The organism is Pseudomonas sp. yb_5 (assembly GCF_043103865.1).
Lineage (GTDB): Bacteria > Pseudomonadota > Gammaproteobacteria > Pseudomonadales > Pseudomonadaceae > Aquipseudomonas > Aquipseudomonas putida_Y.
Genome location: NZ_JBICKE010000073.1, coordinates 1 through 57,671, shown reverse-complemented (window position 1 = coordinate 57,671; position 57,671 = coordinate 1). Strand labels below are relative to the sequence as shown.

The following is a 57,671-nucleotide window of genomic DNA, read 5'->3' as shown; positions in this document are numbered from 1 at the left end:
ACTGGCGTTGTTCATGGCGGCCATGAACACCGGCAGCGTGCTGCTGGTGGTGGCCCTGCTGTTCGTCATGGGCCTGACCCTGTACGGGCCGGACTCGATGATCAGCGGCGCTGCAGCCATCGACTTCGGCACCGCCAAGGCCGGCGCCACCGCAGCAGGTTTCGTCAACGGTTGTGGGTCGGTGGGCGCGGTACTGGGCGGGTTGCTGCCGGGTTATTTCGACGGCGTCACGGTGTTCATCGTGTTCGCTGGCTGCGCGCTGTTCTCGGCGCTGGTGTTGCTGCCGCACTGGAACAGCCGGCCGGCCATCAGCCCGCAAGGCACCGACGTGGCACCGAACACCAGCATGGCAATCAAGCCAATGCGTACTTAAAGGAAAGCGAGCGAATGAGACCCTTCTGGCTGCAACAGGCCCTGGATTCGGCGCAGGAGGCGGTATGCCCGCCGCTGCAAGGCGATACCCGTTGCGATGTGTGCATTGTCGGCGGTGGCTATACCGGCCTGTGGACGGCGCTGATGCTCAAGGAAGCGGTACCGGCCCTGGATGTGGTGCTGATCGAGGCCGACATCTGCGGTGCCGGTGCCAGCGGCCGCAATGGCGGGTGTGCGTTGTCTTGGTCGGCCAAGTACTTCACCCTCGAACGCCTGTTCGGGGGGGAGGAGGCGGTGCGGCTGGTGCGCGAGTCGGAGCGCAGCATCGCAGACATCGGTGTGTTCTGCACGGCCAATGGCATCGACTGCGACTTCCGTCTGGACGGCACGCTGTACACGGCCACCAACGCAGCCCAGGTCGGTGCCACCGACGCGGTGATCGCCGCGCTGGAGCACAAGGGCATCAACTCGTTCCGCCGCTTGCCGCTGGAGCAGGTGCAGCGCCTGGCCGGTTCGGCACGGCACCTGGAGGGCTGGTTCTCGCCGGCCGCTGCCACCGTGCAGCCGGGCAAACTGGTGCGCGGCCTGCGCCGGGTGGCCTTGCAGCGCGGCGTGCGCCTCTACGAAGGCACCGCCATGACCGGCCTGGAGCACGGTGCCCCGGTGCAGGTACGCACGGCCCACGGCACGCTGCGCGCCGACCGTGTAGTGCTGGGCCTCAATGCCTGGATGGCGCGCGTCTTCCCGCAGTTCGAGCGCAGTGTGGCGATCGTTTCCAGCGACATGGTCATTACCGAACCGTGCCCCGAGCTGCTGCGCCAGATCGGCCTGGACAGCGGGATCAGCGTGCTCGACTCGCGTATTTTCGTGCACTACTACCACAACACCTCCGATGGCCGGCTGATGCTCGGCAAGGGCGGCAACACGTTTGCCTATGGCGGGCGGATGTTGCCGGTATTCGACCAGCCGTCGCCGTATCGGCGGTTGCTGCGCGAAAGCCTTGGCGGCTTTTTCCCGGCCTTGGCCGAGGTGCCACTGGCGGCCAGCTGGAACGGGCCGTCGGATCGCTCGGTGACCGGCCTGCCATTCTTCGGCCGGCTGGACGGGCAGGGCAACGTGTTCTACGGCTTCGGTTATTCCGGCAGCGGTGTTGGCCCGTGCCACATGGGCGGGCAGATTCTTTCGTCGCTGGCGCTGGGGCTGGACAACCCGTGGACCCGGTCGCCGCTGGTCAAAGGGCCGCTGGGGCTGTTCCCGCCCGAGCCGATCCGCTACCTGGGCTCGCTGATGGTGCGCAATGCCATCCGCCGCAAGGAGCAGGCCGAAGATCGTGGTGTGCGCCCGCGAAGGCTGGACGTGCGGTTGGCGCGGTTTGCCGCAGCGGCGGGTAAGGCCGATAAAGGCTGATGAGATTTCTTGTCGATCCCATGCTCGAGGGCGTATAAAATGCACCCACTTTTGGCCGGTCGCTTCCTGAACCGGCCGCTGAAACAAGAGAGTCGACATGGGCGCACAGTGGAAAGCCAAACATAGAGAAACAGCGGCCAATGCCAAAGGCAAGATCATGGGCAAGCTGTCCAAGGAAATCCAGATCGCGGCCAAGTCGGGTGCCGATCCCGACATGAACCCACGCCTGCGCCTGGCCATCGTGCAAGCCAAGAAGGCTTCGATGACCCGCGAGACCCTGGATCGGGCAATCCGCAAGGGCGCAGGCCTGGACGGTGATGCCGTGCAGTACCACGCGGTGAGTTATGAAGGTTTCGCCCCGCACCAGGTGCCGCTGATCGTCGAGTGCCTGACCGACAACATCAACCGCACCGTCGCGCAAATCCGCGTGCTGTTCCGCAAGGGCCAGCTGGGTGCCAGCGGTTCGGTAGCGTGGGACTTCAACCATGTAGGCCTGATCGAAGCCACGCCTGCGAGCGCTGACGCTGATCCGGAAATGGCCGCGATCGAAGCCGGTGCCCAGGACTTCGAGGAAGGTGAAGAAGAGGGCTCGACCCTGTTCATCACCGACACCACCGACCTGGACGCGGTACAGAAGGCCCTGCCGGAGCATGGTTTCACCGTGACCGCGGCGAAAATCGGCTACACCCCTAAAAACCCGGTAAGCGCGGCCAGCCTGAGTGCTGAGGCGTTGGCCGAGGTCGAAGCGTTTCTCGAGGCGATCGACGAGCACGATGACGTGCAGAACGTCTATGTTGGCCTGACCGAGTAATCGTCGGGGCCGCGTTGCGGCCTGTTTGCGGGCAAGCCCGCTCCCGCAGGTTTTTCACGATGCTGAACGATGTGAGAACCCTGTGAGAGCGGGCTTGCCCGCGAGAAGGCCCTTGAATTCCACCGCAGGGAGCCTGCATGAACCCCACCTTCGCCTCCCTCAGCCTCGCCCACCTGCGCACCCTCGACCACCTGTTGCAGCTTAAAAACCTCAGCCACGCGGCCGAGCGCCTGGGTGTCAGCCAATCGGCCCTGAGCCGCCAGCTGGCCCACCTGCGCGAAGCCTTCGATGATCCGTTGCTGGTGCGCCAAGGGCGTGGTTACGTGCTTAGCGAACACGCCGAAGCCCTGGTCGAGCCTTTGCGCCAGGTGCTCGAAGAACTGCACGCGCTGCGCCAGCCCGCCATCTTCGACCCGGCGCGTTGCGAGCGGCGGTTCTGCCTGGCCGCTTCGGATTATGTGGCCGAGCACATGCTGCCGCTGCTGGTGGCGGCGCTGGAGCGCGAAGCGCCAGGTGTGTCGCTGGAGTACCGCACCTGGCAGGCCGGCCAGTACGCCTTGCTGGCCAGCGGAGAAATCGACCTGGCGACCACCTTGTTCGACGAGTCGCCGCCCAACCTGCATGGACGTCTGTTGGGTGAGGACCGCGCGGTATGCCTGATGCGCCAGGATCACCCGCTGGCCGCGCAGGCCGCGCTCAGCCAGGCCGACTACCTGGCGTACAAGCATGTGCGCATTTCGGGTGGTGGCGACAAGGACAGCTTCATCGATCGGCACTTGCGTGCACAAGGCCTGCAGCGGCGGGTCAGCCTCGAAGTGCCGTTCTTCTGCGCCACGGTACAAGTGATTGCCAACAGTCAGGCCGTGGCCACGGTCCCCGAGCACATCGCCCGGCAGCTGAGCCGTTTGCATGACCTGGCCTGGCGACCACTGGGCTTCATCGACCACAGCCAGCGGTACTGGGTTGTGTGGCACCAGCGCCTGCAGGCCTCGGCCGAGCACCGCTGGTTGCGTAACCGGGTATTCGAGTTGTGGCGCCAGTCGCAGTTTGGTGTACAGGGCGGGCATGCAGGTTCGCCATAGCAGCTATGCGGGAAGCGGGGTTATTCGGCCGGGGATAGGTGCCTAGACTGGGGGCATTGTGTTGATTGTGCGGCTTCTTCGCGGCTGTAGGAGCGGGTTTACCCGCGAAAGGGCCTGCACAGGCAATGGATAACCCCCAGGAGAGCTAGCGTGACCCCCGAACAATTCCGCCAGTACGGCCACCAACTGATCGACCTGATTGCCGACTACCGCCAGACCGTGGGCGAACGCCCGGTCATGGCCCAGGTCGAGCCTGGCTACCTCAAGGCTGCCTTGCCCGCAACTGCCCCTCAACAAGGCGAACCTTTCGCGGCCATTCTCGACGACGTCAATAACCTGGTCATGCCCGGCCTGTCCCATTGGCAGCACCCGGACTTCTATGGCTATTTCCCTTCCAATGGCACCCTGTCCTCGGTGCTGGGGGACTTCCTCAGTACCGGTCTGGGCGTGCTGGGCCTGTCATGGCAATCCAGCCCGGCCCTGAGCGAACTGGAAGAAACCACCCTCGACTGGCTGCGCCAGTTGCTCGGCCTTTCTGCTCAATGGAGTGGCGTGATCCAGGACACCGCCTCGACCAGCACCCTGGTGGCGCTGATCAGTGCCCGTGAGCGCGCCACCGACTACGCCTTGGTACGCGGCGGCCTGCAGGCCGAAGCCAAGCCGTTGATCGTGTATGTCAGCGCCCACGCTCACAGCTCGGTGGACAAGGCTGCACTGCTGGCAGGTTTTGGTCGCGACAATATCCGCCTGATCCCCACCGACGAACGCTACGCCCTGCGCCCAGAGGCACTGCAGGCGGCGATCGAGCAGGACCTGGCTGCCGGCAACCAGCCCTGCGCCGTGGTTGCCACCACCGGCACTACGACGACCACTGCCCTCGACCCGCTGCGCCCGGTGGGCGAAATCGCCCAGGCCAATGGGCTGTGGTTGCACGTAGACTCGGCCATGGCCGGCTCGGCGATGATCCTGCCCGAGTGCCGCTGGATGTGGGATGGCATCGAGCTGGCCGATTCGGTGGTGGTCAACGCGCACAAATGGCTGGGTGTGGCCTTCGATTGCTCGATCTACTACGTGCGCGATCCGCAACACCTGATCCGGGTGATGAGCACCAATCCCAGCTACCTGCAGTCGGCGGTGGATGGCGAGGTGAAGAACCTGCGCGACTGGGGCATTCCGCTGGGCCGTCGGTTCCGTGCCTTGAAGCTGTGGTTCATGTTGCGCAGCGAGGGTGTAGACGCATTGCAGGCGCGGCTGCGGCGTGACCTGGACAATGCCCAGTGGCTGGCGGGGCAGGTCGAGGCGGCGGCGGAGTGGGAAGTGCTGGCGCCAGTACAGCTGCAGACCTTGTGCATTCGCCATCGACCGGCCGGGCTTGAAGGGGATGCGCTGGATGCGCATACCAAGGGCTGGGCCGAGCGGTTGAATGCGTCCGGGGATGCCTATGTGACGCCGGCTACACTGGACGGGCGATGGATGGTGCGGGTTTCGATTGGTGCGCTGCCGACCGAGCGGGGGGATGTGCAGCGGCTGTGGGCACGCCTGCAGGACGTGATCAAAGGCTGAAGCCTGTACGGTACGTGTGTGAGCGGGCTTGACCGCGAAGGGGCTGCAAAGCAGCCCCTGCAATCTATCAGTGACTCACCGCCTGAAAGCTACCTTTACGGCTGGCTTCATAGGCTGCCTTTTCCATCGGCTTGGCCTCTGGGTTGCCCAGGTCTTCCATCGCCAGGCGGTGGGTTTCCGGGGCAATGTAGGCCGCCAGGGCGCACACGCCGGTGATGAAGAAGGCCAGCCCACCGACTACCAGCGGAATATTGTCCGAGCCGGGTGGGGCGACCATTGCGAACAGCGCGGGCAGCATGGCGGTGAGCATGGTGCCGATGTTCTGCGCGATGGCCATGGCCGTCACGCGGTAGCGGGTGTGGAACAGCTCAGGGTAGAAGCTTGGGAATACCGCGTTGTAACCCTGGTAAACCATGCCCCACATGACGATCGAGGCGGCGAACGCCATTGGCACGTTCTGGATGCTGATCGCATAAAGGTAGACGAAGGCCAGCAGGCCTGAGCCCAGACAGCCAGCGATCATGGTCGGGCGACGGCCGATCTTGTCCGACAGGTTGCCCACGAACGGGATCACCAGCACCGCGACGATGTTACCGACCACCGGAATCCACAGGTACACACTCTTGTCGAAGCCGATGCCATACGCCGGCTGCACCGCGTAGGCCGCACCGAAGATGGTGGCCACGACCGGGATCACGTTCATCAGGGCCATGAACATCACCAGCACCATGTGCTTCCAGCTGTGGCGGAAGGCTTCGCTGATGGGCGATTTGACAACCTTGTCCTGTTTCTCTTCTTGAACGAACGCTGGGGTCTCGTGCACTTCCTTACGGATGATGAAGCCGGCAATCAGCACGACGGCGCTCATCAGGAACGGAATGCGCCAGCCCCATTCGGTAAAGGCTTCGCTGGGCATGAAGTAAGCCAGTGGCAGGAACACCGCTGCCGCCAGGACCTGGCCCGCTTGCACACCTTGCAGGGTGAAACTGGCGTAGTAGCCTCTTCGGCCAAACGGCGCGTGCTCCATGATCATGGAACTGGCACCGGAAATTTCCCCGGCCACGGCAAAGCCCTGGATCAGTCGCAGCACAACCAGCAAGGCCGGTGCGAGGTAGCCGATGTCGTGGTAGGTGGGTAGCAGGCCGACAGCCATGGTCGACAGGCCCATCAGGAACATGCACAGCAGAAGGACGTTCTTGCGACCGCGGGTGTCACCCCAGTGGCCCAGAACGAAGGCGCCGACCGGGCGTGCCAGGTAGCCCACGCCATAGGTGGCCAACGAGGCAATGATCGCCATCTTCGGGTCGGTGTTGGGGAAGAAAATCTGCGGGAAAATCAGCGCCGCGGCCTGGGCGTAGATGAAGAAGTCGTAGTACTCGAGTGCCGAGCCTATCCATCCACTGGCGGTCGCTTTCTTTGCTTGCGAGCTGGAGTGAGCCATCGTTGTCTCCGTTGTTATTGTTGTTTGCGCAGGTTCCGCCAGAGGTTATGCCAAGGCAGGAGGCAACGGTCGGTGTGCCTGCGTCTGTGGTCCATGTTGACCACGGGGCCGCGGTCTAGCAATTCGCTAAAACGGGTTTTGTGCGATAATCGAACGCAAAACTAACCATTCCGTACAAAGAGATTGAAGCGTCGACTTTACCTGCGAATAATCGATCGTGCCATAGACTGTGACAGGGGTTATTTGCCCGAATGGCACCGTATTCCTCCAACAACAAGGAACTCCCGCCATGCAGCGTTCGATCGCTACCGTGTCCTTGAGCGGCACTCTGCCGGAAAAGCTCGAAGCCATCGCCGCCGCCGGTTTTGACGGCGTCGAGATCTTCGAAAACGACCTGCTCTATTACGCTGGCAGCCCGCGCCAGGTGCGCCAGATGTGCGCCGACCTGGGCATTGCCATCACCTTGTTCCAGCCTTTTCGCGACTTTGAAGGCTGCCGCCGTGACCGCCTGCAGAAAAACCTCGACCGCGCCGAACGCAAGTTCGACCTGATGCAGGAACTGGGTACCGACCTGGTGCTGGTGTGCAGCAACGTCCAGGCCGATGCCCTGGGTGACGAGCAACTGTTGGTCGACGACCTGCGCCTGCTGGGCGAACATGCCGGCAAGCGCGGCCTGCGCATTGGTTACGAAGCGCTGGCCTGGGGCCGCCACGTCAACACTTACCAGCAAGTGTGGAACCTGGTGCGCCAGGCCGACCACCCGGCACTCGGGGTGATCCTCGACAGCTTCCACACCTTGTCGCTCAAAGGTGATCCAAGCGCGATCCGCGACATCCCCGGCGACAAGATCTTCTTCGTGCAAATGGCCGATGCGCCAATCCTGGCCATGGATGTGCTGGAGTGGAGCCGGCACTTTCGCTGCTTCCCGGGGCAGGGCGAAATGGACATGGCCGGTTTCCTGGCACCGATCCTCGCCACGGGCTACCGTGGCCCGCTGTCGCTGGAAATCTTCAATGACGGTTTCCGCGCCGCACCGACCCGGCAGAATGCTGCGGACGGCTTGCGTTCGTTGCTGTACCTCGAAGAGCAGACCCGCTTGCGCCTGGAGCAGGAGAACACGCCGATCGAGCCTGGCGTACTGTTCGCTCCGCCGCCGGCCAGCGCTTATGACGGCGTGGAGTTCCTGGAGTTCGCGGTCGACGAAGCCGTCGGCGCGCGCCTGGGCAACTGGTTGAAGCGCCTGGGTTTTGCCGAAGCCGGCAAGCACCGAAGCAAAGAAGTGCAACTGCTGCGCCAGGGTGATATCAACATTGTGCTGAACGCTGAACCGTATTCCTTCGGCCACAACTTCTTCGAGGCCCATGGCCCGTCGCTGTGCGCCACTGCGTTGCGGGTCAAGGACCAGCAAGCGGCCCTGAAGCGGGCCACCGCTTTCCGTGGCCAGCCGTTCCGCGGCCTGGTCGGCCCCAACGAATGCGAAGTGCCGGCGGTGCGTGCGCCCGATGGCAGCCTGCTGTACCTGGTGGAGCAGGGCACTGCCGGCCACACCCTGTACGACACCGACTTCAGCCTGGACAACAATGCAGCCGCGACCGGCGGGCTGCGCCGCATCGACCACATGGCCCTGGCCCTGCCGGCCGAGTCGTTGGACAGCTGGGTGCTGTTCTACAAGAGTTTGTTCGACTTCGCCGCCGACGACGAAGTGGTGCTGCCCGACCCGTATGGCCTGGTCAAGAGTCGCGCCCTGCGCAGCCAGTGCGGCACCTTGCGCCTGCCGCTGAACATCTCGGAAAACCGCAACACCGCAATCGCCCATGCGCTTTCAAGCTACCGTGGTTCCGGCGTACATCACATCGCCTTCGATTGTGATGACATCTTCCGCGAAGTGGCAAGGGCCAAGCTGGCAGGGGTGCCGCTGCTGGAAATCCCGCTGAACTACTACGACGACCTGGCGGCGCGTTTCGATTTCGATGACGAGTTCCTCAGCGAGCTGGCGTACTACAACGTGCTGTACGACCGCGACGCCCAAGGTGGCGAGCTGTTCCACGTCTACACCGAGCCGTTCGAGGAGCGTTTCTTCTTCGAGATCATCCAGCGCAAGGCGGGATACGCCGGTTACGGCGCTGCCAACGTCGCGGTGCGCCTGGCAGCCATGGCCAAGGCCCGCAGCGGAGCAGCGCGCAAGCCGGTGCTGTAGTCTGCCCCGGCCTGCCTTGTGGGAGCGGGGTGAACCCTGCTCCCACAGGATTGTTACGGCCCGATTCAGTGACGCTCAGCCACCATCAACAATGACTGCGGCACCGCGCTTTGCGGGTGCTGCGGCTCCTGCAAACCGACCAGTCGCAACCCTGCCATGTCCAGCGCATTCAGCCAGCTGGCCAGGGTGCGGAAATACCAAGGCATCGGTTGCCATTCCCCGGCGAACCCGGCAAAAGGCTCCTCTCGCCAGCCATCCTGATAATCCCCGCCGGCCACGCTCCACGGGTGCAGGGTCTGGATCACCAGCGCACCGCCTGGCACCAGCAACGTCCGCATTGCCGACAACAGTTCAATGATGTCCTGGTGCAACAGCGCGAAGTTGGCGCAGATCAGGTCATAGTCCTTGCCCACATGCACCTTCGCCTCAGCCAGCTGCGCATAGCTGGCCAGGTGCACCTCACACGCGCCCGCAGCTCGCGCTGCATCCACCAGCGTTCTGTCGCCGTCGACACCCACCGCCTCGATACCCCGGTCGGCCAGCGCGCGCAGCAGCCAGCCCTCACCGCAGCCCAGGTCGAGCACCCGTTCGGGCTGGCGGCCAAGGATGGCCAGCAGGATGGCCTGGTCAGTGACCTGGCGACGGCTCTCGATGGCGCCGTTGCGTACGGCGTCGATCCAGGCCTGGGCGTTATGGTGCCAACTGTCTAGCAAGGCGTCTTCAGGGTTGCGCATGATCGGCTCCATCAGCGGAAAAGGTGAAGGGCGAGCCCGGCAACGGCGCAGCCGATCAACACGTGTATCACCCCGCGCTTGTAGCGGAACAGCGCCACCGCCGCCGCGAGCGCTATCACAGCCGAGGACCAGTGGAACGCGCCATCGAACCCGTCCGGCCACAGCACGTGGTAGCCGAAGAACAGCGCAAGGTTGAGTATTACGCCCACCACAGCCGCAGTTATCCCGGTCAACGGGGCGGTGAACTTCAGTTCATTGTGGGTCGATTCCACCAGCGGGCCTCCGGCGAGGATGAACAGGAACGAGGGCAGGAAGGTGAACCAGGTCACCAGCCCCGCTGCCACTGCGCCCGCGAGGAACGCCTGGTGGGCGCCGAACATCGGCTGCAGGTAGCCACCGAGGAAACCGACGAAGGCCACCACCATGATCAGCGGCCCGGGCGTGGTCTCGCCCAGTGCCAGGCCATCGATCATCTGCGTGGGCGACAGCCAGCCATAGTGACCGACAGCCCCTTGATAGACATAGGGCAGCACCGCATAGGCACCGCCGAAGGTCAGCAGCGCTGCCTTGGTGAAGAACCAGCCCATTTGCGTGAGTGTGCCGTGCCAGCCAAAGGCCGCCATCAGCAGACCCATGGGCAGAAGCCAAAGCGCCGCAACCGCCAGCAGCAAGGTCACCAGGCGGCCCCACCTGAAGCGGGCGTGCGCGGGGATCGGGGTATCGTCGTCGATCAGCGCCGGGCGCTGGCGGGTGCTGGCGGTGCTGTGGCCCCCACCGGGCGTGAACTGTGCCGGTAGCAGCCGGCCGCCGACGTAACCCAGCAGTGCGGCCGTCAGCACGATCAGCGGGAAGGGGACGTCAAGCGCGAAAATGGCCACGAACGAGGCCGCGGCAATGGCCCATAACCAGCCGTTCTTCAGCGCCCGCGTGCCAATGCGGTGGGCGGCATGCACGACGATGGCGGTCACGGCCGGCTTGATCCCTGCGAAAATCCCGGCGACCACCGGTACTTCGCTCCAGGTCAGGTACACCCACGACAGGCCGATCAGGATGAACAGCGAAGGGAGCACGAACAGAGCACCGGCAATCACCCCGCCCCAGGTGCGGTGCATCAGCCAGCCGATGTAGGTGGCCAGTTGCTGGGCCTCGGGCCCGGGCAGCAACATGCAGTAGTTGAGGGCATGCAGGAAACGCCGCTCACTGATCCAGCCGCGCCGCTCCACCAGTTCCTGGTGCATGATCGCAATCTGCCCGGCCGGGCCGCCGAAACTGATGAACCCCAGCTTCAGCCAGAACAGCAATGCCTGGGCCAAGCCGACAGAGGCGGGTGCTTGCCCGACAGTACCTTGCAGGTGTTCATCCATGCGGTGTGCCTTTGCCTTCAGCCAGTCGCAGCGCGTTGGCGCTTGATTTGGTACATGTGCCCGTCAGCATGGCGCAGTAGCATGTCGGCATCGTTGCCGTCTTCGGGAAAGCAGGCCACGCCAATACTGCAGGATGGTGCATCGATGCCGGCAAACTCGGCGTCGAGCGGTTCGGCCATGACCGCGAGAATGTGCTGTACGTGCGTGGCAATGGCCTCCGGCGACGGGCAATCGGGTAACAGCACGGTGAATTCGTCACCGCCCATCCGCGCTACCGTGCCAGCTACCCCCACGCAGCTTTCCAGGCGCCGGGCCAGTGTGCACAGTACCCGGTCACCCACGCTGTGGCCGTGGTTGTCGTTGATCTGCTTGAAGTCATTGATATCGAGGAACAGCAAGGCCAGCCTGCGGTTGTGACGCCGGGCCGCTGCCAGGGCGGTGTCCAGCCGTTCATTGAACATGGCGCGGTTGGCCAGCCGGGTCAGTGGGTCATGATGGGCGAGGAAGCGCAGTTCGTCTTCGGCCTCGCGCTGGGCGGTAACGTCCCGCGCCACGCCGATACGCGCCTGGGCCTCATCGGACCAGCAGGCCGCCCACAGTATGTGCACCACGCTGCCATCCTTGCGAAGGTAACGGTTGCAAAAGTCGTAGTGCGGCTGGCCGTTCATTACCCGCATGATCGAGGCGCGCGTGGCCGGGAGGTCGTCAGGGTGCATGTAGCGGGTGATCGGCGTGCCGATCAGTTCGCAGGCTTCGTAGCCCAGCAGCGTCTTGCAGGCATCACTGACGAACACGATCTGGTTGCCCCTGTCGACCACGAATACCGTGTCCAGCATCAGGTGGATCAGCCTGGGGTACAACGCTTGCAGGTCTACGGGCATGGCTCAGGGTGTCCGCGGCAGGGTGACCGATCATAGCCTGAAGGAATACGTCGCAGCTACGGCAGCCTTCATGGTCAGGCGTGTCAAGGTATTCGGCGCCGCGTGCGCCAGCAGTCGGTGGGGGGAGCAACGATTGGTCATCAAGCCCCGGCGCCACGCGGTATACTCCGCGCCATTTTGCATGATGGCCGGAGTACGCTATGCGCCAGGTTTTGCTCATCGTCGATGTTCAGTCCACCTTCAGCCCGCCCGAGTGGCTGGTCGATGGCTTGCGGCGGTTGTCAGCGAACATTCCCACCATAGCCTCGGTCGAATTGCACGATGAACAGGTTACGCCGTTCGAGCGTCAGCTCGGTTGGCACCCTGCGGCCGAGGACGAGAGCCTGGTCGAGGCCGACCAGGTGTTCGTCAAGCATGGTTACGGGCAAAGTGCCGAAGCTATCGAGTACATCCGGCAACTGGGTGTAGAGCGGGTGCTGGTGTGTGGGCTGCAGACCGAAACCTGCGTGCTGGCCGCCGGCTTTGCCCTGTTCGATGCAGGGCTGATGCCCACGCTGGTGACAGACATGACAATAGGGTCATCGCTGGACCGCTCGGGCAAGCTGGGGACCGACCTGTGGAAGCACCACTTCCGCCAGGTCACCACCTCGGCCGAGGTGCTGGCTGAACTGGCCGGACGAGAATAGTGCATGCGGTGGCGGGTCATCTTCGTTCAGGCAGAGGTGGCGCGTTCAGCTGGATCGGCTCCACGCGCCTGCGGGTAAACAGCAGACGTAACAGGGTATTCCAGCAATAGCTCACCAGTACCCCTCCAGCGAGTGCCAGGGACACCTCGAACAGCGGGTGCCTGAAAACATGTTCCGCCACCGACTCGAATTGGAAATGTGTCAGGTAGATATACAAGGTAGACGAAGCGATCACCGCACCTGCCCGTGCAACCAGGGCGGGTACTGGCACCGAGCGGAACCAGACAAGTGCCAGTATCGCTGGCAGGGCGATGTCGACATAGCGTGTGAACGCTTGCCAGCCAACACCGGCAACCGCCATCAGGTCCAGCTCGGCAACCACCAGCACGGCCACCGCACTGGCCACCCATTTGCGTGAGGGCGTGTCGGCATGGTGGACGGCCATGCCCAGCACCATCACCGCCAGAAAGTGCTGGGGTACCCGGTTGAGCAGGACACTGGCGTCGAATACGAACTGGTTGAGGAGTACATCCAGCGCTACCAGCGCACAGGCAGCGATGATCAGCCAGCGAAACGGGTCGTCACGCAGCACCTGGCGCACGCGCCTGATCGACAGCACCAGGCCGATGATCACGATCATCTGCACCAACACTTCGATGTACCATGTAGTCAGGCAACTGGCCGGCGAGCGCCTGGCGCAGTTCGTCAGTTCGGGTGGCCTGCTGCGCGACGCAATAGGCCACCAGCCGGGTCGATGCAGCGTCGTGGTTGGCCAGGACCACGCATTGCCCTATGTGCGGGAGACGGCTGATGGCGTTCTCGATCTCCACCAGCTCGATGCGATGCCCACGGATTTTCACCTGGCTGTCAGCGCGCCCCAGAAAACTGGCGCTGCCATCGGCCAGGTAGGTGCCCAGGTCGCCAGTGCGGTAACAGCGGTCGGCCGCGTCGGCGGTGAACGGGTTGGCGATGAATCTGGCTTCGGTCAGCCCTGGGTCGCCCCAGTAACCACGCGACAGGTAGGGGCTGCGGATCAGGATTTCGCCTGTCTCGCCCTCGCTGACCAGCTGGTTGGCCGGGTTTATCACCAGCAATTGTGCATCGGCAATGCCTTTGCCCAGGGGCACCCGGGCATTGTCCATTTCCGGGTCGAGGGTGTGGAAAGCCATGGCCTGTGGGGTTTCGGTGGTGCCGTAGAAGTTCACATTGGCGGCATTCGGTGCGATGGCGCGGACCTGCTGGTACTGCGTGGGGCTGAGTGCATCGCCACCCCAGAACAGGTAGCGCAGCTGGTCGAGAACCTGGCGGTTCATGTGAGCGCCTGTTTCGATCAGTTTGCCCAGCGGCGGGGTGAGGTGGATCACGCTCACGCCATGCTGGTGAAGCCAGCTGGCCAGCCGTGAGGGGTCGGTCAGGGTCGACTGGGCCGGGCAGGCAATGGTCGCGCCAAGCGACAGTGGCGTGAACACGTCGCGGTATACCGGGTCGTGGCCCAGGCCGGAAAACAGCGAAAAGGTGTCGGCCCGGCTCAAACCATGCTGGCGCACATGCCAGTCGACGAAGTGCACCAGCGGTGCGTGGTGGGTGACGATGCCCTTGGGCTCGCCGGTGCTGCCCGAGGTGAAGGTGATGTAGTCCGGTTGCTCAGGGCTGACAGCGGGCAGCGCGACAGGTTGGCCAGGGAAGGCCTGCAGCGCCTCAGCGGGGGCTTCAGGCACCGTGACGACCATGGGCTGGCCGACGTCGACGGTTGCCTCGGCGCAGCGCAGTATCACCGCAGGCTTCAGGGTGCTGACGATTTGCTTGATACGCACGGCAGGGTAAGCGGCGTCAGCCACGGTGAAGGCCAGACCGGCACGCAGGCAGCCGAGCATGGCGTATACCAGAGCGGGGCTGCGGCGGGTGACGATGACCACACGATCGGTGCCGCTGGCGGCGTTTTTTACCAGAAACGCGGCAATGCCCGCGCTGATCTGCTCCAGTTGGGAGTAGCTGCAGGTTATATGCTGGCCAATGATGGCAATGGCCTCCGGGCAACGGCTGGCCTGTTCGATAAAAGCGTGCTGAATGGGCTGTTCGGCACGGTATTCCAGGCACAGCGTCGGGTTCGGGCGCAGGTCCGGCATGATGATCGAGTGCTCCGCATGACCGTTGGGCTGGCTGGTAGCACAACGCTAGTGCAGGCTGGCTGATGGCGCCAATGTTTGATGGCTGCCTTGCGGTAGCCGGGGAGGCCCAAGGCCGCAAGCCAGCCCCCACAAGACCCTGCTGAACCGGGTTGTTCTATGGGGGCAGCCCTTCGCTGCTACATGGATTGTCGCAGGCTGGGTTATCAGGCCACATCCACAAGTACGATCTCGCTGTCCTCGATGGCGGTCACCCGCAGCACCTCTTCCTGCTCGATCGCCACGCCATCGCGCGCCTTGGCCCGCAGCCCGTTGACATCTACCAGCCCCTTGGCCGGCACCAGGTAACCCCGGCGTGCGGCATCGAAGCGGTACTCGGCGGTTTCACCTGCCTGCAGGGTGGCAGCCACCAGGCGGGCATCGGTACGGATCTGCAGGCTGTCCTCGTCACCCGTGCGGCCGCTGGCCAGGGTCACGAAGCCTTCGCCGCGCTCGCCTTTGGGAAACGGCCGGCTACCCCACTGCGGTGCTTCACCGGTGCGCTCCGGCACAATCCAGATCTGGAAAATACGTGTGTCGATGTCCTCCAGGTTGTACTCGCTGTGCACGATGCCGGTACCGGCGCTCATTACCTGAACATCACCGGCTTCGGTGCGGCCCTTGTTGCCCAGGCTGTCCTGGTGGCTGATCGCGCCTTCACGCACATAAGTGATGATTTCCATATCGCGGTGCGGGTGCGGCGGGAAGCCGCTGCCGGCCGCGATCAGGTCGTCGTTCCAAACCCGCAGGTTACCCCAGTGCATGCGTGCCGGGTCGTAGTACTCGGCAAACGAGAAATGGTGGTGGGCGTCAAGCCAGCCATGGTTGGCGTGGCCGAGGCTTTCGAAAGGTCGTAGTTGCAGCATGGTCGTGCTCCTCAAATCAGTGGAATGGGGCCATGATGCGCCAAAGAAACATCGAAAATAAGCGTAAATATCGGCTTAAAACAATCTGTTAGGTAGATGTATTTTCTGCTGCACTTTATTCGCTTCATCGCCTAATCCACTGATCTGCAAGCATTCGCTGGCGATTTTTCGTCGATGCGGCGAACATGCCTGCTGTTTTGATTTTCAACGGAGTGACCGTGGCCCACGAGCAACCCCTGGCCCCCGCCGACCTTACCCCTCCTGCCCAGTTGCCCTGGTTTCGTCGCCTGGCCGCCCGCTTGCTGGGGCGTGGCCTGACCCGCCTGCAAGCCCAGCACCGCGACTCGTGGTTCCTCGGCCACGTCACAGGCCAGCGCACTGGCCATGCCGATGGTGTGCGTGAAGGGTTCGAGCGTGGTCGGGTGGAGGGCTATGAAGCGGGGCGCCAGGTGCTGGTGATCCGCGATACGCGCCCAGACAGCGCCGCCGTACCAGGCCAGGATGACAACTTGTTCGACGACTGGCGCCTGCCGTTGACGGCCGAGTTGAAAAAGCGCTTCAAGGCCGACGTCGCCCAGCGCCTGCCCGCCGAAGCCCAGCCCAGCGCCGCGCAATGGAAGCTGATCTTCAGTGACACCCCGTCTACCTGCGTGGTGGCAGGCGCCGGCGCAGGCAAGTCCACGTCGCTGGTGCTGCGCATTCTTTTGCTGCGTCATTACCTGGGTTACGAGCTGGATGCGATGACCGTGGTCACCTTCACCCGCGAGTCGCGCAAGGACTTCATCAAGCGCCTGCTGCAGGTGTTCGCCCTGTGGCAGATCAACCTGCAGCCTGCGCAGGCCCGCGAGCTGGTGCGCACGTTCCATTCGCGCATCCTGCCGCTGGTGCGCAGCCTGCCGGGCTTCGGCCAGGTGCGTGCATTTGAAACACTGGGCCATGAGATGCCTGCCGGGCGTGAGGCCGAGGCCGACAGCAACCCGTTCGACCTGCGCCTGAACGATGCCCAGCGCCAGCAGTTGAACCAGTGCTACAGCAGCTTGCTGGGTGAAAACCCGCGTTTTGCCGAGCTGGTCGGGCAGTTGCGCAGCGAAGCCTTGCAACTGAAGCCGCTGGACCCGAACAACCCCGATGTGCAGAAGCGCGCACAGGTGACCCAATTGGCGGCCCAGCGCGACGAAGAACTGTGCGACGTGATCGAGGACCTGTGGTTCGCCGCTGGCGTCTGGCCGATCAAGGGTATCGAGCCCTGCCGCGAAACGGTCGACATCCGTGGCAGCCGCTTTTATGTGCATGGCCGCCTGGAAGGCCAGGGGCCTTTGGTGGTGCTGGGCTTCGACCCCGCACAAAGCGCGCAGTACCAGCGCCCCGGCGCCAAGCTGACCGTGCGTGCCGAGTGGGCGGTCAAGCGCACACTGTTGCAGGCGTTCTGCGACAGGCCACTGATCTGGCTCGACAACTACGCCATGGCCCGGCGCCTGGCGGCATCGTTGGCAGGCGATGCCGTGGCCGGCCCTGGCTTTGAGTACAAGGTCAAGGGCGAACTGGCCCCGGCGCCGCTGCTGGATGCGTTCGTCAGTGCGGCCAATTTCATCGAAAACCTTGGGTTGGAGGTGAACAATGCGGTGGCGGCGATGAGCTTCCCGTCTGGCGATAGCGATGCACTGTTCTTCGAGGCCCTGGCGCTGTACTGGAAGGCCCTGGAAGCGCACCTGCTGGACCAGTCGCCGCCGGTGATGAGCTACAACCGCATGTTCGCCCTGTTTGGCGAGAACAACCCGGAAAACCTGCACCTGCTGCCCGATCCGTTGCTGCGGCCGCTGGCGCACCTGCTGATCGACGAATTTCAGGACGTGTCGCCGCAGATCGTCAGCTGGTTGCGTGCCAGCCTTGCTGAAATACGACGCCGCGGCCCGGCCATGCACACCGGCCGCCATGCCCAGCATTCGTCGTTGCTGTGCGTGGGGGACGACTGGCAATCGATCTACGGCTGGCGTGGCAGTTCGCCCAAGTATTTCATGGAGTTCACCAAGGCGTTCCCGTCGCCGGCCAACACGCGGGTGATGCTGGTCGACAACTACCGCTGCCAGCAACAGGTGATCGATGCGGCCGAACATCTGGTCAAAGGCACCCCGGCGATTGCCGGCAAGAAAGCCCGAGCCAGTGGCCCGGCGGCCGAGTTGCCCGGCTCGCCGGTCAAGGTGTTCGACCGTGACGAGGCTGCGTTGGGCGAAACGCTTGTCGAGCACTACCAGCGGGGTGAGACGGTCATGATGCTGTACCGCAAGGGCAGTGACCGGGCCTTGATGAACGAGCACCTGCAAAGCGTGTTGCACGCCGACGCGGCGCTACCGGCCGAGCAGCGCCGGCTGCGTCAGCTGACCTATCACAGCGCCAAGGGTTTGCAGGCCGATGCGGTGTTCATGCTGGGTGACTGCCAGTACCTGACCAGCTCACCCTACAAGAACCAGGTATACCGCCAGGCCGGGCTGGGCAAGGCAGGTGATGCCCAACCGTTCGATTCGGCACAGAAGGAAGAAGTGCAGCGCTTGGCGTACGTGGCGGTGACCCGTGCAGTGCGGCACTGCTACTGGCATGTGGAGGCCGCCAGCGGTGACGCCGCAGCGGCTCCACGGGCGTCCAGCCAGGTCGATGGCAAGCAGGCCTTCTTCGAAGACCTGCGCGGGCAGTGAGTGGGGTTTAGCGGCCGATTGTTTGCGTCTGACGGGTGAGACTGGTCAGCAGACCGGTTTCAACCTGCTGCTGCTCGGCAGTCAGCGCGTCCACGCCCTGGCGATACTGCTGCTCGTTGATCACGACGCGACGCAGAACGCCTTGAGCATCCACGGGGCTTTCAGGCATCACCCTGGCCAAGGCTCGGAGCACAGAGCTGTCCAGGGATGTTACCGGGTCGGCGGTTTCATCCAGGCAGTAATAGAGATAATCAAGGCCTGGCCGCCAGAAGTCGGTGATCAGGCTGAACTGTGCCGCATGCTCTCGTTTCAAGTACTCGACCCAGCCCGGCTGCTGGTTCAGCCATTGCTCCCGGGCGGTGGCATCCCTGTCCAGGGAAAGGACCGCAGCTTGCACCCTTTCGATGACTGTATCGTTGATTCTGGCCGTATGGCGGTACAGCATGCCTCGGCTCGGCTCAGGGTAGTCCAGCGCGCTGGCCAAGGACTGGCGCAGGGCCAAGCGTACCTCGACATCGTCCACCAGCCCCGTTTGAAGTTCGCTGTCTGGAAAGGCTGAGGGGTCGTCGAGCTCATCATAGGGGGGGAGGTTTTCATCGAAGACCCCATCGAGCAGCGCCTGTTTGCGCAAGGACCTTCTCCAGCTGATGCGGTCGGCCAGTTGATTGACCTGACTGCGTCGATACAGCTTGCCATACAGGCTCAGTAGATCAGCCGGTCGACTACCGGCGACGGCTGCCGCTTCATGGGCAAGCACTTCTAACTCCAAGGCACTGAACGCGTCGGCACCTGCGTCGCCACAGGTTGGCGGGAATTCGCCGGCCACGATGGCGAGGCGCTCACGCAGCGCGGTGTCGTGGGCCGCGTCATCCAGCAGCTTCCAGACGCGTGCCCTCAGGGCCTCGCCATCACGCTGCGCTTCTGCTGACTGGGCAAGACGTTCGAGTACGCCCAGCAGCGCTGCGTTTTCACCTTGGTCGAACAGGTCGCTCCACAGTTGCTCCTCGGCACTGCTCGCCTCGCCACGGAAAATGCCTTGCCACAGTGGCACGTCTTCTGCGTGCTCGAATACGTTGACGCCGCTACTGCCCAAGCGTGCACGTGTCTGGGCTTCCAGGGTGTTGTAGTTGAACAGCCAGCGGCGCTCCGGCAAGTGCGCGGCGACATCGCGGGCAAACGGGGTACGCAGCACGCCAGGCAGGTCTGGCAGGGTACGAATGCGGTTGGACGAAAGGTTCAGATAGCGCAGTTGGTATTGGGGCTGGCTCATCAGGACTGTCAGGCTGTCGGGCCACTGCTGCAGTTCGCAACGCTCAAGCTCCAAGTGGACAAGACGGGCCATGAAGCGCAGGTCGGGCGCCCGTTGCAGTGGGTTACCTGACAGGTGCAGTACTGTGGGGTGGATCATGTCCTGAAACTGGGCGGCAAGGCTTTCGTCCAGGGTGATTTGATTGTGGCCCAGGCCGAGGGCATCCAGGGGCAAGCGCGTCAGGAAGCCCAAACTGGTGGTATCGAGTTGCAGCCGGTTACGGCTGAGCCACAGTAGCCGCAGGCCGGGCATTGCCGCGATGGCCTGTTGGGCGCTGGGTGAAAGGGTGGTCAAGCCATTGTCTGTCAGGCCCAGTTCACGTAGCCGCGGTGCCGACCTGAGCGCCTCGAACAATGTTTCGGCATCGATGTCCGGGTTGCCGACGATTTCCAGGGTTTCCAAGTTAGGGAAGCTTGCCAGGAAGCTGCCCTCCAGGCGCCGCATCTGCAGCCCCTCGAGCCTGAGATTGCGGATATGCGGCATGCGTGCAGTGAAAGCGGGTAGCGCTTCGAGTTGCATACGGTCCAGTACCAGTGTTTCGGCTTGCACGCCGCCTTCACGGCGCGAAGCACTCATCAGTCGCTCGGTGCATTGCTGGCGATCAAAGCGCTCTTCAAGGGTGCGGGCGGTGCTTACCCAGCGGTTGAGATCCCGGTTGAGGGTACGCTGCTCGACTTCCAGCTGGTTGATCGCGCTACCCAGGTCGCCTCCTCGAGCCAGTTCGGCTTGCAGCCCACTGATTTGCTCGCTGCTGAGTTCAGGGTAGAGCGCCCGCAGTCGACGTGCAGCTGGCAAGGCTCGTCCTTGCAAGCCACGGCCGCTAAGGGGATAGCCCAGCTGGCCGTTGGCCAATCGCAAAGGGGAGCGGAACCTGGGGTTGATGGGCTGTTGGCCAAGCAGTGAGGCACAGTGCTGGCGATCTCCAAGGGCGAGTTGCAGCAACCGGGCCGGGTCAGCCTGCGGGTGCGCGGCTTGCAGCGCCTGTTTGATGCGTAGACTGTCGTCGTTGGCCAGGCTGGGCCTGAACAGGCCGAGGAGGGCGCGGTCAAGCCGTGCTCGAGCTTGCAGAAGGCGTGCTTCCTCGGCAATGCGAAGCGGTACCCGCCCGTTTGTCAGGCGTTCCCGTTCGCCGTTGCTGATGTTGGCAAGCAATTCTTCAAGCGCGCTGTCCGGCAACCCGGGAAACTGCCGGGCGAGGGTTTGTGCGATTGGCGGGCGTGTGGGACGGCGTCTTTGGTGCAGGCTCTCGAACAGCGCCTCGCGATGCTGTTCCAGATGTTGCGCGAGCTTGTTGTTCAGTGCGGACGCTCGGCGCTCGGTCGGTGTGTCACCGAGCAATTGCTCAATGGCTTCTTCATCCATTTGATCCAGCACGGTCTGGCTCAACTGACCATTGTCCAGATCGGTACGGGTAACTTCGATTTCCACCTGGCCCAGCGTGTCAGGAGGGCCGTAGCGCACCGATTCGCCCCAGGGCTCTGGCCCTTGGTAAACCTTCAGCACCTTCCCCTCGGGCCACCCCGGCAGGCGCAGCAACTCGGGCAAGGCAAAGTTCTTGTACGCAGCCAGCGGCAACCCATGGCGTACACAGTTGATGATCTGTTGTGTCTGATTGTCCAGTTGCAACCGCTGCAGCATTTCGAGCAACAAGGCGGGTGGACGCAGGCCCGCTGTCTGGGCGCGGCGCAGTACGTCTGGATCGGTACCGGTACTGCGCATGGCATGGTCCAGTTCGCTGTCGTCCAGGCCTGCGCCATGGCTGCCGAGGCGGCGCGCGAGCTGTACGCGGTCCCATTCCAGAGGCTGTTCATGGGCCAGTTGCCAGCGGGCATCACCGTGATGCAGCAAGCGCGGGGCATAGGCCTGCGCATCCTCGGGGTGGCGCACGCGCCACTGCTGATCAGCGTCCTGAAACACCTCGTACAGGGTTCCATCCAGCTTCAGGTAGGTCTTCCCGTCGACGTGCATATGGCCGAGCAAATCGGGTTGAGCCCCCTCAGGAATAGCCACCGTGCTCGCATAGGGTTTCATGTCGGGGTGCCAGAGCACTTCCTTGTCTTCATGCCACACACTCTTCAAAGCATCTACAAAGCCAGAGGCCTGGACAACCCTGGCGCCTGCTGCAAAGCCGGCAATTACCCCCGCGTTGATGGCCAACGATTCCAGCTGTGCCAGTGCCTGCCGGGTATCACCTTCTTCCCAGGCCTCGAACCCGGTGAAAACAGAGCTCATCAGGTCGTAAGCAAAAACGCCTAGCATGACCGTGTTCAGCCCCGGCACGAAGAACGCGGCGACATTCAGCACGTTCATCCCTAGGTCGAACCAGTACTTCAGACGCTCGTGGCGGGCGTTGGCGTCGACTTCGGCGGTAGGCACAGCAATGGTTTTTGCGTCGGCCTTCATGCGCGCAAGGTGTGCGTTGTACAAGGTCGTCCAAGGGTCGGTTCTGATTGGCGAGAGCGTGAAAGGGATCACTGGCATGATTCGGGGTTTGCGTATGCCCGCTTCATCCTCTTCGAACAGCGCGATTTCCAGCTTTCCGGCGAGTTCTTTTTGCCTGTCCTTGTAGGCGAAATGCACCAAGGCTCGACGAAACTCGCTTTGCAATAGTCGACTGCGCAGGTGCTTGCCCGCTTCCTGACGACAAGCGAACTCCCTTACCGGGTGCTCGCTGTCGCCAGGGATATACACGATGCAGGGGTTCTTGCGATAAGGGTTGTCTGGCCCGATGAACAGTACTTCGTGGACGGGGATATCGAACAGGTTGAAGTTCCAGCACTGCAACGCCTCGTTTTCATAGGCGGGCTGAGGCTTGCCGTCGCACAGTTGCGCAAGCGCATCGAGCCCGGCCTTGCTCAGCAGGCCTTTGAGCTGGGCGATCAATGCCTGGACCCTCAAGGCCTCACGGTTTGCAGCAATCGACAGGCGCTGGATTTCAGCGCGGTTGGCGCCTTCATGGGTTGCAAGCAGGTGGTCTTGATAGCGTTTGCCAAGGTCCAGCGCCCGACAGTGCCTGACGAAGTCCGCCATCGTCAGGCCTGCCAGGAGGGTGTCGCTGCCTGCGGCGTTGGTGAGCCTGCTGTAGGGGCCGACTTCGTCCAGCCCCTCGAAGTTGTGCAGGGCAGCTTCCAGCAAGCTGCGTGTTTGCGGCTGGCCTGCCGGGCGAGTAGCCAGCACATCCGCTTCCACGTTAGGGACCAAAGGTGTTTCCACATCGGGAACGCCGACCCAGATGTTGGCATCTGACTCAAAGGGCTGGAACACATACTGCGCCCTGTCTACAGGCACATTCATCTTCAACCGCTCGGTCAGCAGAGGGCTGCAGAACGCAATGATGTCCTTGAACTCGCCCAGCGCCTGTTTGACTTGCGCCAGCCGTTTGTTGCGCGCTTGCAACGCGTTGTGCAATCGCTCACGCGTTGGCTCATCTGCAGTGGCATACCACGAGTAAGGCGTGCCATCGTCATCCAGAAATTCCTTGTGCAGGCCCTGCACCACTTTGCGCGTATGCCTGGGATGGAGCGCCTTGCTCCAGTTCGGTAATGATCGGGTTATCTGGCTTTGATGTAAGGGTGTCGGGGTTGTCATGGTAACCATCTCTTTTGTGGGGGAGACAGTCCACGCTGATCAAGGCGTCGGTGTGCGGTAGATAGTTGTTTGGCAGCGGTCGGTCCTGCGCATGTGCGGGTCGGTGAGGGGCTGGCAGCGAGGGAGGATCTGCGAGAGGGTGGGGCAGGTCATGGTGCAGGCCTCAGCCAAGGAGAATTGCAATGCGTTCGCTGTGCAGCCCGAAAGACCACCTGCTAGACCTCGATGGTATTGAAATAGCGGTCCGTACCTGGGGGGAAGAAGACGGTATTCCCATATTGGCCTTGCATGGCTGGCTGGATAACGCGGCCTCGTTCGAGCGGCTGGCGCCGATGCTGGACGGCTGCTTCGTGGTAGCCCCCGACCTGATCGGCCATGGCCGTTCTGGCCATCGTCGCCACGACAGTGGCTATTACCTGTGGGAGCATGCCGAAGACATGCTGGCGGTGACCGACAGCCTGGGCCTGGCGCAATTTCATGTGCTGGCCCATGGCATGGGTACCGGTATAGCGTCGCTGCTGGCGGCCATGACCAGTGGCATTGCCAGCATGACCTTCCTCGACGGCATGGGTGCACCGTTCACGGTTGCCGAGGATGACCGCGTGCAGCACCTGGCGCGGGCCTACCGGCTCAAGCGTATGGTACAGCGCAGCCAGTTGCCGGGTTTTACCGAGCCGGATGTCGGTCGCTTCGATGACCTGGACACCGCCCTGGCGCAACGCCGCGAGCGGCTGGACACCGAACTGTCGGAAGATGCCGCTCGGCTGCTGGCGCTGCGCGACCTGCTTCAACTGGGCGATGGCTATTGCTGGCGCCACGACCCGCGGCTGGTGTTGCCCGAGCCCATGCCACTGACCGAGCGCGAAGCCTGCGACCTGCTCAGCCAGATCCGCTGCCCGTTGTACCTGCTGTTCGGCCGCCAGGGAGCATTCACCGGCGAGGCTTTCACCCGGCGTCAGGCCGCCTTGCCCAGCCAGGCGAAAGTCTCCTGGCACCCAGGCGGGCACCACTTCCATCTGGATGCGCCGGACCGGGCGCTGGTCGACCAACTGCTGCGAATCCTGACGCGCCATGAAGGGGGCGTACTGCAACGCTTGGTGAACGAGTAGCTGATTCTGGTCACGCCGCGGGAACCTGCGCTATGGTGGCGAACGTTTTCGCAAACACGCCACAAGGAGTCCCGGCATGCGACCTTTCACCATCAAGCACATCGACCACCTTGTGTTGCGGGTCCGCGACCTGTCGCGCAGTGTTGCCTTTTACACCGAGCTGCTCGGCTGCACGGTCAGCCGCGTGCGCGAGGATCTGGGCATGGTGCACCTGGCCACGGGCACCGCAATGATCGACCTGGTGACCCTGGATGGCCCGCTGGGGCAGCCAGGCGGAGCTGCACCGGGGGTGGAAGGGCGCAACCTGCACCATTTCTGCCTGCGCATCGAGCCGTTCGACGAGGCCGCGTTGACGGCCTATCTGGAAGCCGCCGGGGTAAAGGTGGAGCCTGCAGAGAAGCGGTATGGTGCCGAAGGCGAGGGGCTTTCGCTGTACTGCTACGACCCGGATGGTAATCAGGTCGAGTTGAAGGGGCCAGTAGTGCCTGGCGGGTGAAGTGGCGTTTGCCATGGTGGCAGCGACCGGGGATATCAATCACACCTGAAGGTCGAGTTCGGCTGTGCTGGCCTCTTCGCGGGTGAACCCGCTTCTACACAGCTTTCGAAGCCTGTGAAGCAACCGCGAAGAGGCCAGCACAGGCGATCAATCAGTCGAAGTAGCCACGTAGCCCGAATGCATACCCGGTATCCACAGCTGTCGCCTCACCCCGGCTCCAGCGCTTCTTCAACACGAACTCGAACGCCGGCTCGTACAACCCGTCGCGCACCAGTGCCCCCGCCAACACCTCCACGTCATACCAGCCATTGTCCAACTCGATGATCGGCCGTCCTGGCACTTGGTAACGCCCCATCAGGTCACCCAGGGTCTTGGGCGTGAAGTGCTGCAGGATGCGCCAGGTGTACAGCATCAGTGCACCGTGCTCGATCCGCAGCACATAGCCATTGCGCCGGTGCTTCAGGCGGCTGCCGGCCTCGCGCAGGGCTGGTGTGTGGTTGTCGAGGGTGAACAGGATGCGGTAGGGCAGGTTGTCGACACCGGCCAGCGGCAGCACAATACCTTCGCGCACCGCTTGGTCGCCGCTGTCACCGTGAGTGAACGCGTGCGCCAGGTCGTCGGGCAGTTGATGGTCTTGCTTGAAACGCTCAAGCAACTGGATATCGCCGAGCAGAAAGTAGTCGACCAGGTCGTTGAGCACTTCGCTGAATTCGTGGCGCATCTGTTTTCCTTGTGGGTGCGCATTGGGGTAAGGGCAACCGGCTAGAGCTTCTGGGTAATCTGGATCAGGTACGCAAGGGTAGAGCACCAGAGCCTTGGCTTGATCGTCGACGAGGATACTGGTGACCACGATCTTGTAAGCGCACACCGTTTACCTGAGGCCGATGACTATCAGTAAAGACGTTCGGGCATTTTTGACCAGTGGCTGCATTGCCACTGAGGCCCGTTAACCGGGTACCAGCAGCCCCTAAGAAAAACCTGTTCAAGGCATAGGTAAATCCTTTGGCTCTCAGCGCCCGCTCAGCGATAGCCAAGGGTAAAGTGTGAGGCATGACCCAGCCTGCCCAGACCAGCGTCAGAGAGGTACCCTGTGGCTGCCTATACCTTGCGACAACTGAAGTACTTCGTCACCACCGTGGAAGCGGGTAGTGTGGCCGAAGCGTCACGCCAGCTGTACATCGCCCAGCCCTCCATCTCTACGGCCATCAAGAGCCTGGAGGAAAGTTTCGGTGTGCAGTTGTTCATCCGCCACCACGCCCAAGGCGTGTCATTGACGCCCAGCGGCAAACGCTTCTATGCCAAGACCAAGTCGCTGCTGCAGATGGCCCATGAGTTCGAACAGAACGCCCTGGCCGACAACGATACCGTCGCCGGGCAAATCGACATTGGCTGTTTCGAGACCGTGGCGCCACTTTACCTGCCGCGCCTGATCGCCGGCTTTCGCCAGCGCTACCCGGGTGTGGACATTCGCCTGCGCGACGGTGAACAGCAGGACCTGATCCAGGGCCTGACCGCCGGTACCTTCGACCTGGCGTTTCTCTATGACCACGACCTGGACGGCACCATCGAGGCCGAACCGCTGATGCCGCCGCAGAAGCCCTATGTGCTGTTACCAGAGAACCACCGCTTTGCCGGCCAGGCCCAGGTCTCGCTGCGGGACCTGTGCCCGGAGCCGATGATCCTGCTGGACGTGGCCCCTAGCCGCACCTACTTCGTCAGCTTGTTCAACGAGATGGGCCTGGCACCGAACATCGTCTTCAGTTCGCCGTCGATCGAGATGGTGCGCGGTATGGTCGGTCAGGGTTTTGGCTTTTCGTTGCTGGTTACCCGCCCGCACTCGGAATACACCTATGACGGCCAGCGTCTGGCGATGCTCGACATTGCCGAGCCGGTGGCGCTGTCGGGTCTGGCTGCGGCGCGGTTGAAGCGAGTCCAGCTGACCAAGCCGGCGCAGTTGTTCGTGGAGTTTTGCCGGGAAGAGCTGGCCAAGTTCCTGAACTGAGCACGCCATGCCACCCCGGCAGGAGTGGCATGGCGTGGCGATTGCTCAGGGGTTGACCTGATAGCCGCGCCCCTGCAGGCAACCGCTGTAGGCACTGGCATGGGCCTGGGTTTTTGCCTCGTCCTGGCCGCGCCGGTCCTGGCGCCGCTCCTGACGTTGGCGCATGCCACCGACCGCGGCCCCGGCGGCGGCCACTTCGCCGGCACGGTTCTGCCGGTATTGCTGCTTGGCATCGTCACCCACCCGGTCATACACCTCGTCATGCTGGTTGCCGCGCACTTGCGCGCCTGCAGCACCGGCGGCGGCACCCACAGCCGCACCGCGAACGCGGCCACCGACATGTGGGTCGCTGGACGTCGCCACGCCATTTGCGGCATTGGTGGCGACGGTATTGCAATCGTTGATATCCAGTTGCATCTGCTGGCTGCTCTGGCCCTTGAGCGGCACCACCGACTGTGCCTGGGCGGTCGATGCTGCGCACAGTAACACCACCAGGTAACTCCACGTGAACGTACGCATGGCACACCTCCACCGGGCGGAAAGCCCGCCTCACAGGATAGTTCGCCTTTGACGCTGTGATGGAAGTTTTGCCCAGATGGTCTACACCGGATATCAGACGCCGTTCCGATTAGCCTCTTGGCCTGATCCAAGGCTACCTGTGGGCAAACCATGAGCCAGACGCAAGATCTGATCATCTGCGAGTATTGCGACACGGTGTACCACCGTGCACCGCTGCTCAAACATCAACGTGCCCTTTGCCAGCGCTGTGGCGGTGTGCTGTACCGGCACAGGTCACTGACCATCGAGCAGCGGCTGGCATTGAGTGTGACGGGCGGTGTCCTGCTGGTGTTCGCCAACTATTACCCGGTGATGACCATCGGCATGCAGGGGCTGACCCACTCGGCCACATTGTGGGACGCCGTGCAGATCCTCAGTCACGGCAGTATCACCTTCATCGCCTTGGTGATGGCGCTGTCGATCATTTTTGCGCCGCTGCTGCAAATTGCCCTGTTGTGCTGGGTGTTGAGTTTTGCTCTTGCCGGCCAGCGTGCGCCCGGCTTTGCCCTGTGCATGCGTGGCCTGGAAAGCCTGAGGCCCTGGAGCATGCTGGAGGTGTGTCTGCTGGGAGCGATGGTGGCGGTGATCAAGCTGGCGGGGCTGCTCGATGTGATCCCCGGTATCGGCCTGCTGGCCTTGGCCGCACTGAGCATGTTGATCATCCACATTGCCGGCAAGGACATCCGCGACTTGTGGGAACAGGTATGACTACTCCGGCCAATGCGCACGACCTTGGCCTGTGTCTGTGCCATGGCTGTGGCCAGGCATGCGACACAAGCAGTGGCACGCACACCTGCAACCGTTGCGGCGCTGTCATTCACCGGCGCAAGGCCAATGCCATCAGCCGTGGCTGGGCTTTTCTGCTGGCAGCACTGATTTTCTACATCCCCGCCAACCTGCTGCCGGTGATGCACACCGAAATGCTCGGCAGCGGTACAGACAGCACCATCGGCGGTGGCGTGCTGGAGTTCTGGGAAGCCGGGGCCTGGGACATTGCGCTGATCATCTTCATTGCCAGCGTGGGTGTGCCCGCCATCAAGTTCTTGTCCCTTGGCCTGCTGCTGTTCACTGCCCAGCGTGGTTCTTCCTGGGCCTGCCGGCAGCGTTCGCAGTTGTACCGCTTCGTCGAGCTGATCGGTTATTGGTCCATGCTCGATGTGATGGTAGTGGCGCTGGTGGCTGCACTGGTGCAACTGCACGGGCTGGGCACCATCGAGCCTCGCGTGGGCATTCTGTTTTTTGGCATGGTGGTAGTGCTGACCATGTTCTCTGCGATGAGTTTTGATCCACGCCTGATCTGGGATAACCATGCCAACGAGGGGAGGCCGCATTGATGGGGCAGCAGACTGACAAGCGCGAGGGCGCGGGGCAGGTTGAAGTGCGCACCCGGCGTTGGAGTGTGTCGCTGGTATGGATCGTGCCGATCCTGGCAATCCTGATCGGCGCTTCGCTGGTGGTGCGCAACTGGATGCAGCAAGGACCGGTGATTACCATTTCTTTCCACAGCGGGGAGGGGTTGGTGGCGCACAAGACCCAGGTGAAATACCGCAGTGTGGTGATTGGCGAAGTGACCACGGTGGACTTGGCCGACGACAAGAAGAGCGTGGTGGCCAAGGTGCAGCTCTCCAACGATGCCCGATCGTTTGCCACCCGGGGCGCGCGCTTCTGGGTGGTGCGACCGCGTATCGGCGTGGGTGGGGTTTCCGGGGTGGACACGCTGCTATCGGGCAGTTTCATCGGGGCCGACTCCGGTGAATCGAACGTGCCGGAAAAGTCCTTTGTCGGATTGGAACTGCCACCGCCGATCACCTATGACGAAAAGGGTAAGCGTTTTGTTCTGGTTGCCAGCGACCTGGGCTCGCTGGATATCGGCTCTTCGATCTACTACCGCAAGATCCCGGTGGGCGAGGTGGTGTCCTTTGCCCTCCAGGACGATGGCAAGGGGGTGGAGATTGGCGTGTTCGTGCAGGCGCCCTACGACACGTTCGTCACTGCTGACACGCGTTTCTGGAATGCCAGTGGCATCGACATGCAGATCGGTGCCAATGGCCTGAAGGTCGATACCGAATCGCTGTCGTCGATTCTGGTGGGCGGGCTGGCCTTTGGCTCGCCCGATTTCGCCGCGCAAGCCGAGCCTGCTGCCGACCAGGCCCGCTTCCAGCTATTCGCCGACCGCGATAGGGCGCTGTCGCCTCCGCATGGCCAGGCGCAGTACCTGCAGTTGCGCTTCGACCAGGCCATGCGCGGCCTGTCGGTGGGCGCGCCAGTTGAGTTCAAGGGGGTGGAGTTTGGCCGGGTCACCTCGATCCAGCTCGATTACGATGCTACACGGCAGAGCTTCCCGGTCGTGGTCGATGCGGTGATCTACCCGCAGCGGCTAGGGCCGGTGCATCGCAAGATGCTGGCGGTGTTCAAGCACACCGAGGGCGATATGGAAGGTGCGCGGAAACTGATTGGCTCCTTTGTCGAGCATGGGCTGCGGGCCCAGGCACGTAGCGGCAACCTGATCACCGGGCAGATGTTCATTTCGCTGGACTTTTACCCGGATGCCCCCAAGGTGACCTTCGACATGGCTGCCAACCCCATCATGATCCCGACGTTGCCCGGCAGCCTTGAGCAGTTGCAGGAACAGTTGCAGCGGGTAGTGGAGCGCATTGCCAAGCTGCCGCTGGAAAGCATCGCTGGTAACCTGGACGGCAGCCTGCGTGAGCTGCGCGCCAGCCTCAGGCAGTTCAATGGCCAGACACTGCCGGACGTGAACGTGGCGCTGGACGAGGTGCACAAGACCCTGCGTACGGCCAACTCGGCCATTTCCGAAGACTCGCCGCAGCGCCAGCGAATGGGCGAAGCACTGGACGAGCTGGAGCGGATGTCGCGTTCGCTACGCGACCTTGCCGATTATCTTGGCCGCCACCCCGAGTCGCTGATTCGTGGCCGGCCAAAAGCGGCCGGGGCCGCAGACCTTGAACCCTGAGGAGACAACCTATGCAACGACTGCGCAATGTATGTGTGGCCAGCCTGCTGGTGTGGCTCGGGGGCTGCAGCAGTACGCCGAACAACTACCACACGCTGGTACCGAGCGAACCGGTGCGTGACAGCGGCCAGCGCATCCAGGTGGTCAGGGTGGCCATGCCGCCCCAGGTCGACCGCCCGCAGTTGGTCGTGCGGCAAGGGCAGAGCGGCCTGGCCATTCTGGAAACGGAGTGGTGGGGCGCCAACCTGGTGGATGAATTCCGCAGCGCCTTGCAGGACCGGTTGGGCGGCCCGGCGGGCGGCGGCAAGGCGTCGCTGCGGGTGGATGTGCAACGCTTCGACACGGTGCCAGGGCGCTACGCCTCGTTGGAGGCCGTGTGGCGCCTCAAGCAGGAAGGGCAGGCCGAACTGACCTGCCGTACGTCCGTGCAGACTGCCGCGGACAACAGCATCACCAGCCTGGTGAATGCGCACCAGGCCAACCTGCGCACATTGGCCGAGGCGGTGCGGGGGAGTGCCCGGCAGGGTCGCTGCCCTGCATGAACCTTGGCATGATTCACCGCATTTCCCGGCCGCCGGGGTATGATGGCGTTAGCGAAACCGTACTGACAGGCCCCGTGGACCATGAACCGTCGTAAAAAGATCAAACAGCTATTGCAGGCGCATGCCAAAAAGGCCAGTGCCAAACTGGCGCCACGCAAGCCCAAGTACATCTGCAAGGCGGACCGCTTGAAGATGGAGGCAGAGGCGGCGGGCGAGGCTCCCCAGCTGGCCGACTGACACTGCCCCTAAAACCGATCGCATGGGCTTCAACGGCGGTAATAATGATGCGCGTCATGATGACGCTGGCGCATGGCGCGCTCATGGCGGCGCTCCCAATCACGGCGCCGTTCCCAGTCGCGCCGCCGCTCCCAGTCCCGGCGGGCTTGTTCACGCCGCCACTGTTCGCGGCGCCAGTCGCTTCGGTGGTGGTGCCAGCGATTGTCATCGTGCGCCAGCAGCGTGGCCGGCTGCTCAACGGCCGCACTGGCCACCCTGGACCAAGGGTTGCCGGCTGGCTGCAACGGTGATTGAACGACCGGTGCAACGGCCTCGACGGCTTTCATTTGTGTTGCCGATGCAGTGCCCACCGCCGCGAACGAGAACAGGCCGAGCAGCACCAACCTTGCGACACGTATTTTCATGAGCGTAGCCAACCTCTGATAACAATTGAGCCATCTGGCCAGCAGGTGTGGGGCGAACCTTGTCTCGCGTTCCGCTACCTTTCTGCGCCTCACACATAGACAGGGAATCAAGAAAAAGTTCGCTGCAGCAACAACTTGAAGAACTTTGCCGGGGTGGTTGGTGCTGGGCAGTACCCGCAACAGGTGCCATTGCGCTCAGTCAACTGCCTGCAAATACCTCACGCAGATGCCCCCGATAACTGTCGAACGCAGCAATCGCCCCTGCCACCACCTCTGCTTCTTCCTGTTCCTCCAGCACCAGGCTGTCCAGCCTGGCAACAAACTCGCGCCAATGCAGCGCTCGGCCATCCGGATGAGGGGCCAGGTGGCGGGCGCCCTTGTCGCCATCCAGCCCAAGACGTTGTGTGTGCCTGAACAAAAACGCCGCCCCCAGGTTCGAACCTTCACTGCAATACAGCCATCCCAGGGCCTGGGCCGAGCTGACGCAGACCGGTTGGGGGGGCGTTGGCAGTGGCAGGCCCAGGTCGATCAGGTCGGCCTCTACCGCCGCGAAACGCGACAGCGCCGCCAGCCCAGGCAGTTGCTGGTTGAGCTGTTCATCCTGATACAACGCCAGCAGGCTGCCATGAAAGCGGTGCTGCACCTGCAGGAAGCGTCCATAGCGCGCGCGGTTCTCGAAAGGCCGCGCTGCCATCACCAGTTGATCAACGCTGTCATGATCCCTGCTGCTGGCCGCTTTCAGGCGTTTGCAGCGGCTTTGTTCGGTGGAGGGGGAAGTTACAGCGTTCATCGGCGTATCCGTGGCAATAGAGCAAGGCTCCCATGATGCTTGCCGTCCTTGGCAAGCAGCAAGCATCACACGCCCAACCTGAGCGAGTTCGCAATGATGGAGCGCAAGGACGATGCTCATTTATCATGGCGGCTGCCTTTACCATTGCCTAGGATACTTGCCATGAGCGCCCTCCAGTTTCGCCCCCCCGTCCCCGCAGATGCCGAGCGTTGCTACGCCATCGAAATTGGCGCCTATGAAGGGGATGAGGCAGCCACGCTGGAGAAAATCCGCACGCGTATCACGCAGTACCCACAAGGCTTCCTGGTGCTGGAAAGTGACGGCGAGATCGTTGGTTTCATCAACAGTGGTTGCGCCCACGAGGTCGTGATGTCCGACGAGGCATTCAAAGAGCTGGTCGGCCATGACCCGGCGGCAGCGAACGTGGTGATCATGTCGGTGGTTGTAGACCCGGCCCACCAGGGCAAAGGCTACGCCAAAGTGTTGATGAACGAATTCATTGGACGCATGCACGCGGCGGGCAAGCAGGCCATTCACCTGATGTGCAAGGAGCAGCATGTGGCCCTGTACCAGAAACTGGGCTACCAGTACGTGAAACCGTCACCGTCGGAACACGGCGGCATGGCCTGGCATGAGATGGTCATGGACCTTTGAGTGGACATCTCGCTGCGTGACAGCGCAGCCCAAAAGGGCTGCGCACTACCTTCATTCAACCCGGCGATGCCGAGCTGATGCCTGGCATCAAGTGCCACTGACCAACTGATGTGCCAGCTGGTTGTGGCGCTCCAGTACGCGCGGCAGGTCGACAGTGGTCAGCTGGCCGTCTTTCACCACGACGCGGCCGTTGATCACGCTGGTATGCACCTGGGTCGGGGTGCAGAACACCAGTGCCGCCAATGGGTCATGGTGGCCGCCGGCATACGCCACATGGCCCAGGTCGAAGGCGACGAAATCGGCGACCATGCCCGGGGCCAGTGCACCGATATCATTGCGGTTGAGCACTTTCGCGCCACCCAGGGTGGCAATCTCCAGTGCTTCGCGTGCGGTCATCGCGTCAGGGCCAAAGCCCACCCGTTGCAGCAGCAGCGCTTGGCGCACTTCACCGATCATGCTGGCGCCGTCGTTGGAGGCAGAGCCGTCGACCCCCAGGCCCACCGGTACGCCGTGGTCGCGCATCTTGCGCACCGGGGCGATGCCCGAGGCCAGCCGCATGTTCGAGCATGGGCAGTGGGCCACGCCGGTGCCGGTGCGGGCGAACAGCTCGATGCCGTGCTGGTCGAGCTGCACGCAGTGGGCATGCCATACATCGTGGCCGACCCAGCCAAGGTCTTCGGCGTACTCGGCAGGGGTCATGCCGAACTTCTCGCGGCTGTAGGCGATGTCGTTGACGTTCTCGGCCAGGTGGGTGTGCAGCGACACCCCATACTGGCGCGCCAGCACGGCAGCTTCGCGCATCAGGTCGCGGCTGACCGAGAACGGCGAGCATGGCGCGACCACGATGCGGCGCATCGAGCCGTGGCTGGCATCGTGGTAGTCCTCGATCAGGCGTTGCGATTCCTTGAGGATGTCGGCTTCCTTTTCCACCACCGAGTCAGGTGGCAGGCCGCCTTGGCTCTGGCCCACGCTCATGCTGCCGCGCGCGGCGTGGAAGCGCATGCCGATCTCGGCCGCCGCGTGGATGCTGTCGTCGAGCTTGCAGCCGTTGGGGTAGATATACAGGTGATCGCTGGAGGTGGTGCAGCCGGACAGGATCAGCTCGGCCATGGCGGTCTGGGTCGACACCGCGATCATCTCGGGAGTCAGGCGCGCCCAGATCGGGTACAGGTTGGTCAACCAGTTGAACAGCTCGCCGTCCTGAGCGGCCGGTACCACGCGGGTGAGGCTCTGGTACATGTGATGGTGGGTGTTGACCAGGCCTGGGATGACCACCTTGCCGGCCATGTCCAGAATCACGTCGGCGTGCTGAGGGAGGGTTTCGCTGGGGCCGACTTGCCTGATCAGGTTGTCTTCGATGAACAGGCCGCCGTTCTTGATTTCGCGGCGTTCGCCGTCCATGGTGACCAGCAGTGCGGCGTTTTTGACGAGGAGCGTTTTTGCAGGGTTTGTAGATGACATGGTGCAAGCCTGCGCAATACGCATCGGCGATTACCGATGTCATAGGCGCTCGGTATTGTAAGCAAGCTTTTTAGTGATTGTATACAGCTCGAAGCGCCAGTGCCGGCCCCTCAGCAGGTAAGACCGCGAAGCGGCCCGCACAGGTCATATCCATGAATGCTCGCACCGCCTCAGCGCCCGGCCTTGCGTTCCAGCACCGGTACCCGCGAGGCAAAGGCGCGCAAGTCGTCAGGCGTCACTCGGCCATCTGCAGCTCTGGCAGCTTCATGCGGAATGCACGGGTCAGCCCCATTAGCACCAACAGGCCCAGGCCCATCCAGCACAGACCGATGGTAAACGACAGGCTGGTCAGGCTGCTCCATAGCCACAGCGTGCTGAGAAAGCCCAGCCCGGGAATGACGCCGTACAGCAGGGCGTTGCGGCAACCGCGCAGTTTCTGGTCGACCAGGTAGTGCTTGACCACCGCCAGGTTCACCGCCGAGAAGGCGAACAGTGCACCAAAGCTGATCATGTTGGCCACGGTATCCAGGGTGATCACCAGGGCGATCAGGGACAACAGGCTGACCACCAGGATGGCAGTGGCCGGCACGCGCTTTTTCGTCACCAGCTGGCCGAATGCCCGCGGCAATGCGCCGTCGCGGCCCATGGCGAACAGTACGCGCGACACGCTGGCCTGGGACACCATGGCCGAGGCGAAGCAGCCGGCCACGTAGGTAGCGGTGAAGGCGGTTACCAGCAGCTCGCCGCCCACCCGGCGCATCACGTCCACCGAGGCCGAATCCGGGTCGGCGAAGCTGCCCCAGTCGGGGAACACCATCTGTGCGCAGTAAGACACCACCAGAAACAGCAGCCCGCCGATCAACGACACCGCAAGAATCGCCACCGGAATGCGGTAGGTCGGGTTGCTGGTTTCCTCAGCCATGGTCGACACCGCATCAAAACCGAGGAACGACAGGCACAGTACGGCGGCACCGGTCATGATCAACGGCACGCTGAAGCCTTCGTGGTGGAAGGGGGCCAGCAGCGACACCGGCTCCGCCTGTCCGCTGAGCTTGAGAATGGACAGGGCGACGAAGACGATGATGAACACCAGTTGCACCACCACCAGTATCCAGTTGACCCGGGTGATCGACTCGATGCCGATCAGGTTGAGGAAGGTGACCAGGGCAATGGAGCCCGCGACCCACACCCAGGCATGGATGGCCGGGAAGTATTCCGACATGTAGATGCCGATCAGCAGGTAGCTGAGCAGCGGCAGGAAGATGTAGTCGAGCAGCAGTGTCCAACCGGTGATGAAGCCGATATGGCTGCCAAAGGCCTTGCGCGTGTAGGTGTAGACCGAGCCGGAGTAGGGGTGGGCCTGGACCATGCGGCCGTAACTGTAGGCGGTCAGCAGCATGGCGGCGAGCGTGAGCAGGTAGGCGGTGGGCAGATGCCCTTTGGTCATCTGGGTGACCAGCCCGTAGGTGGTGAATACGGCCAGGGGCACCATGTAGGCCAGGCCGAACAGCACCAGGGCGGTCATGCCCATGGACTTGCGGAAGCGGCCGGTGCTGGTACCGGGTTGCGAGGATGCATGCTGGGCGGGGCTATGGGCTGTACTTGTTGTTGTATGCATTGCTAACTCCTGAAAAGGGATGCAGGACACCGCGGCAGGCGAGCAGGCTCGCGACCGTTGGGTGTTGTGCAAGGAGGTCGAGCGGAAGCTCGCAGCGCTGGGGCGGGTTGATGCTCCCACACCCTGCAGGTACCCGGAATCACCCTTTGGGGTGAGCGGCCACTGCCCTTGCCCAGCTCACCCCAAAGGGTGATTCCGGTGTCTGCAGCGCCGTGGGAGTATCTGCTCAACGACGCACCGCACTGGCGGCGGTGCCACTGAAAAGAAACGGCAGGCCCAAAGTGACTAATCAACTGCTTTCAGAACAATGGTTCGAGCACCAGGCCAAGGTCACCGAGGCGATCGGCCGGCCGGGCTTTGCCGCCAGCCTGTTTGCGGCATTGGGTGTGATCCGGCCGATCCAGGCGACCACGGTGTACCTGTACCCGCACGACGGCATGCCCTGTGCGCTGTTCGAGCAGGATGACAAGGCGCCTTGGCAGCCTGAGGGCAATGTCAGCCGCTACCTGTCGGGCTTCTACCTGCTCGACCCGTTCTACGGTGCTTGCGTGGAACAGGTCGAATCCGGCTGCTACGGCCTGTTCGAAGTGGCACCCGATCACTTCGAGGTCAGCGAGTACTACCAATCGTTCTACCGCCACTCGCACCTGGAGGATGAACTCAACTACATCCTGCAGGTGGCGCCCGGGCAAAGCCTGGCGGTGTCGCTGGCCTTCACCGACAAGCTGGATGGGCAAAGCCGCACGCGGTTCGGGCTCATCACGCCTTGGGTGCTGGCGGTACTCGGCAAGCACTTTGCCGGGCTGGACAGCCGCGCAGGCCGCTTCGAGAACATCCTCGAGCAGCGTATTCATGCCGCCCTTAACAACTTCGGCAGCTCGCTGTTGACCGAGCGTGAATGCCGTATCGCCCAGCTGATCCTGCGTGGCCACTCGACCAAGTCGCTGGCCGAGCGGCTGGGCGTATCGGAAGACACCATCAAGTCGCACCGCAAGAACGTCTACGCCAAGCTCGACATCGGCACCCAGTCCGAACTGTTCTCCCTGTTCATCGATGCGCTGGCCAATGCCCAGGGCGTGCTGGGCAAGGACCCGCTGGAAAGCTACATGGGCAAGCTGCGCTGAACGCCAGCCGCCCTGCAACCCCACCGCAAAGGAAAACCAACAATGAACGCGCCTTTCGCCCCGCAACGCCAGACCCGTGACTACCAGGCAGCCGATGCAGCCCACCACATTCATGCCTTCCTCGACCAGAAGGCGCTGAACGCCGAAGGGCCGCGGGTGATCGTTGGTGGCGAACGTTTGCACCTGTGGGACAGTGAGGGCAAGCGCTACCTGGATGGCATGTCCGGCCTGTGGTGCACCCAGCTCGGTTATGGCCGCCGTGACCTGACCGCCGCCGCGGCCACGCAGATGGATCAGTTGGCTTACTACAACATGTTCTTCCACACCACCCACCCGGCGGTGATCGAACTGTCCGAACTGCTGTTCAGCCTGCTGCCGGGGCACTACAGCCACGCGATCTACACCAACTCCGGCTCCGAGGCCAACGAGGTACTGATCCGCACCGTACGCCGCTACTGGCAGGTGGTTGGCCAGCCATCCAAGAAAATCATGATCGGCCGCTGGAACGGCTACCACGGCTCGACCCTGGCGGCCACGGCGCTGGGCGGCATGAAGTTCATGCACGACATGGGCGGGTTGATTCCGGATGTGGCACACATCGACGAACCCTACTGGTACGCCGAGGGCGGTGAACTGACCCCGGCCGAGTTCGGCCGCCGCTGCGCCCTGCAGCTGGAGGAAAAGATCCTCGAGCTGGGTGCCGAAAACGTTGCCGGCTTCATTGCCGAACCCTTCCAGGGGGCGGGCGGCATGATCTTCCCGCCGGAAAGCTACTGGCCGGAAATCCAGCGTATCTGCCGCCAGTACGACGTGCTGCTGTGCGCCGATGAGGTGATTGGTGGCTTTGGCCGCACCGGCGAGTGGTTCGCCCATGAATACTTCGGTTTCGAACCTGACACCCTGTCGATTGCCAAGGGCCTGACCAGCGGCTACGTGCCCATGGGTGGCCTGGTGCTGAGCAAGCGCATTGCCGAGGCGCTGGTGGAGCGGGGCGGGGTATTTGCCCACGGCCTGACCTATTCCGGCCACCCGGTGGCGGCGGCAGTGGCCATCGCCAACCTGAAGGCGTTGCGTGACGAAGGCATCGTCACCCAGGTGAAGGATGACACCGGGCCGTACCTGCAGCGCATCCTGCGCGAGGTGTTCGCCGACCACCCGTTGATCGGCCAGGTGCAGGGCGCCGGGTTGGTGGCAGCGTTGCAGTTCGCCGAGCACAAGCCGACGCGCAAACGCTTTGCCAACGAGAACGACCTGGCCTGGCAGTGCCGCACCTTTGGTTTCGAGGAAGGGGTGATCATTCGCTCGACCCTGGGCCGGATGATCATGGCCCCGGCCTTGATCGCCAACCACAGCGAGCTGGATGAGCTGGTGGAGAAGACCCGGATAGCCGTAGACCGCACGGCGCGGCTGGTCGGCAAGCTCTAAGCCGCTGACAAGGGTAACGCGCTTCCCTGTGGCAGCGGGCACGCCCGCGAACACCGGCGAAGCCGGTGCCATCCACCGTGTCGCCTGATTCGCGGGCATGCCCGCTCCCACAGAGGGAGTGCGGCGTGCTTGCGGACTGTGTGGTACCTGTTACTTGCGCAAGAAGGACCGCCACGACGGTCGTCTGGAGTACAAATGTACACGCTCGAATTCTGGCAACAACGCGCCTCGGACCTCTACCTTCCGGCCCATGCACTGATCGACGGCAAACCCGTCAACGCACAGGATGGCGCCACCTTCGCAGCCATCAACCCCGCCACCAACAACGTAATGGCACAGGTTGCCGCCTGCGGCCAGGCCGAGGTCGACCTGGCCGTCGCCAGCGCCCGTCGGGCCTTCGAACACGGCCCCTGGCCGCGCATGGCGCCGGGCGAGCGCAAGAAAGTGCTGCTGCGCCTGGCCGAGCTGATCATGGCCCATCGTGAAGAACTGGCCTTGCTGGACTCGCTGAACATGGGCAAGCCGGTGATGGACGCCTACAACATCGACGTGCCGGGTTCTGCCCATGTGTTCGCCTGGTACGGCGAGGCGCTGGACAAGCTGTATGACCAGGTGGCGCCCACTGCTGCCAATGCGCTGGCCACCATCACCCGCGAAGCACTCGGTGTGGTCGCGGCCGTGGTGCCGTGGAACTTCCCCCTCGACATGGCCGCCTGGAAGCTGGCTCCGGCACTGGCTGCCGGTAACAGCGTGGTACTCAAGCCTGCCGAGCAATCACCGTTCTCGGCCCTGCGCCTGGCCCAACTGGCGCTGGAAGCGGGGTTGCCGGAAGGCGTACTGAACGTGGTGCCGGGCCTGGGCGAGCAGGCCGGGCAGGCGCTGGGCCTGCACCCGGATGTGGACTGCCTGGTGTTCACAGGCTCCACCCAGGTGGGCAAGTACTTCATGCAATACTCGGCGCAGTCCAACCTCAAACAGGTGTGGCTGGAGTGCGGCGGCAAGAGCCCGAACCTGGTGTTCGACAACTGCCAGGACCTGGACTTGGCGGCGGAAAAGGCCGCCTTCGGCATTTTCTTCAACCAGGGCGAAGTGTGTTCGGCCAACTCGCGGCTGTACGTGCAGCGTGCCATTCACGATGAGTTCATCGAGCGCCTGCAGGCCAAGGCTCGCCAGTGGCTGCCCGGTAACCCGCTGGATCCGGCGAGCCGCGCCGGGGCCATTGTCGATGCCGAGCAGACCGGCCGCATTGAGGCCGCCATCGTGCGTGCCGGGCAAGAGGGCGCGAGATTGGTGTGTGGCGGCCGACGCCTGAACATCGAAGGTTCGGACAACTACATCGAACCGACCATTTTTGCCGGTGTCGAGGGCCGCATGAGCCTGGCGCGGGAGGAAGTGTTCGGCCCGGTGCTGGCAGTCAGCGCCTTCGACACGGAAGAAGAGGCGGTGCGCCTTGCCAACGACAGCATCTATGGCCTGGCTGCCTCGGTGTGGAGCGACGACTTCAACCAGGTGCACCGGGTAGCGCGGGCGTTGAAAGCCGGTACCGTATCGGTGAACACAGTCGATGCGCTGGATGTGACGGTGCCGTTCGGTGGGGGCAAGCAGTCGGGGTTTGGCCGCGATCTGTCACTGCACTCGTTCGACAAATATTCGCAGCTGAAGACCACCTGGTACCAGTTGCGCGGCTGATGTCCTGTTCATGGTCCGCGGCGCCTGCGTCGCGGTACAAGGTCTTGCACGCTCGTCTATAAACCTGTTTCCGGCCCGGCAGAACGCTCACCCGCACTCTACACTGCTGCAGACATCAGCCAAGGCAATGTGCCGCACATGGAGTACCTGGGATGGGCTGCGTGTCGACGGGGCGTTTTGTTGGCAATACAGGACGTGGTATTTCACTGCAGTGGCTGGTGGCGCTGGCTATCGTGCTGGGCATGCTGCTGCTCGGCGCCGCCCTGGCCTGGCAGGGTTACCGCGGAATTCGCCAAACCCTCGTGGCTGCTGCTGGCGATGCTGCCCAGCAGGTTGCCAAGACGATCGACGAGCGCGCCAGGCGCCTGATCGAGCCGGCGCAAAGCAGCATTCGCCTGCTTGCCCACAACACGACGCTTCACACCCAGGCACAGCGCATGGATCGGCTGCCACAGCTGGTGGAAATGCTGGACGCCAACCGCATGCTCAGCGCCGCCTATCTGGGTTACCCCAGCGGCGAGTTCCTGTTGGTGCGTCGCCTGCGTGACCCACAGCTGATGCAGCGTTTCGCCGCTCCACCGGGCACGGCTTTTCTGGTGCAGAGCGTCAGCCATGGCGACGGCGCCAAGGTGCAGGGCGAGTGGCGCTTTTATGATCGGGCGCTGAACTTGTTGCAGGCCCAGGCCAAACCTGACTATCGCTACGATCCACGCCTGCGTCCCTGGTTCGCTCAAGCCACGGTACAACCCGCTACTGTACTGACTCGTCCCTATGTGTTCTTCACCACCCGTGAGGTTGGCTTGACCATGGCCCAACGTAGCGTCGACGGTGGGGCCGTGATCGGCCTGGACGTTTCGGTCAACGACCTGGCCAGCGAGACTCAGGACCTGCGCATGACCCCTGGTACCGAGATTGTTGTGGTCGATGACCAGGGCAACGTTGTGGCCTATCCGGACCCGCAGCGGGCAATCGTGCACGAAGGGCAAGGCGTGCGCCTGTCGCGGGTCGCCGAGTTGGGCGCTCCCAGCCTGGCGCAGCTATACGCTGACCTGCCGAAGGGCAACCAGCCTCAGCCTTATCAGGTGGACGGCCAGACCTGGTATGGCATTCGTGTGCAGCTGACCACCCTGGCCGGGCACGACTTGCACGTGCTGATTGCCGTACCAGGCCACGAGCTGCTGGTGGGGGCACGCAAAGTCTTGTTCGAGCAGTTGCTCTGGACCGTGGCACTGATGGCCGTGTTGCTGGTGCTCGGCGGTGTGCTTGGCCGGCGCATTGGTCGCCCGCTGCGGCTGTTGCGCGAGCAGGTTCAAGGTTTGGCCAGTTTTGATTTCAGTCGTGAAGTGGGCGTGCACTCGCGGGTTTCCGAGGTGCGTGAGCTGAGCCGTGTGCTGAGTCGCATGTCCGGTACTATTCGCCACTTTCAGGCGATTACCCTTGCGCTCAGTCGCGAGCGAGACCTTGAGCGCATGCTCGATGGCGTGCTGAGCCATCTGGTAGAAGCTGCCGGGGGCGACGCCGGCGGGGTTTACCTGTACGACGCTGATCAGGCTTTGCTGCGCCTGGTCGCCTCGTGCCGCGGTGAACACTACCCAAGCGAGCTGGTAGTGGATGAAGGCGCCCGGCAGCACTTGGCTGCAACAGTGACCCAGGCCCTCGGCCTGCACGAGCGCAGCCTGGCCGTGGTGCTGAATGACCGTAGCCAGGCACTGTTGGGCATACTGGTCCTGCAAATGGACGAAGAGCAGGCGCATGAGCGGGTAGGCGAGGCATTCCGGCGCTTTGTCGAGGAGTTGTCCGGTGTGGCTGCAGTGGCCATCGAGACCCGCCAGTTGGTCGAAGCCCAGCAACGCCTGCTGGACGCCATGATCAAGCTGCTGGCAGACGCCATCGACGCCAAGAGCCCCTATACCGGTGGCCACTGCGAGCGGGTGCCTCAGCTGGCTCAGATGCTGCTGGATCAGGCAGTGGCAGCCGACAGCGGCCCGTTCGCCAGCTTCAGCATGACCGAGGCAGAGCGATACGAGTTCCGTGTGGCAGCCTGGCTGCACGATTGTGGCAAGGTCACCAGCCCCGAGTACGTGGTGGACAAGGCGACCAAGCTGGAGACCCTTTACAACCGCATCCACGAAGTACGCATGCGTTTCGAAGTGCTGTGGCGCGATGCGGAGCTGGCTTACTGGCAAGGCCTGGCCAGCGGCGCCGACCAGCAGGTGCTGAAAGCCGCACTGAGCCGAAGCCAGGCCGAGCTGCAGGACGACTTCGCTTTCGTCGCCCAGGCCAACATCGGCGGCGAGTTCATGCAGGACACCGATATCCAGCGCTTGCAGGTGATCGGCAAGCGACGCTGGCTGCGCCATTTCGATAACCGCCTGGGCATCTCCCGAGACGAGGCGGAACGCCTTGTCGGCGTGCCGCAGCCTGAACTACCGACAGAGGAGCCATTGCTGGCCGACCGCCCCGAGCACTGCGTGCCCTGGGGTACTCGCACGCCGCCGGTGGTGAAGGGCGACCCGCGTAATATCTGGGGGTTCGATATGCACCTGCCAGGCCACGCCAGCAACTACGGCGAGTTGTACAACCTGTCGATCCGCCGTGGCACGCTGACTGACGAAGAACGCTTCAAGATCAACGAACACATCGTGCAGACCATCATCATGCTCAGTGCACTGCCGCTGCCGCGCCAGCTCAAGCGGGTACCCGACATCGCCGGCAACCACCACGAAAAGATGAACGGCAGCGGCTATCCGCGCCGTCTGGACGGGCAGGACCTGGGCATTGCCGAGCGAGTGATGGCGATTGCCGACATCTTCGAAGCACTGACGGCAGCAGACCGGCCGTACAAACCTCCGAAGACGCTGTCTGAATCGGTGAAGATCCTGGTGTCCATGGCCCGCGAGGGGCACGTCGACGGGCAACTGCTACAGCTGTTCCTCAGCAGCGGGGTATTTCGCCAATATGCCGAGCGCTTCCTGCGCACCGAGCAGATCGACGAGGTGGATGTGGCCTACTGGCTGGCGCAGATTCAGGAGCGTTGCGCAGCCAGACCTGTGAGCTGAGGGACGACAACGCTGAAAAAATCAGGCCGCGTGGCGCTCGATTCAAGCGCCACGGCCTTTCGCAGTGTCCTCCTGGAGACCGCCAACCACCCAGGTAGCGTGGATCAGCTCACTCATACTCCTGCACCCCTGCAATATGCCGCCCGGCGACATAGCCAAAGGTCAGCGCCGGTCCCAGGTTGATGCCACCCGACGGATACCAGCCACCCAACACGCTGGCCATGTCGGTACCTGCTGCGTACAGGCCTGCAATCGGTTGTGCGGACTCATCCAGTACACGGGCATTGCCGTCGGTGCGCAACCCGGCAAAGGTGCCAAAACAGCCAGGCTTTACTTTCACCGCATAGAACGGCCCGTGCTCGATGGGCGCCACGCAAGGGTTGGGGCCCTTGTGCTGTGGGTCACCCTGCTTGCGGTTGAACGGCGTGGAACCGCGGCCGAACGCCGGGTCCTGGCCGTTACGGGCATGGCTATTGAAGTCAGTGACCGTGGCGCGCAGCCCGGACGGGTCAATGCCGCAGGCCTGGGCGAGTTGCTCGAGCGTGGCGCCGCGTTTCAGGTAGCCGTTGCGCACATGCGGGCCTACCGGCAGCGGTGCCGGGCGGGCATGCCCCAGGCCATAGCGGCGCAAGAAGCGATGATCGCAAACCAGCCACGAGCACACCTCCTGACCCTGCGGCACTGCAGCGACCATGGCCGACACATAGTCGTAATAGCCATGCGCTTCGTTGACGAAACGCTTGCCGTTGGCCAGCACGCCGATAACGCCCGGTTTGCCGCGCTCGATAATGTGCGGGAAGTGGCCGACGCTGCCGTCGCGATACGGCACCTGTGAAACCGGTGCCCAGGCCACTGGCGACTTCAGGTCGGTGGCAACCACGCCGCCGGCGGATTCACCCAGCCGCAGGCCATCGCCAGAACACCCCTTGGGCGGCAGCGCCAGGTTGTCGTGGCCGCTGGCATCGCGCGGGAACAGTTGCTGGCGCCGGGCGTTGTCATTGGGGAAACCACCTGCCGCCAGCACCACGGCCTTGGCGCGGATCAGTTGCTCGCCCTGTGGCGTAGCGACCCACGCCCCGCGCACCTGGCCACCCTCGATAAGCAGGCGTTTGGCCGGCGCCGACGCTTGCAGGTGTACACCCAGGTCCTGTGCGGATTTAGCCAGGCGCGCCACCAGCGCCACACCGTTGACCAGGTGCATGGCCCGACCATGGCGGGCCAGGTGGTACAGGTGGCGGCCAAAGCGCTTGCACACGTGCAGCAGGGCCTTGGGCGAGCGGGTCATGTTGAGGAAGGCGGCAAGGTCGGCACCGGCCATGATCGGCATGCCCATGAACGAGGTTTCGCGCATGGTCTTGCGCAAGCGTGGCAGCAGGGCGCCAACCTCGCGGGCATCGTAGGGCGCAGCGATCACCTGGTGGCCGCCAAGGGCTGCCCCCGGCGTATCGCCATGCATGTCCGGGATGCCGTTGCCGTCGGCAAACTGCAACGCCGTGTACTTCTCGAAAAACGCCACCATGTGCGGGCACGCCTCGAGGAAGGCATCGACGCGCTCGGCATTGTAGTTTGCCCCCAGCTCATGGCGCAGATAAGTCCGCGGTTGCTCGATGTCTTCCTCGATGCCGGCCCTGCGCGCCAGCGGGTTGCGTGGCACCCAGGCCCAGCCGCCGGACCAGGCGGTGGCACCGCCAAATACCGGTTCTTTCTCCACCACGATCACCTTCTGTCCATGCCAGGCAGCCGTGACGGCCGCCGCCAGCCCGGCGGCGCCAGAACCTATGACCAGTACATCGCATGCGGTTTCGAGAGGAGCGGAAGACATTGCGGGTTTCCTGTTTTTTTATTGGAACAATGTTCCACATTCTTATCGGCAGCGGGTGGTCCTGCAAGGTCAGGTCGGGCATGTCAGGCAAGAACTGGGCGATCATCGGACATTCGAGGTGGCCCGAGCTGCGCTGGCTGGCGACGATGTGGAATCATCTTCTAGAATCCGCAAAAAAATCAGGGACCTGTGACATGGCTGGTAGTCAGATCGAACGCGCCTTCAGTCTTGTAGAAAGCCTTACCGGTGAACCCCAAGGGCTGCCGTTACAAACCCTGGCCGAGCGCCTGGACATTCCCAAAAGCGCTGCCCACCGCATGCTCACTGAGCTGGTGCGGCTGGGCTACGTGCGCCAGAACCGGGAAAGCAGCCGCTATCAGCTGTCGGCCAAGCTGGTAGCGCTGGGCTTTCGTTACCTGGCCAGCAGCGGTGCCGACATCATCCAGCCGATTCTTGACCGCCTGGCCCAGGACAGCGGCGAACTGGTGCGCCTTGGGGTGATCGACGGTGCCCGGCAAACCTGGATCGCCAAGTCCCAGGGGGCCCGCTCCGGGCTGCGCTATGACCCGGATATGGGGCGCGACGCGCCGCTGTTCTATACCGCCTCCGGGCATGCCTGGCTGGCCAGCCTGGACGATGAGCAGGCGCTGCAGATGGTGTTGCGCCAGGGTATTGCCGACCCCGACCAGTTCGGCCCCAACGCGCCACGCTCCACCGACGAGCTGCTCGCCTACCTGCACCGCGCCCGCGAGCGTGGTTATGCCTGGGTCGAGGAAACCTCCGCCATCGGCACCTCAGCCCTGGCCGCAGTGGTGCGCCGGCCGCAAAGTGACGAGGTGATCGGCGTGCTGAGCATCGCCGGGCCCAGCGCGCGGCTGGCACAGAGCCGCCTTACAGCGCTGGCACCGCTATTGCTGGCGGCGGCAGAAGAGCTGTCGGCGGCCAGTCCCGCCAGCGAGCTGTTTGCCTGAGGGGATATTCCGGTCGATTACCGCACAGTCTGTTGCGCCTGTTCTTCTGAAAAGCTGAACTTGGTTCTAAATTGTCGAGTGTAAATTGTGGAACCAGGTTTCAGAATTTCATGACAACAATGACAAGAGGACAGGCTGTTGAACCCACCCCTTCGTATTGCCTTGATTGGCGCCGGCATCATGGGCCGGCAGCATTACCAGCATTTGCGCAATGTGCCGCAAGCCCAACTGTGTGCCGTGGCCGACCCCGGCCCGCAGGCCGAGGCCTTCGCTGCCGAGTGCGGCGTGCCTTGCTTTGCCGACCACCGGCAAATGCTGGAGCAGGTGCGCCCCGAGGCAGTGATCGTCGCCAATCCCAACAACCTGCATGTCGCCACCGCCCTGGATTGTGTCGAGGCCGGGGTGCCGGTGCTGCTGGAAAAACCGGTGGGCGTGCACCTGGATGAAGTGCGTGCACTGGTGGAAGCCTCACGCCGCCGAGGTGTGCCGGTGCTTGTAGGGCACCATCGCCGACACAATCCGCTGATCGCCAAGGCGCACCAGGTGATCAACGAAGGCAAACTGGGCCGTTTGATCAACGTCACCGCGCTGTGGCAGCTGCAAAAGCCCGACAACTATTTCGAAACGCCCTGGCGCCGCGAGCCAGGGGCCGGTTTCTTGCTGACCAACCTGATCCACGACCTTGACCTGTTGCGTTACCTGTGCGGCGAGGTGGTGCAGGTGCAGGCCTTCACCCGCAACGATGTCCGCGGTTTTGCCAACGAAGACAGCGCCGCGGTGCTGCTGCAGTTTGCCAACGGTGCCCTGGGCAGCCTGACCGGGTCCGACGCGGTGGCTGCACCGTGGAGCTGGGAGCTGGACGCTGGCGAAAGCCCCGTGTACCCGCGCCAGGACGGCCAGCCGTGCTATCTGCTGGCCGGCACCCAAGGAGCACTGAGCATTCCCCAGCTAAAGCGCTGGCATTACGCCGAGGCAGGCTCGGGCTGGCATACGCCCCTGTTGCAAAGCTCGGAAAGCATCCCCGCCGGCGAGGCATTGACCCTGCAACTGCAGCATTTTGTGCGGGTTGCCCGGGGTGAACAGGCTCCGCTGATCGACGCTGCCGACGGGGGGCGCACACTGGCGCTGATCGAAGCGATAAGGCAGGCAGCCCAGAGCGGTCGGGCTTGCGCGCCCGCGCACATTGGCTGATGCAACCTTACTATTGCTGGTGATGATTAATGACTGATCGAATTTTTTCCCTCGCGGCCCTGACGGTGCTCGAGCTGTCTCCACCGGACATGGTCGAGGCCGCCGCCCGAGCGGGCTACAGCCATGTCGGCCTACGGCTGGTGCCAGCCACCGAACAGGAGCGGCATTTCCCGTTGGTTGCCGATGCCGAACTGCGTCGGCAAACCCAGGCGCGCTTGCGCGACACGGGCATCAAGGTGCTCGACCTGGAGATCCTGCGTCTTGAGCCGGCAACCTGTGTGGCCGATTTCGAAGCGATCCTGGCGGTGGGCGCCGAGTTGGGTGGCACTGAATTGCTGGTAGCGGGCAACGACCCTGACGAAGCGCGCCTGACCGAACGCTTTGCCGCATTGTGCGAACTGGCGGCACGCTACGGCATTCACCCCCACCTGGAGTTCATGCCCTGGACCGCCGTACGTGACCTGCGCCAGGCCATGCGGGTGGTGGCCAACGCCGACCGCGCCAATGGCTGCGTACTGGTGGATGCCTTCCACTTCAACCGCTCCGGGTCTTCGCTGGACGACCTGGCGCAGCTGAAGCCGCAGCGCATGCGCTATGCCCAACTGTGTGACGTTGCTGGCCCGGTACCGGCCGACATGGACGAGATACTGCGCCAGGCGCGTAACGAACGTCGCTTCCCGGGTGATGGCGATGCTGACCTGGTTGGCCTGTTACGCGCCTTGCCGCCGAGCATGCCGCTGAGCCTGGAAACCCCTACGCGGCAATTGCTGGAGCAGGGCATCAGCGGCGAACAGCGTGCGCGCATGGCGCTGGAGAAAGCCAAGGCGGTGCTGGCCGCAGTCTGATTGGGCGAACGTGGTGCATGGCACCGGCTACGTCACGTCCGTGGGGCAACCCGCTCACACACCGAACGTTGCAGTGGCGTTGTCCGCTTCTCAAAAATACCAGGCCAAAAAAAGGGCCCGCAAGGGCCCCGTAGAGGTAAGTGGTTAGCGCTCTCAGGCGCTCCCGACCTTGCGCGGTGCCATGAAATACATCCACACCAGCGCCAGGAAGTACATGGCGGGGATCATGGTAAACAGCACCGCATAGTTGTTGTTGGTAGCGGTCAGCACGCTGCCGACAATCTGCGTCATGAACATCCCGCCAATTGCCGCACACATGCTGCCGAAGCCGAATACGGTGCTCACCAGGTGCTTGGGTGTGTAGTCCATCACCAGGCTCCATATATTCGCCGTCCACGCCTGGTGCGCGCCCACCGCGATCGAGATGGCCGCCACCGCGACCCACAGCCCACTGGCGTTGGCGGCAAAGATGACGCTGAGCATGGTGCAGGCAAAGATCAGCATGGACACCAAGCGCGCTGTCGTAGCGCGCACGCCACGGCCAATCAGCCACGACGACAGGATGCCTCCCCCGATGCTGCCGAAGTCTGCCGTCAGCCAGATGATGATCAACGGGATCCCCATCTGGGTCACGTTGATGCCCAGGCTGTATTGCTGGTTCAGGAACGGCGGCAGCCAATACAGGTAGAACCAGAACACCGGCGCGGTAATCGCATAGGCCACTGCAAAAGCCCAGGTGCCACGCAGGCGCAGGATACGGCTGAACGGCACGCGGGTCGGCTCTGGCTCATCATCCTGCTGGATGTACTGCACCTCGCTCTGACGCACGCGGGGGTGGTCTTCAGGGTTGTAGTACTTCAGCACCCAAAACACGACCCACACCAGGCCCAGGCTGCCCATGGCGATGAACGCAGCCTGCCAGCCCCACACAGCCAGGATCAGCGGCAACAGCGCGGGGGTGACCATGGCACCAACGTTGGTACCGGCGTTGAACAGCCCCGTTGCAATTGCCCGCTCACCTGCCGGGAACCACAGGCGCACGGTCTTGACGCAGGCCGGGTAGTTGGCGGCCTCAGTCAGGCCGAGGATGAAGCGGCAGACCATGAAACCTGCCGCCGAGGTGGCCAGGCCGTGGGCACCCGTGGCCAGGCTCCACAGCAATACAGCGAAGAAGAAGGCCCGTTTGACCCCGACTTTGTCGATCAGCCGGCCTTGCAGCAGAAAGCCGATGGCGTAGCCGACCTGGAACCAGAAATTGATGTTGGCGTAGTCCATCGCCGTCCAGCTCATTTCCTTGGCCAGCACGGGCTGCATGATGCCGAGGGCGGCGCGGTCGATGTAGTTCAGGGTGGTGGCGAAGAACACCAGGGCCAGCATGCCCCAACGGGTCTTGCCGACGCCAAAGGCGCCGCGGAGCTTGTCGCCGATCGAGCCCTGGGACATCCGGGGCGCGGCGGGGGGGATCTTGGAGTGGTTCATAGACTGCTCGTTTCTTGAAATTGTATTCAGCTGCGGTGCTACGGGTACGTGACCGCTTCCCAGGCAGGGGGGCACGCAAGGCCGGTGCATGGTGAGCAGTGAAGACAGCAGCGTCAATTCAAGAGACGGGCTACTGTTCGGTTATCGAACGGTTGCGTTAGACCGCGGGCGCGGCAGGGATTCACGTCACTGAAGGGTAGAAGGCTTTGGCCTTGGTTGCCTGATGGGCGCAAAACCGACATCAATGATGTGCACAGCCCCCGCTCAACGCTCTACCGGCCAGATACCCGAAGGTCATCCCTGGCCCGAGGGTAATGCCGCCGCTCGGGTAGTACCCACCCATCACGCTGTGCATGTCGTTACCCACTGCAAACAACCCGCGTATCGGCTGCCCTGCGTGGTCCAGTACGCGGGCCGAGGCGTCTGTGTCCAGGCCGGCGAAGGTGCCAAGGCTGCCTGGCAGCAGTTTCACCGCATGGAACGGCCCCTTCAGCAACGGCCGAAGCGACGGGTTAGGTGCCTGCTGCGGGTCGCCTTGGGCCTGGTTGTAGGCCGACGCGCCACGCAGAAAGGTTGGGTCTTCACCTTGTGCCGCATGATGGTTGAAGCCCTCCACCGTGCGCTGCAACTGCTCGGCGTCGATCCCGCAGCGCTGCGCCAGTTGCGCCAGGGTAGCGCCGCTGTGCAAATAGCCACTGCGCTGATAGAAGCGGGTAGGGAAGGGAAAGGGCTTGGCCCAACCGATGCCATAGCGTCGTTGCGCAGCATGGTCGCAGATCAGCCAGGCCTCCGGCTGCTCAGCCTGCGGCGTGGCGGCGAAAAGCGCGTTCATGAAGTCGTGGTAGCAATCGGCTTCGTTGACGAAGCGCCGACCATCGCGGCGCACGGCGATGAAACCGGGCTTCGCGCGGTCGATCAGGTGTGGAAAATGGCCGAAATGGCCATTGCCGCGCGGTACCTGCGATACCGGCGCCCAGGCGCCCCCGTGGGCGCCTGCCGCAGACACCTGGCCACCCGCCTGTTCGCCCAGGCGCAAACCGTCACCGCTATTCTCCCTGGGCGCAGCGGAGTAATGCTGGTCACCGTCCGGCGCGTGCGGCATCAGTTGCGAGATACGCTGGCGATCATGTGGGAAACCACCGCACGCCAGCACCACACCACGCCGTGCGTAGATCGTTTGGCCGTCGGCAAACAGCGCGCCGTTGACCCGTTCTTCGCACAACAACAGTCGGCTGGCCGCTTTCTCGGTCAGCAATATCACGCCACGATCAAGGGCGCTGCGCAGCAGGCGCGCTACCAGCGCGTTGCCATTGACCAGATGTAGGCCGCGACGGTGCAGCAGCAGGTCTCGGCCATGGCGCAACAGGCGCTTGCCAACATGCAGCGCTGCCTTTGGCGAGCGTGTGGTGTTGAAGAAGGCAGCCATGTCGGCACCTCCGGCAATGCCCATGCCGGCCAGGCTGACGATGTCCAGCGGCGGGCGCAACTTGTGCAGCCAAGGCCCTAGCCGTCGCCCGTCGTAAGGTAATGCACACAGCGAGCGACCGCCGCGTGCACTGCCATCGCCTTCACGCATGTCGGGCATACGGCTACCGCACTGGAACTGCACGGCAGTGTGTTGCTGGAAGAACGCCACCATTTCCGGACCATGGCGCAGGAAGGCGCGTTGACGCGGGTCCAACTCGCGGGTGTGGGTTTGCGCACGCAAATAGCGCTCCGGGGCATCGTCGGCTTCGACGATGCCTTCGGCGATGGCCAGAGGGTTGCGCGGTATCCACAACCAGCCCCCCGACCAGGCGCTGGTGCCGCCCAGCTGGCTGGCTTTTTCCGCGACGACCACTGTCAGGCCATGATGCGCGGCGGTTACGGCGGCAGCCAGGCCAGAGGCGCCGGAGCCGATGACGAGTACGTCACATTCAAGGGGGGGCATGGAAGGGGTCCGCTCGGCTGTTGGAAGAGGTGGGGTGTGGCTTACTGCAGCGGTGAGAAACCGGTCGGGCGCAGCAGGCGCGATTGCAGGCGCAGTACCGCGCCCAGCTCGCGGTTGCGTCGCGAGAATTCTGCCCAGCGTGAGTCTGCCGCCATGGCTGCGCGGCGTGCCATGCGGTCGTCGAGGCTGGCATAGCCCCAGATGTGCACCACTTGGTTGACGTCGCCGAACTCGCTGGTGAAAAAGCCCACCAGGTTGCCCAGGTGTTCGCTCTGCACCTCGAGTGCGTGGCTTTGGTACAGGGCCAGCCAGTCGGCCATTTTCAAGGGGTCGAGGGTGTAGGTTCTCAGTTCGTAGTACATGCCGGGTTCTCCGTAGGGGTAGCCGGCGCCTGCAGGCGCGCGGTGATGTGGTTGGCAGCAAGCCAGCCGAAGGTGAGGGCAGGGCCCAGGGTGATGCCGGGGCCGGGGTAGGTGCCTTTCATCAGTGAGTTCATGTCGTTGCCGACCGCATACAGCCCGGGAATGGGCAAACCGCTGCGGTTCAGCACGTTGGCATCGGCGTTGGTCACCAGGCCACGGGCTGAACCGAGGTCGCCGGTGTGAATGCGGATGGCATAGAACGGCCCCTTGGTAAGGGGTGCCAAGCATGGGTTGGGCGCATGTTGCGGGTCGCCCATGTAGCGGTTGTAACTGTTGCCGCCTTTGCCAAATGCGCGGTCGATGCCATTGCTGGCATCGCTGTTGAACTGTGCAAGTGTTTGCGCAAACCCCTGTGGATCGACGCCGATGGCCAGGGCCAGTGCCTGCGATGTGGTGGCCCGGTACAGGTAGCCTGCGTCGATCAACGCCTGGTTGTTGACGGGCTTGGGCCGCGCCAGGCCAAGCCCGTAGCGGTTCATTGCCTCGGCATCGCAGACCAGCCAGCAGCTGGCAATGCCGTTGGCGAACATGGTGTGCACGAAGTGGTGGTAGGAGTCGGACTCGTTGACGAAGCGCCGCCCGGCTTGGTCTACCGCAATCACGCCCGGCTTGGCGCGGTCGGTGACCAGGTGCGGGAAGCGCTCACGTTCACCATCGGCATGACGTAGTTCGGAAACCGGTGCCCAGAAGAAGTTGGCCGCTAGGCCCTCGCCCTCGGCTGCTGCCACGGCCTGGGCAAGGCGCAGGGCGGCTCCGTCGTTTGCCGGTGGTGACATGGTCAGGTGCGGCGCCTTTTGAGCAGGGCGGTAGCTGGCGGCCATTGCGCCTGCTGCGAATCCGCCCATGGCGCACACCACGCCACCACGGGCCATTACCCGCTCACGGCGGCCCTCGCGCTGTACGACCACGCCCGTGATCACGCCGTGCTCGGCGATCAGCTCCACGGCCTCGCTGCGTAACCACAACTGCGTGCCGTGGGCGAAGGCGCTGGTGGCCAGGCGGGCGATCAATGCGTTGCCAGTGGTAAGCCGGGTGCCGCGTGGGTGCTGCAGGCGGTCGCGCGCGTAACGCGCCATCAGCTTCAGGCAATGCCACAGCGACCTGGGTGAGCGGCGAATGCTGAGGAAATGCTGGATATCCACCCGGTTGACCATCATGCCGCCGAACAGCAGCATGCCGGGCGGTGGCATCTGCAGGTCCTTGAAGCGTGTGCCCAGGTGCTTGCCGTCGTATTCGACCATTTCCAGCGCCCGACCGAACTGAGTGGCGCCGGGTGCATCCGGGTAATAGTCGGGTGAGAGTGGGCGCAGGGCATAACGCAGTTCGGTGTTCTGCTCCAGCCAGCGCAGCGCTTGGTGACCATGCTCGATGAAGGCATCGCCCAAGGCGGGGTCGTAGCCGTCGCCGATGACCTGCTTGAGGTAGGTGCGCATTGCCTCGGGAGAATCCTTGGCGCCGGCGTCACGGGCTTGGTCGGTGCCATACAGCCACACCGCGCCGCCAGAAATCGCCGAGGTGCCGCCAAAGCGTTCGGCCTTTTCCACCACCAGCACCTTTAGCCCCCGGCGGGATGCTGTGGCGGCAGCGGCGAAACCACCGGCACCGCTGCCCAGCACAACCAGATCGAAGCTGTTGTGTGTGTGCTCCAGAGTCGTCATGGCCTCAGATCTCCAGCGGTGTGACGCCCATGAAGGCGCCAAGGTGGCCCAGTTGGGCGAAGGCCATTTCCGGGCCAGTCTGGATCCTGCAACCTACTTGCCGCGCGCGGCTCAGCAGCGGGGTTATCTCGGGTGAGGTGACCACGTCGGCGACCAGGGTGCCTGGCAGCAGGGTAGCCAGCACGGCGGCGGACAGCGGCAGCTCTGCGCGGGTGCCCATGCCGACCGGGGACGCGTTGGCCACCAGGTCGAAGTCTTCCAGCCCACTGAACTGTGTGCTGACCGTGAGCCGGGGGAAGGCGTTGCCGAGCAGTTCGCATACAGCACCCATGCGTGCTGTGCTGGGGTCGCTGAGGGTAATGCTGGCGATCCCTGCCTCAGCCAGTGCATAGGCAATGGCACTGCCAACACCGCCGCAACCGATCACCAGTGCCCGTTTGCCCGCCGGCTTGAAGCCATGCTTGTGCGCAGCGCCGAGGAAGCCAGCGCCGTCCACGTTGTCGCCCAGCAGGCGTCCGTCGCGCTCGCGACGTATCACATTGACCGAACCCAGGGCAGCTGCGCGCTCGCTCAGTCCGTCCACGCGGTTGGCGAGCGCCTGCTTGTAAGGCACGGTGACCACGCAACCGCGTAGGTTCTGCCAGCCACGCAGGGTATCCGCAAAGCTGTCCAGCGCCGCCTCATGCAGGTCGATGGGCAGCATGGCGAGGTTGCAGTTGTTGTGGTTGAACCAGGTGTTGAAGTTTTCCGGAGACTTCACCTGGGCGATGGGCGAACCGACGATGGCGACCAGTTCAGTGGAACCTCGAATCATGCTGACCTCCTTATTGGCGTTGTTATGGAGGCAAGGGTGAGGCAGAGGGGCGTGGGCAACAATGCGCCAAGCGGTCACTTAATGCGATAATCGCAGTCATGATCCGGTTATCGCATTAATCGGCTGTTTTTGTGCCTCTGGTAGCGAGTCGAATGCATGAACACACCCGTCATCCATCCCCGTGACCTGATCGCGGGCTTGCAGAAAGGCCTGGCGCTGATGCAACTGTTCAGCGCCGAGCAGCCGCGTCTGAGTGTGCCGCAGGCGGCCAGGCTATCTGGCCTTACGCCCAGTGCTGTGCGGCGGTTTCTGCTGACCTTGGTGCATGAGGGCTTTGCCGAAACGGACAGCCGTGAGTACTGGCTGACCCCCAAGGCCTTGCGTATCGGCCAGGCTTATGTGGACTCGGCGCAACTGCCGCGCATGCTGCGGCCGATTGTTGAACAGGTGGCACGGCAGACCCAGGAGCACGTATCGGTGGGTACCCGCGATGGCGATGAGATCATCCATCTGGTGCGTAGCCGGTATAGCCATGTGGCGTCTTTGTCGATCAGGCCGGGCTCGCGGGTACCCATGTATTGCACGGCCGGCGGGCGGGTCTGGCTGGCCTGGCTGGATGAGGGGGAGCGGGACGAATACTTTGCCCGTCACCCGCTGCAGGCGTTGACGCCTTACACACTGACAGACCGGGCGCAGCTGGACGCTGAGCTACTGCGCGTGAAGGGGCAGGGGTTCTGTATCGTTGATCAGGAATATGAAATCGGTATGCGGGTGCTGGGGGTGCCATTGCTGGGGCGGGCCGGTCAGTTGAAAGCGACGCTGACCATCACGACTCATGCTTCGCGGTTGAGTATTGATGAGATACGGTTGCGGTATTTGCCAACCCTTTATGAGGCACAGGCGTTGCTTCGGCCAGTGCTGGATTGACGCAGATATGGCGCAGTTTGCGGGCTGGCGCCATGGTTATGAGAACGGGTCACCCGGAAAGGTGGCTTTGTTCGCCATTTGGGCCGCTGGACGGCCCAAACCTGTTGACTGACAGGCTTCAGCATCTGGCTCGGTGGCCGGCAGTGGCTTTCAATCAATGAGCCAACCTTGGTCCCCCTCGATCAAAGTCCCTCCATGGCTGGTAGTGTCACCCTCCCTTGCTGCGGGGTGGCCCTCGATGATCGTGCAGGCAGCGCCGGTTTCGATTACGGCGCCACAACTGATGCGATCGCCCACACGTGCGACGGCCTTGCCATCCACGAATGTTGCACTTGCGCCGGTTTCCACAGTGCCTTCGCCATGGAGCGGGCAGCTATGATGATGGCCTACCAGTACGATGGGTTTCATTTGCGCTTCCTTTTGCCGGGTTGATTGGGGGCTTCCTCAAATGCTTCGGGTGGCGGTGGCGCTGCTTGGACGTTGAACAGGCGGCAGATGCCGTACCAACAGATGGCTACGGAGAGGTTGTAGGGGAACAGCACAGCCCAGAACGGCAATTGCCAGTTCTTTTTGCCCTGCATTTCACCGGGCTCGCCGGTTCGCCAGGGGGCATAGTGGTGCCAGGCTTCGGCCGGGGTCAGGCAGATGGCGTGCAGTGGCTTGTGCCACCAGTTGGGTTCACCGGGCGGGGGGAGTTTGTCCGGGCCGTGGTCCATGAAGTGGCGGAGGTATTCCCATACCTCGGCGACATGCTTGACGCCGGGTTCGGTGGATTCATTGCTGTCGACCCAGAGGCAGTCCTTTTGATGCAGGCTGCCGTCTTCGCGGCGAGGGGCGAAGGCGAGGGCATAGCTGGTGGTGAAGGAGGAGCCGCCGTATTCGGTGCGCTTGAAGATGCCACCTCCGGTGTTGGCCCATTCGAATACGAGTACTTTGCTCAAACGTTGGTAGTAGATTTTTTGGGTTGAACGATTGAAGCAGAAACTTGATAAGCGTTTTATGAAATATATTCGATAAATGAGGAAAGGTAGGAAAGTGAAAGGCATAAGCAAGAATCCGGTGGCTAATAATGGAGCGGATTCGTACATGCGCCATATGTCTCTAGAGAGTAAGTGTGGGTAAAAGCCGGCAATTGAAAGAATAGTAATCGCGCAATACAGCTTTCCCATAAAGACAGAGTCTGTGACCCATGGATTCCTTAAGCATAAAATAGTGTCAGATAAGCTTAATAGTTGTCCTGTGATAGTGGGCTTGTGTCCAGAGTCTGACATTGAGTTGAATAGCCAGATGGTTGCCATGATCAGCGCTCCAGACGAAAAATTGACAGGGTCTCATTATCTTCGTCCAGGCCTTGATTGGCGTTGTAGGTTAGACGAAGTGAGACATGATTTTGGTTGGCTAGGGTGTTTTCGAAATGTAGAACTAAGCCAGCACCTACGAGGTGGCCGGTCGGGCTGATTGGAAAAACGTCAATTCCGTGGTCGTCACGGACGGAGCTCAAACTTCCTGACCATTCACTTACGCCTAACCTGAACGCAGGCAACAGCACTGTGAATTCTACGGTTGGTTGGGATGTGACTACTTCGTTATGTGTGATAGCTGTCCAGTCTGGCGGCGACCAGTGGTTATTATGATGCCATCGGGTGTCGGCTTTAGTTATGCCGAGGGATAGGGCTTGCTCGGTGGATAGTAGCTTGGGTCCATAATGTTCATTGTGCCAAGCCTTAATTTCTGTTTGCATTGAGGTGAAGTAGGGTAATTTTTTCTCATAGTCCAAGGTAATGCCAGGGCGCACTTCTCCATCATTTTTGCGATTCCCGAAAATACTACGTGCTGCCCAAAGTTCAATTGGCCTGTGAAGACGCTCATGTGCCTTGGCGTGTAGGTAGAGGCCTCCTGCAATGATGGCTACTCCTACGAGGACAAGGGCCGCTGCGGCCCATCCGGCAAAGGGCACAACCGATGTAACGCCCGCAATCGCAAGTCCTGCTTCAAGGACGACAGCGGAACCAATAGCCATGGTGAACCCACCCGCCACAGTGTAACCGGCTGCAGTTAGATCACCATTGTCGTACTGTCGTAGCGCCTTAGTACCGTCCGCGAAAAAACCCAGTGCTATTGCCGGATATCCGGCTAACCGCGCAAACAGATTGCTACTCAAAAACTTGATAACCCCATTGCCAAAGGCCATGCCCGGCGCTGTGGCACTTAATCTCAGCATGACGGCCTTTTGCGTCGCCCGCACGCTGACCAATGTCGCCGCCGCTGCACCGATCACCCCGAAAACAGATGAAGCGAACCCCAGGGTGTATTC

Annotated in this window: 45 protein-coding genes and 2 pseudogenes (1 of these 47 running past the window's edge); 25 read left to right on the top strand and 22 right to left on the bottom strand. The window is 63.0% G+C overall.

Annotated features, from left to right (window positions below; all coding sequences use genetic code 11):
* From ACF8GF_RS11625 to ACF8GF_RS11605, 5 genes are all read left to right on the top strand, one after another.
* Window positions 1-373: the 3' portion of an MFS transporter gene (locus tag ACF8GF_RS11625; protein ID WP_209965294.1), read on the top strand. 944 nt of this gene lie to the left of the window's left edge; only the last 373 of its 1,317 coding nucleotides appear in the window; its start codon lies beyond the left edge, outside the window; its stop codon occupies window positions 371-373.
* 14 nt (window positions 374-387) lie between these two features.
* Window positions 388-1,779, top strand: a complete 1,392-nt coding sequence (locus tag ACF8GF_RS11620; protein WP_176684674.1) for an FAD-dependent oxidoreductase — start codon at window positions 388-390, stop codon at window positions 1,777-1,779.
* A 97-nt stretch (window positions 1,780-1,876) separates the two neighbouring features.
* Window positions 1,877-2,590: a YebC/PmpR family DNA-binding transcriptional regulator gene (locus tag ACF8GF_RS11615; protein WP_004575404.1), complete on the top strand. Its 714-nt coding sequence runs from the start codon at window positions 1,877-1,879 to the stop codon at window positions 2,588-2,590.
* Window positions 2,591-2,727: 137 nt separating this feature from the next.
* Window positions 2,728-3,672 (top strand): LysR family transcriptional regulator, encoded by a 945-nt coding sequence (locus ACF8GF_RS11610; RefSeq protein ID WP_129931941.1) that lies wholly within the window; start codon window positions 2,728-2,730, stop codon window positions 3,670-3,672.
* Window positions 3,673-3,822: 150 nt separating this feature from the next.
* A complete protein-coding gene (locus ACF8GF_RS11605; RefSeq protein ID WP_209965297.1) occupies window positions 3,823-5,235 on the top strand; it encodes a pyridoxal-dependent decarboxylase in 1,413 nt (470 codons plus the stop codon).
* Between the two features lie 67 nt (window positions 5,236-5,302).
* Here ACF8GF_RS11605 and ACF8GF_RS11600 read toward each other — a convergent pair whose 3' ends face one another.
* Window positions 5,303-6,676 (bottom strand): MFS transporter, encoded by a 1,374-nt coding sequence (locus tag ACF8GF_RS11600; RefSeq protein WP_176684672.1) that lies wholly within the window; start codon window positions 6,674-6,676, stop codon window positions 5,303-5,305.
* 289 nt (window positions 6,677-6,965) lie between these two features.
* On the opposite strand from ACF8GF_RS11600, the gene quiC reads away from it, so the two are divergent.
* The gene (gene quiC / locus ACF8GF_RS11595) at window positions 6,966-8,873 is read left to right on the top strand and encodes a 3-dehydroshikimate dehydratase QuiC (RefSeq protein ID WP_176684671.1); all 1,908 of its coding nucleotides are present in this window, start codon (window positions 6,966-6,968) and stop codon (window positions 8,871-8,873) included.
* Between the two features lie 65 nt (window positions 8,874-8,938).
* On the opposite strand, the gene ACF8GF_RS11590 is transcribed toward quiC, so the two are convergent.
* Genes ACF8GF_RS11590 through ACF8GF_RS11580 form a run of 3 tightly spaced genes read right to left on the bottom strand, consistent with a single transcriptional unit; the run spans window position 8,939 to window position 11,852 of the window.
* The gene (locus ACF8GF_RS11590) at window positions 8,939-9,607 is read right to left on the bottom strand and encodes a class I SAM-dependent methyltransferase (protein ID WP_392488102.1); all 669 of its coding nucleotides are present in this window, start codon (window positions 9,605-9,607) and stop codon (window positions 8,939-8,941) included.
* A gap of 11 nt (window positions 9,608-9,618) precedes the next feature.
* Window positions 9,619-10,971: a chromate efflux transporter gene (chrA, locus tag ACF8GF_RS11585; protein WP_392488101.1), complete on the bottom strand. Its 1,353-nt coding sequence runs from the start codon at window positions 10,969-10,971 to the stop codon at window positions 9,619-9,621.
* A gap of 17 nt (window positions 10,972-10,988) precedes the next feature.
* Window positions 10,989-11,852, bottom strand: coding sequence for a diguanylate cyclase domain-containing protein (locus tag ACF8GF_RS11580; RefSeq protein ID WP_392488100.1), 864 nt, complete (start codon window positions 11,850-11,852; stop codon window positions 10,989-10,991).
* Between the two features lie 200 nt (window positions 11,853-12,052).
* Here ACF8GF_RS11580 and ACF8GF_RS11575 point away from each other — a divergent pair, with 200 nt between their 5' ends.
* On the top strand, window positions 12,053-12,538 hold the full coding sequence (locus ACF8GF_RS11575) for an isochorismatase family protein (protein ID WP_020190308.1): 486 nt from the start codon (window positions 12,053-12,055) through the stop codon (window positions 12,536-12,538).
* A 26-nt stretch (window positions 12,539-12,564) separates the two neighbouring features.
* On the opposite strand, the pseudogene ACF8GF_RS11570 reads toward ACF8GF_RS11575, so the two are convergent.
* Both ACF8GF_RS11570 and ACF8GF_RS11565 read right to left on the bottom strand, forming a co-directional pair.
* Window positions 12,565-14,664 (bottom strand): annotated as a pseudogene (locus tag ACF8GF_RS11570) (amino acid adenylation domain-containing protein).
* 206 nt (window positions 14,665-14,870) lie between these two features.
* Window positions 14,871-15,569, bottom strand: a complete 699-nt coding sequence (locus tag ACF8GF_RS11565) for a pirin family protein (RefSeq protein WP_392488099.1) — start codon at window positions 15,567-15,569, stop codon at window positions 14,871-14,873.
* Window positions 15,570-15,754: 185 nt separating this feature from the next.
* Here ACF8GF_RS11565 and ACF8GF_RS11560 point away from each other — a divergent pair, with 185 nt between their 5' ends.
* A complete protein-coding gene (locus tag ACF8GF_RS11560) occupies window positions 15,755-18,259 on the top strand; it encodes a UvrD-helicase domain-containing protein (protein WP_176684666.1) in 2,505 nt (834 codons plus the stop codon).
* A 7-nt stretch (window positions 18,260-18,266) separates the two neighbouring features.
* Here ACF8GF_RS11560 and ACF8GF_RS11555 read toward each other — a convergent pair whose 3' ends face one another.
* Window positions 18,267-23,063: an NEL-type E3 ubiquitin ligase domain-containing protein gene (locus tag ACF8GF_RS11555; protein ID WP_392519744.1), complete on the bottom strand. Its 4,797-nt coding sequence runs from the start codon at window positions 23,061-23,063 to the stop codon at window positions 18,267-18,269.
* A 275-nt stretch (window positions 23,064-23,338) separates the two neighbouring features.
* Between ACF8GF_RS11555 and ACF8GF_RS11550 the strand changes: the two genes are divergently transcribed.
* Together ACF8GF_RS11550 and ACF8GF_RS11545 are read left to right on the top strand one after the other, a co-directional pair.
* On the top strand, window positions 23,339-24,265 hold the full coding sequence (locus ACF8GF_RS11550; protein WP_176684665.1) for an alpha/beta fold hydrolase: 927 nt from the start codon (window positions 23,339-23,341) through the stop codon (window positions 24,263-24,265).
* Between the two features lie 76 nt (window positions 24,266-24,341).
* Window positions 24,342-24,761, top strand: a complete 420-nt coding sequence (locus ACF8GF_RS11545; RefSeq protein ID WP_176684664.1) for a VOC family protein — start codon at window positions 24,342-24,344, stop codon at window positions 24,759-24,761.
* 151 nt (window positions 24,762-24,912) lie between these two features.
* On the opposite strand, the gene ACF8GF_RS11540 is transcribed toward ACF8GF_RS11545, so the two are convergent.
* A complete protein-coding gene (locus ACF8GF_RS11540; protein ID WP_176684663.1) occupies window positions 24,913-25,482 on the bottom strand; it encodes a hypothetical protein in 570 nt (189 codons plus the stop codon).
* 369 nt (window positions 25,483-25,851) lie between these two features.
* Here ACF8GF_RS11540 and ACF8GF_RS11535 point away from each other — a divergent pair, with 369 nt between their 5' ends.
* A complete protein-coding gene (locus ACF8GF_RS11535) occupies window positions 25,852-26,763 on the top strand; it encodes a LysR family transcriptional regulator (RefSeq protein WP_176684662.1) in 912 nt (303 codons plus the stop codon).
* Window positions 26,764-26,808: 45 nt separating this feature from the next.
* Here the strand turns inward: ACF8GF_RS11535 and ACF8GF_RS11530 are convergent, their stop codons facing one another.
* Window positions 26,809-27,282 carry a YMGG-like glycine zipper-containing protein gene (locus ACF8GF_RS11530; RefSeq protein ID WP_176684661.1) on the bottom strand — a complete coding sequence of 158 codons (474 nt, stop codon included), beginning with the start codon at window positions 27,280-27,282 and terminating at the stop codon, window positions 26,809-26,811.
* Between the two features lie 150 nt (window positions 27,283-27,432).
* Between ACF8GF_RS11530 and ACF8GF_RS11525 the strand changes: the two genes are divergently transcribed.
* From ACF8GF_RS11525 to ACF8GF_RS11505, 5 genes are all read left to right on the top strand, one after another.
* Window positions 27,433-28,029, top strand: a complete 597-nt coding sequence (locus tag ACF8GF_RS11525) for a paraquat-inducible protein A (RefSeq protein ID WP_014860839.1) — start codon at window positions 27,433-27,435, stop codon at window positions 28,027-28,029.
* On the top strand, window positions 28,026-28,655 hold the full coding sequence (locus ACF8GF_RS11520; RefSeq protein ID WP_176684660.1) for a paraquat-inducible protein A: 630 nt from the start codon (window positions 28,026-28,028) through the stop codon (window positions 28,653-28,655). The genes ACF8GF_RS11525 and ACF8GF_RS11520 overlap by 4 nt, the downstream gene beginning before the upstream one ends.
* Window positions 28,655-30,295 (top strand): intermembrane transport protein PqiB, encoded by a 1,641-nt coding sequence (locus ACF8GF_RS11515; protein ID WP_176684659.1) that lies wholly within the window; start codon window positions 28,655-28,657, stop codon window positions 30,293-30,295. The genes ACF8GF_RS11520 and ACF8GF_RS11515 overlap by 1 nt, the downstream gene beginning before the upstream one ends.
* 11 nt (window positions 30,296-30,306) lie before the next feature.
* Window positions 30,307-30,837 (top strand): membrane integrity-associated transporter subunit PqiC, encoded by a 531-nt coding sequence (locus ACF8GF_RS11510; RefSeq protein ID WP_176684658.1) that lies wholly within the window; start codon window positions 30,307-30,309, stop codon window positions 30,835-30,837.
* An 81-nt stretch (window positions 30,838-30,918) separates the two neighbouring features.
* Window positions 30,919-31,074 carry a DUF2986 domain-containing protein gene (locus tag ACF8GF_RS11505; protein ID WP_003250831.1) on the top strand — a complete coding sequence of 52 codons (156 nt, stop codon included), beginning with the start codon at window positions 30,919-30,921 and terminating at the stop codon, window positions 31,072-31,074.
* Window positions 31,075-31,103: 29 nt separating this feature from the next.
* Here the strand turns inward: ACF8GF_RS11505 and ACF8GF_RS11500 are convergent, their stop codons facing one another.
* Together ACF8GF_RS11500 and ACF8GF_RS11495 are read right to left on the bottom strand one after the other, a co-directional pair.
* The gene (locus tag ACF8GF_RS11500; protein WP_209965315.1) at window positions 31,104-31,478 is read right to left on the bottom strand and encodes a hypothetical protein; all 375 of its coding nucleotides are present in this window, start codon (window positions 31,476-31,478) and stop codon (window positions 31,104-31,106) included.
* Between the two features lie 199 nt (window positions 31,479-31,677).
* Window positions 31,678-32,268, bottom strand: a complete 591-nt coding sequence (locus tag ACF8GF_RS11495; RefSeq protein WP_176684656.1) for a biliverdin-producing heme oxygenase — start codon at window positions 32,266-32,268, stop codon at window positions 31,678-31,680.
* A 162-nt stretch (window positions 32,269-32,430) separates the two neighbouring features.
* Here ACF8GF_RS11495 and ACF8GF_RS11490 point away from each other — a divergent pair, with 162 nt between their 5' ends.
* Window positions 32,431-32,922 (top strand): GNAT family N-acetyltransferase, encoded by a 492-nt coding sequence (locus tag ACF8GF_RS11490; protein WP_392488097.1) that lies wholly within the window; start codon window positions 32,431-32,433, stop codon window positions 32,920-32,922.
* An 87-nt stretch (window positions 32,923-33,009) separates the two neighbouring features.
* On the opposite strand, the gene ACF8GF_RS11485 is transcribed toward ACF8GF_RS11490, so the two are convergent.
* Both ACF8GF_RS11485 and ACF8GF_RS11480 read right to left on the bottom strand, forming a co-directional pair.
* Window positions 33,010-34,383 carry an 8-oxoguanine deaminase gene (locus ACF8GF_RS11485; protein ID WP_209965322.1) on the bottom strand — a complete coding sequence of 458 codons (1,374 nt, stop codon included), beginning with the start codon at window positions 34,381-34,383 and terminating at the stop codon, window positions 33,010-33,012.
* Window positions 34,384-34,618: 235 nt separating this feature from the next.
* Window positions 34,619-36,001: an APC family permease gene (locus tag ACF8GF_RS11480; protein ID WP_392488096.1), complete on the bottom strand. Its 1,383-nt coding sequence runs from the start codon at window positions 35,999-36,001 to the stop codon at window positions 34,619-34,621.
* Window positions 36,002-36,282: 281 nt separating this feature from the next.
* Between ACF8GF_RS11480 and ACF8GF_RS11475 the strand changes: the two genes are divergently transcribed.
* The 4 genes from ACF8GF_RS11475 to ACF8GF_RS11460 all read left to right on the top strand — a co-directional run bounded on the left by ACF8GF_RS11475 (window position 36,283) and on the right by ACF8GF_RS11460 (window position 43,298).
* Window positions 36,283-37,125: a helix-turn-helix transcriptional regulator gene (locus ACF8GF_RS11475; RefSeq protein WP_010953510.1), complete on the top strand. Its 843-nt coding sequence runs from the start codon at window positions 36,283-36,285 to the stop codon at window positions 37,123-37,125.
* 42 nt (window positions 37,126-37,167) lie between these two features.
* Window positions 37,168-38,550 carry an aspartate aminotransferase family protein gene (locus tag ACF8GF_RS11470; RefSeq protein WP_209965328.1) on the top strand — a complete coding sequence of 461 codons (1,383 nt, stop codon included), beginning with the start codon at window positions 37,168-37,170 and terminating at the stop codon, window positions 38,548-38,550.
* 195 nt (window positions 38,551-38,745) lie between these two features.
* Complete coding sequence (locus ACF8GF_RS11465) at window positions 38,746-40,239, top strand: aldehyde dehydrogenase (RefSeq protein WP_392488095.1); 1,494 nt, start codon at window positions 38,746-38,748, stop codon at window positions 40,237-40,239.
* Window positions 40,240-40,391: 152 nt separating this feature from the next.
* The gene (locus ACF8GF_RS11460) at window positions 40,392-43,298 is read left to right on the top strand and encodes an HD domain-containing phosphohydrolase (RefSeq protein WP_392488094.1); all 2,907 of its coding nucleotides are present in this window, start codon (window positions 40,392-40,394) and stop codon (window positions 43,296-43,298) included.
* Window positions 43,299-43,407: 109 nt separating this feature from the next.
* Here ACF8GF_RS11460 and ACF8GF_RS11455 read toward each other — a convergent pair whose 3' ends face one another.
* Complete coding sequence (locus ACF8GF_RS11455; protein ID WP_392488093.1) at window positions 43,408-45,120, bottom strand: FAD-dependent oxidoreductase; 1,713 nt, start codon at window positions 45,118-45,120, stop codon at window positions 43,408-43,410.
* 194 nt (window positions 45,121-45,314) lie between these two features.
* Here ACF8GF_RS11455 and ACF8GF_RS11450 point away from each other — a divergent pair, with 194 nt between their 5' ends.
* From ACF8GF_RS11450 to ACF8GF_RS11440, 3 genes are all read left to right on the top strand, one after another.
* Window positions 45,315-46,091: an IclR family transcriptional regulator gene (locus ACF8GF_RS11450; RefSeq protein WP_020190769.1), complete on the top strand. Its 777-nt coding sequence runs from the start codon at window positions 45,315-45,317 to the stop codon at window positions 46,089-46,091.
* 138 nt (window positions 46,092-46,229) lie between these two features.
* Window positions 46,230-47,282, top strand: a complete 1,053-nt coding sequence (locus ACF8GF_RS11445) for a Gfo/Idh/MocA family protein (RefSeq protein ID WP_209965336.1) — start codon at window positions 46,230-46,232, stop codon at window positions 47,280-47,282.
* Window positions 47,283-47,311: 29 nt separating this feature from the next.
* Window positions 47,312-48,127, top strand: coding sequence for a sugar phosphate isomerase/epimerase (locus tag ACF8GF_RS11440; RefSeq protein WP_176684647.1), 816 nt, complete (start codon window positions 47,312-47,314; stop codon window positions 48,125-48,127).
* Window positions 48,128-48,280: 153 nt separating this feature from the next.
* Here the strand turns inward: ACF8GF_RS11440 and ACF8GF_RS11435 are convergent, their stop codons facing one another.
* The 5 genes from ACF8GF_RS11435 to ACF8GF_RS11415 form a co-directional block, all read right to left on the bottom strand.
* Entirely contained in the window at window positions 48,281-49,606 is a 1,326-nt protein-coding gene (locus tag ACF8GF_RS11435) for an MFS transporter (protein ID WP_392488092.1), read from the bottom strand.
* Between the two features lie 241 nt (window positions 49,607-49,847).
* Complete coding sequence (locus ACF8GF_RS11430) at window positions 49,848-51,536, bottom strand: FAD-dependent oxidoreductase (protein ID WP_176684646.1); 1,689 nt, start codon at window positions 51,534-51,536, stop codon at window positions 49,848-49,850.
* A 41-nt stretch (window positions 51,537-51,577) separates the two neighbouring features.
* Complete coding sequence (locus tag ACF8GF_RS11425; RefSeq protein WP_003250862.1) at window positions 51,578-51,898, bottom strand: NIPSNAP family protein; 321 nt, start codon at window positions 51,896-51,898, stop codon at window positions 51,578-51,580.
* Window positions 51,883-53,616 (bottom strand): FAD-dependent oxidoreductase, encoded by a 1,734-nt coding sequence (locus ACF8GF_RS11420; RefSeq protein WP_176684645.1) that lies wholly within the window; start codon window positions 53,614-53,616, stop codon window positions 51,883-51,885. Before ACF8GF_RS11420 ends, ACF8GF_RS11425 begins: the two co-directional genes overlap by 16 nt.
* A gap of 4 nt (window positions 53,617-53,620) precedes the next feature.
* Window positions 53,621-54,430: a shikimate dehydrogenase gene (locus ACF8GF_RS11415; protein ID WP_176684644.1), complete on the bottom strand. Its 810-nt coding sequence runs from the start codon at window positions 54,428-54,430 to the stop codon at window positions 53,621-53,623.
* A gap of 156 nt (window positions 54,431-54,586) precedes the next feature.
* Between ACF8GF_RS11415 and ACF8GF_RS11410 the strand changes: the two genes are divergently transcribed.
* Window positions 54,587-55,357 carry an IclR family transcriptional regulator gene (locus ACF8GF_RS11410; RefSeq protein WP_176684643.1) on the top strand — a complete coding sequence of 257 codons (771 nt, stop codon included), beginning with the start codon at window positions 54,587-54,589 and terminating at the stop codon, window positions 55,355-55,357.
* Window positions 55,358-55,507: 150 nt separating this feature from the next.
* Here the strand turns inward: ACF8GF_RS11410 and ACF8GF_RS11405 are convergent, their stop codons facing one another.
* The 3 genes and pseudogenes from ACF8GF_RS11405 to ACF8GF_RS11395 all read right to left on the bottom strand — a co-directional run.
* Window positions 55,508-55,765: a PAAR domain-containing protein gene (locus tag ACF8GF_RS11405; RefSeq protein WP_103444571.1), complete on the bottom strand. Its 258-nt coding sequence runs from the start codon at window positions 55,763-55,765 to the stop codon at window positions 55,508-55,510.
* Window positions 55,762-56,655 carry a DUF6708 domain-containing protein gene (locus ACF8GF_RS11400; RefSeq protein WP_392488091.1) on the bottom strand — a complete coding sequence of 298 codons (894 nt, stop codon included), beginning with the start codon at window positions 56,653-56,655 and terminating at the stop codon, window positions 55,762-55,764. Before ACF8GF_RS11400 ends, ACF8GF_RS11405 begins: the two co-directional genes overlap by 4 nt.
* Window positions 56,656-56,657: 2 nt before the next feature.
* Window positions 56,658-57,671: pseudogene (locus ACF8GF_RS11395) on the bottom strand (hypothetical protein); the annotation flags it as partial.

Coding starts and splice junctions, on each gene's coding strand:
- ACF8GF_RS11420 (WP_176684645.1), bottom strand. CDS start 53,616: ATGACGACTCTGGAGCACACACACAACAGCTTCGATCTGGTTGTGCTG.
- ACF8GF_RS11530 (WP_176684661.1), bottom strand. CDS start 27,282: ATGCGTACGTTCACGTGGAGTTACCTGGTGGTGTTACTGTGCGCAGCA.
- ACF8GF_RS11495 (WP_176684656.1), bottom strand. CDS start 32,268: ATGAACGCTGTAACTTCCCCCTCCACCGAACAAAGCCGCTGCAAACGC.
- ACF8GF_RS11465 (WP_392488095.1), top strand. CDS start 38,746: ATGTACACGCTCGAATTCTGGCAACAACGCGCCTCGGACCTCTACCTT.
- ACF8GF_RS11460 (WP_392488094.1), top strand. CDS start 40,392: ATGGGCTGCGTGTCGACGGGGCGTTTTGTTGGCAATACAGGACGTGGT.
- ACF8GF_RS11590 (WP_392488102.1), bottom strand. CDS start 9,607: ATGCGCAACCCTGAAGACGCCTTGCTAGACAGTTGGCACCATAACGCC.
- ACF8GF_RS11490 (WP_392488097.1), top strand. CDS start 32,431: ATGAGCGCCCTCCAGTTTCGCCCCCCCGTCCCCGCAGATGCCGAGCGT.
- ACF8GF_RS11610 (WP_129931941.1), top strand. CDS start 2,728: ATGAACCCCACCTTCGCCTCCCTCAGCCTCGCCCACCTGCGCACCCTC.
- ACF8GF_RS11565 (WP_392488099.1), bottom strand. CDS start 15,569: ATGCTGCAACTACGACCTTTCGAAAGCCTCGGCCACGCCAACCATGGC.
- ACF8GF_RS11505 (WP_003250831.1), top strand. CDS start 30,919: ATGAACCGTCGTAAAAAGATCAAACAGCTATTGCAGGCGCATGCCAAA.
- ACF8GF_RS11455 (WP_392488093.1), bottom strand. CDS start 45,120: ATGTCTTCCGCTCCTCTCGAAACCGCATGCGATGTACTGGTCATAGGT.
- chrA (WP_392488101.1), bottom strand. CDS start 10,971: ATGGATGAACACCTGCAAGGTACTGTCGGGCAAGCACCCGCCTCTGTC.
- ACF8GF_RS11510 (WP_176684658.1), top strand. CDS start 30,307: ATGCAACGACTGCGCAATGTATGTGTGGCCAGCCTGCTGGTGTGGCTC.
- ACF8GF_RS11575 (WP_020190308.1), top strand. CDS start 12,053: ATGCGCCAGGTTTTGCTCATCGTCGATGTTCAGTCCACCTTCAGCCCG.
- ACF8GF_RS11425 (WP_003250862.1), bottom strand. CDS start 51,898: ATGTACTACGAACTGAGAACCTACACCCTCGACCCCTTGAAAATGGCC.
- ACF8GF_RS11410 (WP_176684643.1), top strand. CDS start 54,587: ATGAACACACCCGTCATCCATCCCCGTGACCTGATCGCGGGCTTGCAG.
- ACF8GF_RS11435 (WP_392488092.1), bottom strand. CDS start 49,606: ATGAACCACTCCAAGATCCCCCCCGCCGCGCCCCGGATGTCCCAGGGC.
- ACF8GF_RS11405 (WP_103444571.1), bottom strand. CDS start 55,765: ATGAAACCCATCGTACTGGTAGGCCATCATCATAGCTGCCCGCTCCAT.
- ACF8GF_RS11540 (WP_176684663.1), bottom strand. CDS start 25,482: ATGCGCCACGAATTCAGCGAAGTGCTCAACGACCTGGTCGACTACTTT.
- ACF8GF_RS11480 (WP_392488096.1), bottom strand. CDS start 36,001: ATGCATACAACAACAAGTACAGCCCATAGCCCCGCCCAGCATGCATCC.
- ACF8GF_RS11515 (WP_176684659.1), top strand. CDS start 28,655: ATGGGGCAGCAGACTGACAAGCGCGAGGGCGCGGGGCAGGTTGAAGTG.
- ACF8GF_RS11520 (WP_176684660.1), top strand. CDS start 28,026: ATGACTACTCCGGCCAATGCGCACGACCTTGGCCTGTGTCTGTGCCAT.
- ACF8GF_RS11600 (WP_176684672.1), bottom strand. CDS start 6,676: ATGGCTCACTCCAGCTCGCAAGCAAAGAAAGCGACCGCCAGTGGATGG.
- ACF8GF_RS11440 (WP_176684647.1), top strand. CDS start 47,312: ATGACTGATCGAATTTTTTCCCTCGCGGCCCTGACGGTGCTCGAGCTG.
- ACF8GF_RS11560 (WP_176684666.1), top strand. CDS start 15,755: ATGCCTGCTGTTTTGATTTTCAACGGAGTGACCGTGGCCCACGAGCAA.
- ACF8GF_RS11580 (WP_392488100.1), bottom strand. CDS start 11,852: ATGCCCGTAGACCTGCAAGCGTTGTACCCCAGGCTGATCCACCTGATG.
- ACF8GF_RS11400 (WP_392488091.1), bottom strand. CDS start 56,655: ATGGCAACCATCTGGCTATTCAACTCAATGTCAGACTCTGGACACAAG.
- ACF8GF_RS11470 (WP_209965328.1), top strand. CDS start 37,168: ATGAACGCGCCTTTCGCCCCGCAACGCCAGACCCGTGACTACCAGGCA.
- ACF8GF_RS11615 (WP_004575404.1), top strand. CDS start 1,877: ATGGGCGCACAGTGGAAAGCCAAACATAGAGAAACAGCGGCCAATGCC.
- quiC (WP_176684671.1), top strand. CDS start 6,966: ATGCAGCGTTCGATCGCTACCGTGTCCTTGAGCGGCACTCTGCCGGAA.
- ACF8GF_RS11545 (WP_176684664.1), top strand. CDS start 24,342: ATGCGACCTTTCACCATCAAGCACATCGACCACCTTGTGTTGCGGGTC.
- ACF8GF_RS11500 (WP_209965315.1), bottom strand. CDS start 31,478: ATGAAAATACGTGTCGCAAGGTTGGTGCTGCTCGGCCTGTTCTCGTTC.
- ACF8GF_RS11485 (WP_209965322.1), bottom strand. CDS start 34,383: ATGTCATCTACAAACCCTGCAAAAACGCTCCTCGTCAAAAACGCCGCA.
- ACF8GF_RS11620 (WP_176684674.1), top strand. CDS start 388: ATGAGACCCTTCTGGCTGCAACAGGCCCTGGATTCGGCGCAGGAGGCG.
- ACF8GF_RS11450 (WP_020190769.1), top strand. CDS start 45,315: ATGGCTGGTAGTCAGATCGAACGCGCCTTCAGTCTTGTAGAAAGCCTT.
- ACF8GF_RS11415 (WP_176684644.1), bottom strand. CDS start 54,430: ATGATTCGAGGTTCCACTGAACTGGTCGCCATCGTCGGTTCGCCCATC.
- ACF8GF_RS11525 (WP_014860839.1), top strand. CDS start 27,433: ATGAGCCAGACGCAAGATCTGATCATCTGCGAGTATTGCGACACGGTG.
- ACF8GF_RS11430 (WP_176684646.1), bottom strand. CDS start 51,536: ATGCCCCCCCTTGAATGTGACGTACTCGTCATCGGCTCCGGCGCCTCT.
- ACF8GF_RS11550 (WP_176684665.1), top strand. CDS start 23,339: ATGCGTTCGCTGTGCAGCCCGAAAGACCACCTGCTAGACCTCGATGGT.